Origin of the sequence: Herbidospora mongoliensis, from assembly GCF_001570545.1 — a bacterium.
GTDB lineage: Bacteria > Actinomycetota > Actinomycetes > Streptosporangiales > Streptosporangiaceae > Herbidospora > Herbidospora mongoliensis.
This window is the reverse complement of the sequence record NZ_BBXD01000011.1, coordinates 632,392-690,062: the sequence shown is the minus strand read 5'-3', so window position 1 is coordinate 690,062 and position 57,671 is coordinate 632,392. Positions and strand designations below refer to the sequence as shown.

The 57,671-nt window shown below is 70.2% G+C and carries 48 protein-coding genes (2 of these 48 only partly in view); 19 read left to right on the top strand and 29 right to left on the bottom strand.

Annotation, left to right across the window (positions count from 1 at the left end):
• On the bottom strand, window positions 1-1,382 hold the 5' portion of the coding sequence (locus AW272_RS14585) for a WD40 repeat domain-containing protein (protein WP_066364577.1). It extends 619 nt beyond the left edge of the window; only the first 1,382 of its 2,001 coding nucleotides appear in the window; its start codon is at window positions 1,380-1,382; its stop codon lies off the left edge, out of view.
• A 121-nt stretch (window positions 1,383-1,503) separates the two neighbouring features.
• Here AW272_RS14585 and AW272_RS14580 point away from each other — a divergent pair, with 121 nt between their 5' ends.
• Window positions 1,504-1,875 (top strand): SSI family serine proteinase inhibitor, encoded by a 372-nt coding sequence (locus AW272_RS14580; protein ID WP_066364576.1) that lies wholly within the window; start codon window positions 1,504-1,506, stop codon window positions 1,873-1,875.
• 13 nt (window positions 1,876-1,888) lie between these two features.
• Here the strand turns inward: AW272_RS14580 and AW272_RS14575 are convergent, their stop codons facing one another.
• From AW272_RS14575 to AW272_RS14565, 3 genes are read right to left on the bottom strand one after another with little or no spacing between them, the layout of a single operon-like run.
• Complete coding sequence (locus AW272_RS14575) at window positions 1,889-2,584, bottom strand: helix-turn-helix transcriptional regulator (RefSeq protein ID WP_066364571.1); 696 nt, start codon at window positions 2,582-2,584, stop codon at window positions 1,889-1,891.
• 10 nt (window positions 2,585-2,594) lie between these two features.
• Window positions 2,595-3,518 (bottom strand): alpha/beta hydrolase, encoded by a 924-nt coding sequence (locus tag AW272_RS14570; RefSeq protein WP_066364569.1) that lies wholly within the window; start codon window positions 3,516-3,518, stop codon window positions 2,595-2,597.
• 13 nt (window positions 3,519-3,531) lie between these two features.
• Window positions 3,532-3,747 carry a hypothetical protein gene (locus AW272_RS14565; RefSeq protein ID WP_066364568.1) on the bottom strand — a complete coding sequence of 72 codons (216 nt, stop codon included), beginning with the start codon at window positions 3,745-3,747 and terminating at the stop codon, window positions 3,532-3,534.
• 150 nt (window positions 3,748-3,897) lie between these two features.
• Between AW272_RS14565 and AW272_RS14560 the strand changes: the two genes are divergently transcribed.
• From AW272_RS14560 to AW272_RS14550, 3 genes are read left to right on the top strand one after another with little or no spacing between them, the layout of a single operon-like run.
• Complete coding sequence (locus AW272_RS14560) at window positions 3,898-5,031, top strand: ATP-binding protein (protein ID WP_157518548.1); 1,134 nt, start codon at window positions 3,898-3,900, stop codon at window positions 5,029-5,031.
• Entirely contained in the window at window positions 5,028-6,143 is a 1,116-nt protein-coding gene (locus AW272_RS14555) for a hypothetical protein (protein WP_157518547.1), read from the top strand. The genes AW272_RS14560 and AW272_RS14555 overlap by 4 nt, the downstream gene beginning before the upstream one ends.
• Window positions 6,140-6,826 (top strand): response regulator, encoded by a 687-nt coding sequence (locus tag AW272_RS14550; RefSeq protein ID WP_083958300.1) that lies wholly within the window; start codon window positions 6,140-6,142, stop codon window positions 6,824-6,826. The genes AW272_RS14555 and AW272_RS14550 overlap by 4 nt, the downstream gene beginning before the upstream one ends.
• Here the strand turns inward: AW272_RS14550 and AW272_RS14545 are convergent.
• The 3 genes from AW272_RS14545 to AW272_RS14535 are packed head-to-tail and all read right to left on the bottom strand — an operon-like array spanning window position 6,811 to window position 8,959.
• Window positions 6,811-7,872, bottom strand: coding sequence for a Gfo/Idh/MocA family protein (locus tag AW272_RS14545; RefSeq protein WP_066364564.1), 1,062 nt, complete (start codon window positions 7,870-7,872; stop codon window positions 6,811-6,813). The genes AW272_RS14550 and AW272_RS14545 overlap by 16 nt on opposite strands.
• Window positions 7,857-8,516 carry a ThuA domain-containing protein gene (locus AW272_RS14540; RefSeq protein ID WP_066364562.1) on the bottom strand — a complete coding sequence of 220 codons (660 nt, stop codon included), beginning with the start codon at window positions 8,514-8,516 and terminating at the stop codon, window positions 7,857-7,859. Before AW272_RS14540 ends, AW272_RS14545 begins: the two co-directional genes overlap by 16 nt.
• Window positions 8,517-8,524: 8 nt before the next feature.
• Window positions 8,525-8,959, bottom strand: a complete 435-nt coding sequence (locus AW272_RS14535) for an Rrf2 family transcriptional regulator (RefSeq protein ID WP_066364560.1) — start codon at window positions 8,957-8,959, stop codon at window positions 8,525-8,527.
• A gap of 72 nt (window positions 8,960-9,031) precedes the next feature.
• On the opposite strand from AW272_RS14535, the gene AW272_RS14530 reads away from it, so the two are divergent.
• Window positions 9,032-9,778, top strand: coding sequence for an SDR family NAD(P)-dependent oxidoreductase (locus tag AW272_RS14530; RefSeq protein WP_066364558.1), 747 nt, complete (start codon window positions 9,032-9,034; stop codon window positions 9,776-9,778).
• A gap of 98 nt (window positions 9,779-9,876) precedes the next feature.
• Window positions 9,877-10,650, top strand: a complete 774-nt coding sequence (locus AW272_RS40585; protein ID WP_083958299.1) for a DUF6518 family protein — start codon at window positions 9,877-9,879, stop codon at window positions 10,648-10,650.
• Here the strand turns inward: AW272_RS40585 and AW272_RS14520 are convergent.
• Window positions 10,619-12,367, bottom strand: coding sequence for an ABC transporter ATP-binding protein (locus AW272_RS14520; RefSeq protein WP_066364554.1), 1,749 nt, complete (start codon window positions 12,365-12,367; stop codon window positions 10,619-10,621). The two genes, AW272_RS40585 and AW272_RS14520, sit on opposite strands and share 32 nt — an antisense overlap.
• Window positions 12,368-12,419: 52 nt before the next feature.
• On the opposite strand from AW272_RS14520, the gene AW272_RS14515 reads away from it, so the two are divergent.
• The 4 genes from AW272_RS14515 to AW272_RS42035 all read left to right on the top strand — a co-directional run bounded on the left by AW272_RS14515 (window position 12,420) and on the right by AW272_RS42035 (window position 14,388).
• On the top strand, window positions 12,420-12,830 hold the full coding sequence (locus tag AW272_RS14515; protein ID WP_245657540.1) for a MarR family winged helix-turn-helix transcriptional regulator: 411 nt from the start codon (window positions 12,420-12,422) through the stop codon (window positions 12,828-12,830).
• Window positions 12,831-12,863: 33 nt separating this feature from the next.
• Window positions 12,864-13,232 (top strand): MmcQ/YjbR family DNA-binding protein, encoded by a 369-nt coding sequence (locus AW272_RS14510; RefSeq protein WP_066364551.1) that lies wholly within the window; start codon window positions 12,864-12,866, stop codon window positions 13,230-13,232.
• 122 nt (window positions 13,233-13,354) lie between these two features.
• A complete protein-coding gene (locus AW272_RS14505) occupies window positions 13,355-14,017 on the top strand; it encodes a hypothetical protein (RefSeq protein ID WP_066364549.1) in 663 nt (220 codons plus the stop codon).
• A gap of 176 nt (window positions 14,018-14,193) precedes the next feature.
• The gene (locus AW272_RS42035) at window positions 14,194-14,388 is read left to right on the top strand and encodes a hypothetical protein (protein ID WP_066364548.1); all 195 of its coding nucleotides are present in this window, start codon (window positions 14,194-14,196) and stop codon (window positions 14,386-14,388) included.
• 75 nt (window positions 14,389-14,463) lie between these two features.
• Here AW272_RS42035 and AW272_RS14495 read toward each other — a convergent pair whose 3' ends face one another.
• The 3 genes from AW272_RS14495 to AW272_RS14485 form a co-directional block, all read right to left on the bottom strand.
• Window positions 14,464-14,796: a helix-turn-helix domain-containing protein gene (locus tag AW272_RS14495; protein WP_066364547.1), complete on the bottom strand. Its 333-nt coding sequence runs from the start codon at window positions 14,794-14,796 to the stop codon at window positions 14,464-14,466.
• Window positions 14,793-15,170: a type II toxin-antitoxin system RelE/ParE family toxin gene (locus tag AW272_RS14490; RefSeq protein ID WP_066364546.1), complete on the bottom strand. Its 378-nt coding sequence runs from the start codon at window positions 15,168-15,170 to the stop codon at window positions 14,793-14,795. Before AW272_RS14490 ends, AW272_RS14495 begins: the two co-directional genes overlap by 4 nt.
• 123 nt (window positions 15,171-15,293) lie before the next feature.
• Entirely contained in the window at window positions 15,294-15,518 is a 225-nt protein-coding gene (locus tag AW272_RS14485) for a beta-L-arabinofuranosidase domain-containing protein (protein WP_218010890.1), read from the bottom strand.
• Between the two features lie 522 nt (window positions 15,519-16,040).
• Between AW272_RS14485 and AW272_RS14480 the strand changes: the two genes are divergently transcribed.
• The gene (locus AW272_RS14480; RefSeq protein ID WP_157518545.1) at window positions 16,041-16,829 is read left to right on the top strand and encodes a DUF1963 domain-containing protein; all 789 of its coding nucleotides are present in this window, start codon (window positions 16,041-16,043) and stop codon (window positions 16,827-16,829) included.
• A 421-nt stretch (window positions 16,830-17,250) separates the two neighbouring features.
• On the opposite strand, the gene AW272_RS14475 is transcribed toward AW272_RS14480, so the two are convergent.
• The 8 genes from AW272_RS14475 to AW272_RS14440 form a co-directional block, all read right to left on the bottom strand.
• Window positions 17,251-17,520, bottom strand: a complete 270-nt coding sequence (locus AW272_RS14475; protein WP_066364542.1) for an HPr family phosphocarrier protein — start codon at window positions 17,518-17,520, stop codon at window positions 17,251-17,253.
• The gene (locus tag AW272_RS14470; protein WP_066364540.1) at window positions 17,520-18,545 is read right to left on the bottom strand and encodes a zinc-dependent dehydrogenase; all 1,026 of its coding nucleotides are present in this window, start codon (window positions 18,543-18,545) and stop codon (window positions 17,520-17,522) included. Before AW272_RS14470 ends, AW272_RS14475 begins: the two co-directional genes overlap by 1 nt.
• Window positions 18,542-18,979, bottom strand: coding sequence for a PTS mannitol transporter subunit IIA (locus AW272_RS14465; protein ID WP_066364538.1), 438 nt, complete (start codon window positions 18,977-18,979; stop codon window positions 18,542-18,544). The genes AW272_RS14470 and AW272_RS14465 overlap by 4 nt, the downstream gene beginning before the upstream one ends.
• Window positions 18,972-19,283, bottom strand: a complete 312-nt coding sequence (locus tag AW272_RS14460; protein ID WP_066364537.1) for a PTS sugar transporter subunit IIBC family protein — start codon at window positions 19,281-19,283, stop codon at window positions 18,972-18,974. Before AW272_RS14460 ends, AW272_RS14465 begins: the two co-directional genes overlap by 8 nt.
• A gap of 5 nt (window positions 19,284-19,288) precedes the next feature.
• On the bottom strand, window positions 19,289-20,386 hold the full coding sequence (gene mtlA, locus AW272_RS14455; protein ID WP_066364536.1) for a mannitol-specific PTS transporter subunit IIC: 1,098 nt from the start codon (window positions 20,384-20,386) through the stop codon (window positions 19,289-19,291).
• Between the two features lie 61 nt (window positions 20,387-20,447).
• The gene (pfkB, locus tag AW272_RS14450; protein ID WP_066364531.1) at window positions 20,448-21,386 is read right to left on the bottom strand and encodes a 1-phosphofructokinase; all 939 of its coding nucleotides are present in this window, start codon (window positions 21,384-21,386) and stop codon (window positions 20,448-20,450) included.
• Window positions 21,383-22,144 (bottom strand): DeoR/GlpR family DNA-binding transcription regulator, encoded by a 762-nt coding sequence (locus tag AW272_RS14445; protein ID WP_066364527.1) that lies wholly within the window; start codon window positions 22,142-22,144, stop codon window positions 21,383-21,385. Before AW272_RS14445 ends, pfkB begins: the two co-directional genes overlap by 4 nt.
• Window positions 22,145-22,247: 103 nt before the next feature.
• On the bottom strand, window positions 22,248-24,698 hold the full coding sequence (locus tag AW272_RS14440) for an ABC transporter substrate-binding protein (RefSeq protein WP_157518544.1): 2,451 nt from the start codon (window positions 24,696-24,698) through the stop codon (window positions 22,248-22,250).
• A 209-nt stretch (window positions 24,699-24,907) separates the two neighbouring features.
• Here AW272_RS14440 and AW272_RS14435 point away from each other — a divergent pair, with 209 nt between their 5' ends.
• From AW272_RS14435 to AW272_RS14425, 4 genes are all read left to right on the top strand, one after another.
• On the top strand, window positions 24,908-26,035 hold the full coding sequence (locus AW272_RS14435) for an ROK family transcriptional regulator (RefSeq protein WP_169807550.1): 1,128 nt from the start codon (window positions 24,908-24,910) through the stop codon (window positions 26,033-26,035).
• A 54-nt stretch (window positions 26,036-26,089) separates the two neighbouring features.
• Window positions 26,090-26,233, top strand: a complete 144-nt coding sequence (locus AW272_RS43165; RefSeq protein ID WP_169807549.1) for a hypothetical protein — start codon at window positions 26,090-26,092, stop codon at window positions 26,231-26,233.
• Window positions 26,234-26,429: 196 nt separating this feature from the next.
• The gene (locus AW272_RS14430) at window positions 26,430-27,896 is read left to right on the top strand and encodes an asparagine synthase-related protein (protein WP_066364522.1); all 1,467 of its coding nucleotides are present in this window, start codon (window positions 26,430-26,432) and stop codon (window positions 27,894-27,896) included.
• On the top strand, window positions 27,893-28,579 hold the full coding sequence (locus tag AW272_RS14425) for a lasso peptide biosynthesis B2 protein (RefSeq protein ID WP_066364521.1): 687 nt from the start codon (window positions 27,893-27,895) through the stop codon (window positions 28,577-28,579). Before AW272_RS14430 ends, AW272_RS14425 begins: the two co-directional genes overlap by 4 nt.
• On the opposite strand, the gene AW272_RS14420 is transcribed toward AW272_RS14425, so the two are convergent.
• The 9 genes from AW272_RS14420 to AW272_RS14380 all read right to left on the bottom strand — a co-directional run bounded on the left by AW272_RS14420 (window position 28,573) and on the right by AW272_RS14380 (window position 46,899).
• Window positions 28,573-29,586 (bottom strand): hypothetical protein, encoded by a 1,014-nt coding sequence (locus AW272_RS14420; RefSeq protein ID WP_066364520.1) that lies wholly within the window; start codon window positions 29,584-29,586, stop codon window positions 28,573-28,575. The two genes, AW272_RS14425 and AW272_RS14420, sit on opposite strands and share 7 nt — an antisense overlap.
• 35 nt (window positions 29,587-29,621) lie before the next feature.
• On the bottom strand, window positions 29,622-32,045 hold the full coding sequence (locus AW272_RS14415; RefSeq protein WP_066364519.1) for a helix-turn-helix transcriptional regulator: 2,424 nt from the start codon (window positions 32,043-32,045) through the stop codon (window positions 29,622-29,624).
• Between the two features lie 124 nt (window positions 32,046-32,169).
• Window positions 32,170-33,507, bottom strand: a complete 1,338-nt coding sequence (locus tag AW272_RS14410) for a DUF1996 domain-containing protein (RefSeq protein WP_218010889.1) — start codon at window positions 33,505-33,507, stop codon at window positions 32,170-32,172.
• A gap of 99 nt (window positions 33,508-33,606) precedes the next feature.
• A complete protein-coding gene (locus tag AW272_RS14405) occupies window positions 33,607-34,494 on the bottom strand; it encodes a GNAT family N-acetyltransferase (protein ID WP_066364517.1) in 888 nt (295 codons plus the stop codon).
• Between the two features lie 112 nt (window positions 34,495-34,606).
• Window positions 34,607-37,003: a glycoside hydrolase family 3 C-terminal domain-containing protein gene (locus tag AW272_RS14400; protein WP_245657539.1), complete on the bottom strand. Its 2,397-nt coding sequence runs from the start codon at window positions 37,001-37,003 to the stop codon at window positions 34,607-34,609.
• Window positions 37,004-37,068: 65 nt separating this feature from the next.
• Entirely contained in the window at window positions 37,069-40,104 is a 3,036-nt protein-coding gene (locus tag AW272_RS14395) for a non-ribosomal peptide synthetase (protein WP_066364515.1), read from the bottom strand.
• On the bottom strand, window positions 40,101-41,339 hold the full coding sequence (locus AW272_RS14390) for a glycosyltransferase (protein WP_157518543.1): 1,239 nt from the start codon (window positions 41,337-41,339) through the stop codon (window positions 40,101-40,103). Before AW272_RS14390 ends, AW272_RS14395 begins: the two co-directional genes overlap by 4 nt.
• The gene (locus AW272_RS14385; protein WP_066364512.1) at window positions 41,327-41,647 is read right to left on the bottom strand and encodes a phosphopantetheine-binding protein; all 321 of its coding nucleotides are present in this window, start codon (window positions 41,645-41,647) and stop codon (window positions 41,327-41,329) included. Before AW272_RS14385 ends, AW272_RS14390 begins: the two co-directional genes overlap by 13 nt.
• Entirely contained in the window at window positions 41,644-46,899 is a 5,256-nt protein-coding gene (locus AW272_RS14380) for a non-ribosomal peptide synthetase/MFS transporter (protein WP_245657537.1), read from the bottom strand. Before AW272_RS14380 ends, AW272_RS14385 begins: the two co-directional genes overlap by 4 nt.
• Before the next feature lie 477 nt (window positions 46,900-47,376).
• Here AW272_RS14380 and AW272_RS14375 point away from each other — a divergent pair, with 477 nt between their 5' ends.
• Both AW272_RS14375 and ppgK read left to right on the top strand, forming a co-directional pair.
• Window positions 47,377-50,766 carry a discoidin domain-containing protein gene (locus tag AW272_RS14375; RefSeq protein WP_066364508.1) on the top strand — a complete coding sequence of 1,130 codons (3,390 nt, stop codon included), beginning with the start codon at window positions 47,377-47,379 and terminating at the stop codon, window positions 50,764-50,766.
• A 293-nt stretch (window positions 50,767-51,059) separates the two neighbouring features.
• On the top strand, window positions 51,060-52,547 hold the full coding sequence (ppgK, locus tag AW272_RS46010) for a polyphosphate--glucose phosphotransferase (protein WP_066364507.1): 1,488 nt from the start codon (window positions 51,060-51,062) through the stop codon (window positions 52,545-52,547).
• Window positions 52,548-52,630: 83 nt separating this feature from the next.
• Here ppgK and AW272_RS14365 read toward each other — a convergent pair whose 3' ends face one another.
• Window positions 52,631-53,530, bottom strand: a complete 900-nt coding sequence (locus AW272_RS14365; protein ID WP_066364505.1) for a diacylglycerol/lipid kinase family protein — start codon at window positions 53,528-53,530, stop codon at window positions 52,631-52,633.
• Window positions 53,531-53,631: 101 nt separating this feature from the next.
• Here AW272_RS14365 and AW272_RS45565 point away from each other — a divergent pair, with 101 nt between their 5' ends.
• The gene (locus AW272_RS45565) at window positions 53,632-54,087 is read left to right on the top strand and encodes a winged helix-turn-helix domain-containing protein (protein ID WP_218010888.1); all 456 of its coding nucleotides are present in this window, start codon (window positions 53,632-53,634) and stop codon (window positions 54,085-54,087) included.
• A 47-nt stretch (window positions 54,088-54,134) separates the two neighbouring features.
• A protein-coding gene (gene hrpA / locus AW272_RS14355; RefSeq protein ID WP_066364503.1) for an ATP-dependent RNA helicase HrpA crosses the window boundary here: on the top strand, window positions 54,135-57,671 show its 5' portion. The gene runs 297 nt beyond the window's last position; 3,537 of the gene's 3,834 nt are visible here — the first part of the coding sequence; the start codon lies at window positions 54,135-54,137; the stop codon falls past the right edge of the window.

Sequence of the window (57,671 nt, the reverse complement as noted above, 5' to 3'; positions counted from 1 at the left end):
ACCGCGAAGATCCACCCGCTCCCGGCGCGGGCCTCGGCCTCCAGGCGGGGGCCGTGCTGCTTCCCGGTGGTCAGGTCCCAGACGCGCAGGCTGCCGTCCTGTCCGCCGGAGACGGCGACCGGGGTGTCCTCCAGGCGGGTGAAAGCCACCGCGTTCACGTCGCCGGAGTGGCCCGCCAGGGCCGGGCCGCGCTGCGTGCCGCCGGTGAGGTCCCAGACCCGGACGACGTCGTCGTCACCCGCGGAGATGGCCACCTGCGCCCCGTCCACCTCTCCGAACGCCACCGCGTGCGCGTCACCCGTGTGGCCGCGCATCGCAGGGCCACGCTGGCCGCCGCCGGCGAGGTCCCAGACGCGGACGGTCCCGTCGCTGAGGCCGGTGACGGCCACGGACGCCCCGCCGACCCGCCCGAACGCCAAGGACATGGTCGAGTGGAGGGGCGCGGGTTCCCGGCCCCGGAACGGGTCGACCCGCCTGCCGCTGTTGAGGCTCCACATCCGCAGCAGGGTGTCGTCTCCGCCGGCGACCGCGACCGGAACGCCGTTCACCTGCCCGAACGCCACCGCGTTGACGATGCCGTGATCGCCCTTGAGAGCTTTGCGGTAGGGCTTGCCCGTCGCCAGGTTCCAGACCCGCACCGACCTGTACTCGCCGGAGACGGCGATCGGGACACCCTCGACCTCCCCGAACGCCACCGTCACGACGACCCTGGAACAGCAGCCCGGATTCGGGTCCAGCACGGGCCCGCGCTGCTTCCCGGTGGTCAGGTCCCAGACGCGTACGGTGCCGTCGTCGCCGCCGGAGACGGCGATCGGGGCGCCGTCGATCCGGCCGAACGCCACCGCGTTCACGGTGTCGCCGTGGCCGGTGAGCGCGGGGCCGAGCTGTTCGCCGGTGGCCACGTCCCAGACCCTGATGGCGCCGTCGTCCGCGCCGGAGACGGCGACCGGGACGCCGTCCACCTCCCCCAGCGCCACCGAACGCACGCTCACGTCGGGCGAGCCGAAACTGGGGCCACGCCGCTTCCCGGTGGTCAGATCCCACACCTGGACGCCGTCGTATCCGCCGGTGACGACGATCGGGACGCCGCCCGCCTCGCCGAACGCGAGGGCGGTCACCTCGTCGCCCCCGCCTCCCAGCGCGGGACCGCGCTGCGCGCCGGCGGTCAGGTCCCACACGCGGATGGTGCCGTCCTCTCCACCGGACACGGCGATGGGAAGCCCGCCGATCCGCCCGAACGCCATCGCGGGAACGTTCCCGTCATGTGCCCGGATGGGGTTGCCGATCTGGGTGCCGGAGGCGTGCGAACCCAGCAGGTAGAGCGCCCCGATGACGCCTGCCAGGACGATCGCCGGAATCCAGAGCCACCACCGCTTGCGCACGCTTTCATGATCGCGTCATCGGCCCGCCCCGAGACCGGCCGTGATCATTTCGCGACACTCCATGACTCCTTGATCATTGGTGACTACCATCCGTAACTATCAGGAAAGAAATGGAGATCACATGCGTACTGTTCTCGCCGCGGCCCTCATCGCGATTCCGCTGTTCGCCGCCTCACCCGCCGCCGCCGAGGCGCCCTCGGCCCTCGTGCTCAGCCGGAGCGTCGCCGGTGGGGCGCCGGTGACCACCACATTGATCTGCGGCGGTGTCGGAAGCCTGCATCCGAAAGCCGCCGAGGCGTGTGAGCTGCTGCGTTCGGTCGGGGGCCGGTTCGAGGCGCTCAACGTGAACCCCGACGCCATCTGCACGAAGGAGTACCACCCGCACGCGGTCACCGCGACCGGGATCTGGGAGGGACAACGGGTTTCGTGGCAGAAGACCTTCGGTAACCGCTGCGGGCTGATCAGCGTGACCGGGAGCGTCTTCGACTTCTGATCGTCACCAGGAGTCAGCTCAACGCGGGCTGCCGCAGGAGACCCGCCTCCGCGGCGAAGGTGGCCGGGGGGCGGGTCGGGGCGCGTTCGCCGGTGGTCTCCGCGTCGGCGATGCGGTCGAGGCGGAAGACGCGGACCGCCTCGCGGAGCCGGCACCAGCCCACCAGATACCACTCGCCTCGGCGGTTGCCGACGAAGACCCCGGGTTCGACCTCGCGTTCGCTCGACACGCCCTTCGCGTCGGCGTAGCCGATCCGCAGCACCACGCCCGTCAGGACGGCCGTGTCGATGACGGTCGCGATCGGGTCGGCCGGGCGGTCGTCGTCGCGGATCTGCTGGACCCGTTCGGCCAGCGCTTTGGCGCGTTCGCCCTCGCCGTCGGGCATCGCCGCCATCACCTTGCGCAGGGCGCTTCTGGCCTGGTCGGCGAACGGCAACTCCTCGTGGCTGAGGGCGATCGCGATGGCGACCGCCTCCTCCGGGGTGAAGTTGAGTGGTGGCAGCGACAGGCGGGTGTCGAGCACGTAGCCGCCCCGGCGGCCGAACTCGGCGTAGATGGGGAAGCGGGCCTCCTGGAGCGCGGCGACGTCGCGCTCGATGGTGCGCACGCTGACCTCGAACCTCTCGGCCAGCTCACGGGCAGACCGGGGCCGGGGCGAGACGGCCCGCAGGTCCTCGACGAGGGCGTAAAGCCGATCCGTACGGTTCACACGCGGCAGCCTAGATATCCCCACCGACAAAACCGCGCCGCAGCGCCTCGATCTGCTCTTCGGTGGAGCGCCGTCCGATGGGGGAGTGCGGCACCGCACCGGCGAATCCGTGGAAGGCCCCCGGCCACAGGTGGAACTCGACCGGCACCCCGGCCGCCGCCAGGCGCAGCGCGTAGAGCGCGTCCTCGTCGCGGAAGACCTCCAGCTCACCGACGTCGATGTAGGCGGGCGGCAGGCCCGACAGGTCGGTCGCGCGGGCCGGGGCGGCGTAGACCGGCGTCTCGGTCAGGTCGCCCAGGTAGGCCGACCAGCCGAACCGGTTGCTGCCGCGCGGCCACACGATCGCCTCCTCGAACTGCGCCGCCGACGCCGTGTCGTCGCGGTCGTCGAGCATCGGGCACAGCAGCAGCTGCAGCCGCAGCGACGGCCCGCCACGGTCCCGGGCCATCAGCGCGCACCCGGCCGCCAGCCCGCCGCCCGCCGAGTTCCCGCCGATCACCAAGCGGCCGGCGTCCACCCCCGGCATCGAGGCCGTCGACACCAGGCCCCGGTAACAGTCGTCGAGGGGGATCGGGTACGGGTGCTCGGGCGCCAGCCGGTAGTCCACCGAGACCGCCATGCAGCCGAGAGCCTCGACGAAGCGGGAGATCCGGGAGTCGTCCATCTCCGGCAGGCCGAGCACCATGCCGCCGCCGTGGATCCAATAGAGACACGGCAGCGGTTCGTCGCCCGCGCCGGCCGGACGGTAGACGCGCAGCCGCAGCCCGTCGGCGTCGACGTCGGTCACCTCGGTCCCGGACCCCGGCGGTAGGCACGCGGCGGCCCGGGCCCGGCGGATCTCCGCCAGGTCGGCGGTGTTCAGGTCGTACGAGAGCAGTGGAGTCTTTTCCAGAAAGGCGCGCAGATCAGGGTCCAAATTTGGGTGAAACGTCATGAACCCATGCGTATCAGGCCAGGTAGGAGCGCGCCACCCGGGATGCCGTCTCGTCGTCGATCTTCTTGGCCAGCCCCAGGAACAGCCGGACGATACTGGAGATCAGGCTGACCAGGGCGGGCAGGTCACCGCGGCTCACCCGGTCGTCGAACTGGATCCCGATACCCGGGTCCGTGACGCGTGCCGAGGTGATCGTCGAGCGGATCTCGCTCTCCGTCGCGTACTGCATTACCTGGCCCTCCTCCCGTGACGATTACCGTCTCAATTAGACCGGGTTACAGACGCGTACCTATGACGGCCATTCGACCGACAGCCGGACAAACGGCTCTACACTCGCATGGCGCGGTCATGATCCATGCCTTGCTGAGTGGGGCGTCTGATGACATTGGGTGTTCGGCTCGACGCGGGTGGGCGTATGCCCGCGACCGCCGCGCTCGACCGGGTGACCGCCAGTTGCGCGGCCGTCATACGAGGTGTCGCGGGGGTCGTCGCGGTCGCCGCGGCGCTGCTGGGCCTGGCCCCGCCGGTCGATTCCGCGGTGCTGTTCCCCGTCGTGGCCGGGCTGCTGTGCTGGAGCGTCTTCTTCCTCTGGGCCGGCTGGACCTACGGCCTGCTGCCGCAGGTCATCGTCTCCGAGGTGATCATCACCTGCGCGCTGTGCGTGTTCCAGGAGGAACTCGTCGCGGGGACGCTCAGCGGCGACAGCGCGAGCTGGGTCGGCGGGCTGGTGACCATGACGATCGTGGCGGTCAACCTGGCCTGGCGGGCCCAGGCGGCCGTACCGGCCGGGCTCCTGGTGGTGGCCGCGCACCTCTACGGTTCCGGCGCCTTCGCGGTGGCCGGGATCCACGTGCTGCAAGTGGGGGCGGCCGCTCTGCTCATGAGCCTGCTCAGGAAGGGTGCGGCCAATGCCGACGGGGAGCTCGCGGCGGCCCGCGAGGCCGAGGAGAAGGCCACCGTCGAACGCGAACGCCGCCGCGACGAACGCGCCCAGAACAGCCGCATGCACGGCAGCGTGCTGGCCACGCTCATGATGATCGGCGCCGGGGGCATCGGCGCGACCTCGCCCATGCTGCGCGAGACCGCCGCCCGCCACCTGGCCGACCTCGACCGCATGTCGGAGGGCGGCGGCACCGGCCCTGACCACGTGCCGCTGCACGAACGGCTGGCCGCCGGCGCCAACCGGTCGGGGCTGGCCATCCACACCCGGCTGGTGCCGGTGTCGGTGCCGTGGGAGGTCGGCGAGGCGTTCCTCGAAGCGGTCGCCGAGGCGCTCGCCAACGTGCTGCGGCACGCCAACGTGACCACCGCCGCCGTGACGCTGACCGAGGACGACGGCGAGGTCGTCGTGGTGGTCCGCGACCGGGGGATGGGCTTCAACGTGGCCCGCGTCCCCGACCACCGCTACGGCCTGCGGGTGTCGATCCTGGCCCGCATGGAGATGGTCGGCGGCCGGGGCATGGTCGAGTCGGGCCCGCAGGGCACCCGGATCACCCTGAGGTGGACGCGTTGACCGCATCGGAGACGAGTGTCCGGCGCAACTACAGCCTGGGCGCGCGCCGGGCCGCCGTGTCGATCGTCGCCCTCTGGCACGTCGGCTTCGACCTGGTCGCCACCATCGGCTCCTGGGAGTTCTACCGTTTCCCGTGGCTGTCCGGGCTCGCCTGGCTCCTGTACACCGCGATCGGCGTCGTCGCAGCCATCGCCCTGCTGACCGAACGGCCGCTGCGCTTCGGGGTGTGGCCCTACGCGGTCGGGACCCTCGCCGTGTCGGCGATCGTGGTGGCCGCCTGCCAGCCCGGCGACGTCGTGAACGCCGCCGACTGGGCCTGGGGTTCGGTCGGCTGGCTGGCCATGATCCTGTTCTGGCCGCGCCCGACCTGGCTTCGCGACCTGAGCGTCTTCCTGCTGGCCAACGTGGTCGTCACCCTGGTCGGGCTGGCTCTGGCCGGCGGCTTCGACCCGCTGTCGCTGAGCAAGTTCCTCGTCGTCAGCGTCGGCGCGATCAGCCTCCAGGCGGGCGCGAGCGCCGGTGGCCACGCCCTCGACCTGGCCGCCCGGTGGGCCGTGGAGAACTCCAACCGCACCGCCCGCGCCGACGCCGACCGCAAGGCCGCCGACCAGGTCCACGCCGACCGGCTGGCCCGGTACGCCGAGGTGCGTTCGGCCGTCGCGCCCGTGCTGAACCTGCTCGCCGAGGGGGCCGACCCGGCCGACCCCGACGTCCGCCACGAGAGCGCGGTCGGCGCGGCCCGGCTGCGCCGCCTGATCGCCGAGACCGACGACGCCCCCGACCCGCTCCTGCACACCCTGCGCGCCTGCGCGTTCGACGTCGAACGACGCGGCGTCGTGGTGCTCTTCCTGACGGCCGGAACCGTCCCTCCGCTGCCCCTCGACGTGCGGCGGGCGCTCACCGAGGCGCCCATCGAGGGCATGGCGCGGGCCCGCCGGCAGGCCAGGGTCACGCTCGTCGCGACCCCGCGCGAGGTCATCGTCAGCGTGCTCACCGACGCCCCGTCGCTGCCCGTCGCGGGTGGCCTCCGCGCCGACGGCGTCGCCACCCGCGTCGAAACCGAGAACGGAGGGACGCAACTGTGGATCGAGAGCCGCTGGACCGCCCAGTGACCCTGGCGGTGGTGGAGGACCTGCCGGTCGTCCTCGACGGGATCCGTTCGTGGGTCGACGCCGACCCGCTGCGACGGGTGGAGATCGTGGCCAGCGGGAACACCGTCGACTCGGTCCTCGACGGCGCCGGAGCCGACGCCGACGTGCTGCTGCTCGACCTGGAACTCGACAACGGCGTCAACACCCTGCCGCGCATCCCCGAACTGGTCGCGGCCGGGCGGCGGGTGGTCGTCTACTCCGTGTCCGAGGACGACGCGACCGTGATGGCCGTCCTCCAGGCGGGCGCCTCGACGTTCATCGCCAAGAACGAGACCAGGGAACACTGCGTCGACACGATCGTCGCCGTCGCCCGCGACCGCCCCTACGTGCCGCCGGTGATGGCTGGGGCGCTGGTCGCCGCCGACGGGCAGACCTCGCGCCCGATGCTGTCGGGCCGTGAGCGCGAGGCGCTGCTGCTGTGGTTCCAGGGCATGAACAAGCAGTCGGTCGCGCTCCGCATGGGCATCTCGGAGGCGACCGTGAAGCAGTACATCGAGCGCGCCCGGGTGAAATACGCCAGCACCGGCAGGGCCGCCCCGACGAAGACGACCCTGCTGGCCCGAGCCATCCAAGACGGCCTGATCACGGCCGACGACATCATCGAATATCAGTCGCTGGCCGCCGACAATCACGCCAGGGACTGAAGGGGTACCGGGTCGGGCCGGTCGCAGGTGCTCTTGACCGCTTCCGACTGTCCGGTGACGGCCGATCGCAGCAGCGACTCCATCACGTCCAGCACGTGCAGTGCCAGTTCCCCGGAGGCGCGCGGGCGGGGGGCGGTGATCATGTCGTAGACGCCGATGCCGCGGCCGGAGTCGCGGTAACCGGCGGTCACCGGAAGGGGCTCCCACGTCTGCCCGACCCGGTGGACCAGCACGTCGCCGTCGAACCGGTTGGGGTCCGGCACGATCAGCGTGCCGAGGTCGCCGTGGACCTCGATGTTGGGCGCCCTGGTGGCGGAACCGTCGAACGACATGATCAGCGTGGACAGCGCGCCGGACGCGTGCGTGAGGACCCCGGTGACGTGCGTGTCCGTGGTCACCGGAATCCGGGTCCCCACTCTGGGGCCGCTTCCGATCACCCGTTCCTGTCGGGTACGGCTGCTCGCCCCGATCGCCGAGACGACCGGCCCCAGCAGCGTCACCAGAGCCGTCACGTAGTAGGGACCCATGTCGAGCAGCGGGCCGCCGCCCGGCAGGTAGTAGAAGTCGGGGTCGGGGTGCCAGGGCTCCGGCCCTGCGGTGATCATGGTGGCCATGGCGGCGGCCGGGCGGCCGATGAGCCCGGCGTCGAGGTGGTGGCGGGCGGTCTGGAAGCCGGTGCCGAGCACGGTGTCGGGCGCGCAGCCCAGCTTGGCGCCGTTCAGGCTCGCCATGACCGTGTGGGCTTCTTCCAACGTGGCGGCCAGGGGTTTCTCGCCGTAGACGTCCTTCCCGGCGGCGAGAGCGCGGAGCGCGACCTCGGTGTGGGCGGCCGGGACGGTGAGGTTGAGCACCAGGTCACAGGCGTCGATGAGATCGCCGACGGTCATCGCCCGCGCGCCGGTTTCGGCCGCGAGGGCCTGGGCGCGGTTCTGGTCGAGGTCCGCGACGGCGTACACGACCAGACCCGGAAGGTTCCTGAAGGTCTCGGTGTACTGACCCGAGATCTTCCCGCAGCCGACGATCCCGATCTTCACCGGCTCGCCCATGTGAGTCCCCTCTCGACGATGACGCGTACGCTGTCGTTCTTGAGAGTGTCCAGGTCATGCCCCGGCGTCGCCACGAAGACCTTGCCCTGCCCCCACTCGCGGATCCACACCGCCGGCACCGTCACCGGCCGCTTCCACGCCCCCTGCGCGGCGTGGGTGGTGGTGGCGAGAACGGTGCTGTACGGGTCGGTCAGCACCCAATATTGCTCGGTGACCAGGTCGAAGTCGTCGATGCCCGCGGTGATCGGGTGGTCTTCGCCGGTGATCTCGATCCGGTGGGGGACGAAGGTCTCGCCGCCGGCCTCGGGGTGGCAGGCGAACTGCCCGCCGGTCAGATGGAGGTAGTCGGGGTCGTTCCTGAAGGCGTCGACGATGCCGCCGTGCCATCCCGCGAACCCGGTCCCCGCCGCGACCGCCGAGGTCAGGCCGGCGCTCTGCTCCTTGGTGATCGTGCCCATCGTGAAGCACTGGACGACGAGATCGGTGCCGGCCAGGAGCGCGGTGTCTTCGTAGACCGCCGGAGAGTCGGCGACCGTGACGGTGAACCCCTGGTCTCGCAGGTAGGGGAGGAAGAGATCGGTGGCGGCCTCAGGCTGGTGACCTTCCCAGCCGCCTCGGACGACAAGAGCTTGGCGTGAATTCACGGTGCGAATTATCCCATTTTGCGCCCGTTTATGTCATCCAGTAGATCAGCGATCGTGGTGGCTCGCAGTTGTTTCTGGAGATTGGCTTCGACGCCCGCGTACACCCCGTCGAGCGCGGGACGTATCCCCGACCCCACCGGGCATCCCAGGTTCGGCGGGGTGGCGTGCATCGCGAACAGCGGCCCGTCTTCGACCGCGCGGTAGACGTCGAGCAGCGTCACGTCCGCGGGCTCCCGGGTCAGCCGCCAGCCGGCGCCCGCGCCGCGCCTGGCCTCCACCAGCCCGGCGGCGCGTAGCTCGCCGAGGCAGCGCCGGATCACCACCGGGTTCGTCTGGACGCTCTCGGCGATGCGGTCGGAGGTCGCGACCCGGCCGCCCTGCTGATCCATGGACATCCAGGTCAGGACGTGGGCGGCGATCGTCAGCCTGCTGTTGGCGCTCATTTGACTTCAGTGTAACAGGCATGGTTACGTTTGCGACTGTAACCAAATCGGTTACGACAAGGGAGGCACATCATGGGAACGTTCGACGGCAAGGTGGCCGTGGTCACCGGCGGCACCACGGGCATCGGCCTGGCCGCCGCCCGGCGGCTGGCCGACGACGGCGCGAAGGTCTTCATCGTCGGCCGCCGCGAGGCCGAACTGAAGCAGGCCGTGGACGAGATCGGCAACGGCGCGATAGGGATCCGCGGCGACGTGGCCGACCTGGGCGACCTCGACCGGCTCTACGCCACGGTCGCCGAACAGGGCGGCATCGACGTGCTCTTCGTCAACGCCGGGGGCGGCGAGTTCACCCGCCTCGAAGACGTCACGGAGAAGCACTTCGACCAGACCTTCGACACCAACGTGAAGGGCACCCTCTTCACCGTCCAGAAGGCGCTGCCGCACCTCAACGAGGGCGCCTCGGTGATCCTCACCGGCTCGACCGCGGCCGGCTCCGGCGCCGAGGCCTTCGGCGTGTACGCCGCCTCCAAGGCCGCCATCCGCTCCTTCGCCCGCACCTGGGCCAACGAGCTCAAGGGCCGCGGCGTCCGGGTCAACGCCCTCATCCCCGGCCCCGTCGAGACCCCCGGCATCTCGGGCCTCGCGGCCGACGAGGCAGGGGCGAAGGAGCTGAAGGGCTACCTGGCGGGACAGGTCCCGCTCGGGCGGATGGGCCGCCCGGAGGAGATCGCGGCGGCGGTCGCCTTCCTGGCCTCCGACCAGAGCAGCTTCATCACCGGCTCCGAGCTCTACGTGGACGGCGGTCTCAACCAGATCTGATTCGCGCGCGCCACAGGTCGTCAGCCGGATATGCCCCGGCTTGGGAGCGTTTCGCCGATATAGTTCCGGGCTCGAAGGTGACGAGCGGGGGCGCGATCATGAATGAGATCCGGTGGTGGCGGGCGGTGCCGATCGCCTTGGTGGCGGGGCTGGCCGTGGGGGTGCTGACCAACCTGGCGCAGGGGTGGTTGCCGGGGGCGTGGAACCAGATCGCCAACTCGGGGGCCGTGTGGTCGGTGGTCGCCTTCGTGGCGGGGGCTTCAGTGGCAGGGAGACTGCCGCGAGGCTTCACCACATACGGTCCGGGCGTCGGGCCGTCATCCCCGGCGCATGTCAGAGGGTCGTTCGAGCCGGTTCATGACGCGGGTTCCGGATCGGCTTCTTCGGATGCGGGCGTCATCTCGGCTACGGAGCTCTTGGGCCTGGTGCCGCCGGCCCCATCTTCGCTGCCGCGCGCTCTCCTGGCCGGTCTCGCTGCAGAGGTCGGGCTCGTCGTCGGCTACTACGGCTACGCCGAGTTCGGCCGCGACGGCATGGGGGACCTGTTCTGGCCGACGGTCTGGGTGGTCATCGCGTGCGTCGCCGGGCCGGTGTTGGGGGTCGCGGGCCTGTGGTGGCGGCGGGGTGTGGCCAGGTGGCAGCGGGTGGCCGGGCTGGCCGCGCTGTCCGGGGTGTTCGGGATGGAGGCCGCGCACTACGCGTTCGGCCTCGGTTACGCCCCGCAGGCCTGGGCGTGCCTGGCGGTGTTCCTGCTCGTACCGCTGCTGGCCAGCGCCGTCCGGGAGATCGGGCTGACGCTGCTGGCGGCGGTGCCGTGCGCCGCCGTCGCCTATGCGGTGATCATCCTGCCGCTTCAGCTGCTGTCAGGGTGAGTTCGTCGCGGTTGACGAGGGTGGCGTAGTGGCCGCCCAGGGCGATCAGCTCGTCGTGGGTGCCGCGCTCCACGATCCGGCCCCTGTCCAAAACGATGATCTGGTCGGCGTCGCGGACGGTGGACAGCCGGTGGGCGATGGTCAGGGTGGTCCGGCCTTCGGCCAGTTCGTCCAAGGCCTCTTGGACGGCCCGCTCGGTCTGGGTGTCGAGGGCGCTGGTGGCCTCGTCGAGGATCAGGACCGGCGGGTTGCGCAGGAGGGTCCGCGCGATGGCCAGCCGCTGCTTCTCGCCGCCGGAGAACCGGTAGCCGCGCTCGCCGACGAGGGTGTCGTAGCCCTCGGGCAGCGACATGAGGTGGTCGTGGATCCTGGCCGCCCGCGCCGCCGCGTGCAGTTCCTCGTCGGTCGCGCCGGGCTTGGCGAACCGCAGGTTGTCGGCCACCGAGGCGTGGAAGAGGTAGGTCTCCTGGGAGACCACCCCGACCGTGTCGGCGAGTGACTCGAAGGTCAGCTCCCTGACGTCCACGCCGTCGATGGTGATCCGGCCGCCGGAGACGTCGTAGAGGCGGGGGAGCAGGTAGCTGAGGGTGGTCTTGCCCGATCCGGTCTCGCCCACGATCGCCAGGCGGCTGCCCGGCGGGACCTCGATGTCGATGCCGGTGAGGGTGGGAGTGGCGTCGTACGAGAAATCGACGTTCTCGAACCGCACGTCGCCCCTGACCCGGTCGAGCGCCCGGTCGCCGGGGTGGATGTCGACCTTCAGGTCGAGATATTCGAAGATCCGCCCGAACAGCGACATCGAGCTCTGCACCTCGACCCCGAGCGCCAGCAGCTGCACCGACGGCCGGAACATCGACGTCTGCAACGTGGTGAACGCGACCAGCGTGCCGACCGAGACGGCCCCGGTCCAGCCGACGGCCCAGTAGATCACGGCCGGCATGGCCGCCATCACGATCTGGATCGACGACTGCCGCCACCGCCCCGCCATCGACGACCTGACCTCAAGATCGGCGAGGTCGTCGGAGGACCCCGCGAACCGGTCGGTGAGAGTCTCGGTACGCCCCATCGTCCGCCCCAGCAGGATCCCGCTGATCGACAATGACTCCTGCACCATCGAGGCCATCGACGCCATCTTGATCTGGCGCTGCGTGGTGATCTTCCGGCGCTCCTTGCCGACCTTCCTGCTGATCCACACGAACACCGGCAGCAGCCCGAGGGAGATCAGTGTGAGCCGCCAGTCGAGCGCCACCATGGCCGCGATGGTGGCGAGCACCGAGGTCAGATAGGAGATGAACGAGGTCGCGGTCGTCGTCACGACGGCCTGCATCGCGCCGATGTCGTTGGCGATGCGCGACTGGACCTCACCGGTCTTGGTCCGGGTGAAGAACGCCAGCGACATGCGCTGGAGGTGGTTGTAGACGGACTTGCGCAGGTCGTGCATGACCCGCTGGCCGATCGTGGTCGAGATGAACGTCTGCACCACGTCGAACACGCTGGTCAGGACGGCGATCACGATCATGCCCAGGGCCAGCATCGACAGCAGCCGCGCGTCCCGGTTGGGCAGGGCGACGTCGAGGATCTCCCGCAACAGGAACGGCGAGGCCAGCGACACCACCGACGACAGCACGATCAGCGCCCCGACCGCGCCCAGCTTGCGGCGGTAGGGCCTGAACAGGCGGATGACGCGCCTGAGTGGCGCTCGGGGTTCATTATCCATGATGTACACTCAAACGGAGGTTAGCTCACATTCATTCCACGAGGCGAGTGCTTTGTCCGACGGAGAACTTTTCGAGCTGGTCCACCGCGTCGACCACCGCGTCCGGCGCGGCTACCGCGAACGCCTCGAACCCCTGGGCGTCAACCCGGGCCAGTCGCGCGCGCTCCGCTCCCTCATCGCCGCCGGCGAGCCTATCCGCATGGCCCGCCTGGCCGAACTGCTGGGCATCGTCCCCCGCTCTCTGACCTCGGTCGTCGACGCCCTGGAGTCGTCCGGCTTCGTCGCACGCTCCGTCGATCCCTCCAACCGTCGCTCCACCCTGGTTTCGGTGACCCCTGCCGGGCTGGCCGTCCACGAGAGGGCCCGGGTGGCACGGCGGGAAGCGGCGGCGGAGGTCTTCTCCGTTCTTTCGGACGAACAGCGCGAACGGTTGACCGATCTCCTGTCCCTTCTCGACGGGTGAAAATGTCGGTGGCATCTGGTAGCCGTAGGGGTCATGGCGGTGAGTGTGGACGAGTTCCTGAAGATGCTTGACCATCTCCCGGAGGCCGAACAGGGCTTCGGGGGCGAATGGGTGTCGTTGAGGGTGCGCAACAAGGGCTTCGGCTACCTGTGGGAACGCACCGAGACGGTCGGCCTCAAGACGACCCTCGAAGAGCAGGCGGCCCTGGTCGGGGAGCGCCCCGACGTGTTCGAGGTGCAGTTCACGACGGAGTCGACGGGGTGGGTGGTCGTGCACCTGGCCCGCGTCGAGGCCGACGAGCTGTTCGAGCTGGTGACCGACGCGTGGTGCATGACGGCCCCGAAGTCGCTGGTCGACGATCACGAGATCATCCCCTGGCCCGTCCTCTACCCGTCATCCTGAGACTTCTCCGCCGAAGCGGTCAGCCGCCGTCATCGCACCTGGGCGGCGACGCCCGCATGTCCTGATGTACATCGACGATCGGCTCCGCGACGACGAACAGCGGAGCTGAAGGAGTTCATATCGTGGCTTCCGCCTGGGAATCCGCGCTGACGCAGGCCTTCGGGCGCCTGCTCGGCCACCCGCTCGCCGACCATGACCCCGCCGCGGCCTACGGGGCGTTCTACGGCGGCAACTGGCTCTACGAGACGGAGCTGAACCGGCACCCCGGATGGGTACGCCCGGAAGCCCTCTCCGGCCAGGAGCCGGTCACCCACCCCGAAGTGCTGATCCTGCTCGACGGCTACACGCCCCTGTCCTTCGACGCGAGCCAGTCGCTCTTCGAGGTCGACCCGGCCGACTTCGACGCCGGCCTCGTCGCCTCGGTCTCGGTCTTCGCCAAGCCCGGCATCGTCAGAGGCGCCGACCTGGCCACTCTGCTAGCCAAGCACCCCGGCGAGCCGGACTGGGAGCTCTGGCAGGCCCGCATCGCCTCCGACGGGACCCTTCTCGGCGCGCTCAAGGCCGCCACCGCCATCGGCGACTCTCCCGGGAGTCTGATCCCGCCGTCGGAGGAGGTCGGCGAGCAGGCGGTGCTGGCGCACCTGGAGGCCTTCAACGACCCCGAGTCCCACGATCTTGCCTACTGCTCCCACGCCCAGAACGACGCGGTCATCGGCATGTGGGAGGGCGCGATCGACCAATACGAAATCACCATCTGGAACCTCGACCGACTCACCGCCCACTAAGCCCAGCAGGTAGACGAGATCGCCGCGGACTGGTATCGCACCGGATCGCGAGAGGTCCCGCCGGCGGATGTCCGGCTCAACACGCCGGTGACGAATCTGTCCCTCGGCGACCTGGCGCTCGTCGAGGCACTCGTGGCTCGGCTCGGCAGGAAACACAAGCGGAAGGGAGCACCACCGTGGCCACCTTCGAGATCAAGAAGTTCGACCCGTCCCTCTTCTCTGACGGCGCCGTCAGCGCCGAAAGATGCACGTGGGTCGATGTCTGTCCTGAGTCGCCCGCTTACGCGGTGACCACGCGGGACAACGCCAGATGGTCGGTGTGCAGGACGCACATCCCCATGTACATCGACGACCGTCTCAAGGACGCCTGAAAACCGACGGCCGAGCACCTGAATGGACGCTCGGCTGTCCCCTCGTTCTCTCGGTCGGTGCCGAGGACGCCCCGTTCAGGCGACCTTGACGGTGTGGTCACCGAAGTCCGCGACCACCTCGAGCGTGCCTCCAAGAGCGGTGACGTAGCTGCGGACGACGTCAAGGCCACCGATCTGGCCATGCTCGATTTGGGAGACGCGGGCCTGGGAGATGCCCATCCGCTCGGCCAGCACCTGCTGGGAGACCCCAAGACGTTTGCGCATGTCCGCAAGTTGCGCACCCCGCAACTCCGCCCGCATCTGCTCGCGACTGGCCTCGCGATCGGCGATGCGCTCGGGGGAGTCGCAGTCCGGGTCGATCTCACGACGCTGGGCCTTGGTGTCCGACCATTTCACGAACTCGCTCATGACTCCTCCTCGTGCGCCTTGGCTTCCTGGTACCGCAGGTAGCGTTGCTCTGCCAGGGGAATCGCGGTGCGATACCACCTGTTCCATTCTCCTGATTTGTCGCCGGCAACCAGAACTACGGCCTCGCGGCTGGGATCGAAAACGAAGAGCATCCGAATCTCCGCCTCGCCGGGGACACGCGGACGCAACTCTTTGAGATTGTGCAGCACCCGCGAGTGGTGGATGCGATCGACCAGTGGCCTGCCCATGCTGGGCCCTCGTTGTGCGAGTTCGTCCAGCGCCTCCTCGATCTTGTCTGCTGCCTCAGGGTCGTTCTTGCAGATGTCCAGGTACCACCTGTTCACCTCTTCGTGGAGCGTGATTTCCCAGATCATCCAGCAAATATAAGAAAACCTTATGACTCTGTCCGAGTAAGTCAAGCTTGGAACGCCGACTATCCAGCAGGCCAATGCGAAAGCTGGTCGCGGTGTAGTTGGAGTGGTAGGTCGACGGGTCCGCTAGACGAAGAGGGCCTCGCGGGCCGCGTCCTCGGCGGTGACGTCGGCGATCGTCTCGGCGATGATGCCCGACCGCCGGAAGTTCTCGCCGGTGCTGGTGCCGCCGATGCTGTACATGCGGGGCGGGACGACCATGTCCCAGAAGGCGCGCGCGGCCTTGAAGTAGCGCTCCTCCCCGGTGGCGTCGTACAGGCGGACCAGGAAGGCGTCATCGCTCAATGACATTGCTTGTACGTCACCTCCCGCTTCTTCGGCTTCCATCTCGAAATCATTCCAGCACGGGCTGTCCCTTCGGGCACGGGCTGACGCCTGCTGGCCGGGCGCCCGGGGTCAGGGTTGATGAGGACGCTCGCTCAGACCTCTGGGCCGGTGATGGTGAACAGGACGGAGTGACCGAACGCCAGGCCCAGCAGGTATTGCACCTGCTCGCGTAATTCGCAACTTCCAGGCAGGCAGCGGCGATGGCCTGGTGCAGCAAACAGGCTGAATGGTCGCGTTGCCCGCCAGCCTGGTGTCAGCTGAGATTTCTGGTTGAGACCAAGGGCCTTGGGCATTCCGGTAGAACACAGCCACACGCTCGACGCTTGGAGCTATGACCGATCGCCGAGATCCCACAGCGACACGGTTTCGTCGCCCCTGGTGGTGTCGAGCAGGCGGCCGCCGGGGTGGAAGGCCACTCGCCCGTCGGCCGAAGCTGGGCGTAGATGGGCAACCCTTGGCCGTGATCCGCGCATCGACAATGTGATCATGACTAATTGGCTGACGGAGTACGCGAAGTTCGTCGACGCGAACCTGCCTTCCGTGACAGCGGCGAAGCTCATCGCGCTGGCCCGGCCGACGATCCGGCTGGCGCACGCGGGCGAAGGCGACCCGGTGGTCGGCCGGCTGGGCGGCAGGGCCCTGCTCCCACCGGACCTGGAGCTGGGCCCCCACCAGACACTGGCCGTCGAACTGGACTGCGCCGCGCTGGCCGCCTACGAAACCAACCTCGACCTGCCGACGGCAGGCACCCTGGTGTTCCTCGCCGTCTTCGAATACGACGGCGACGGCGCCGTGGTGTACCTCCCGGCGGGAACCGAGGTGGTGGCGCGGGAACTCCCCGAGGAGGCACCCGAGATCCCGCTGACCGCGAAAATGGTCGCCACCTGGCCGGAGAGCTGCCAGCCCCACCTGGTGGAGGCTTTCGGCGGTGTCAAGCAGACGTATGAGGCGGTGTGGCACAACGACCCGTTCCCCGACGAACTGCACCGATTCGAAAGAACCCAGGAGCCATGGCCGACCCACCGCGTCGGCGGCTACTCGGTGGCCTTCCAGTCCTCCATCGAAGAGGTCGGGGCCCAGCGGGCGGGTCTGAGGTGGGAGGATCCCGGCTTCATCGAGGAGGCCAAGGAATGGGTGACCCTGCTGCAGATCGCGGAGGACGAGCAAGCGCGGATGCTGTGGGGCGACGGAGGCTATCTGATCTACGGAATCCGCCGCGATGACCTGGCATCCAGGGATTTCTCCCGTGTGTACTACTACGTCCAGGGCCACTGAGGTGACATCAGCCGGGATATCTGCCCGGCGGGCAAGCGCAAGGGCCTCGGCCCCTCGACCGCCGGCGGTCCTGCGCCATGTCAGGGGACCTACGACTCCAGTGAGGTTGCGGGCCACAGCAAGCCCTTGCGGTAGATCAGGAGCGTGACCAGCACGACGTTGCCCTGCGCCATCCGGCGGCTGATCCTCAGAGGTCTGGCGTTCGCGGCCACGGCGTCGTTGAGTGGACCTTCAAGAGGGCGCCCGGTTCGACGCGGCGACGTAGGTCTTGATCTCGTCGACGCTGTGAGCGCTAACAGCCTGGATCGTCAAGAGCAACGGCGGTTGTACGACCCGCGCTCCCCGCCGGACAATACGAAGTGCGGCCGGGCACCCCCCGAATGGGCGCCCGGCCGTCCCCTCATCATTCACTCGGCGTGATTCATTCGGCGTCGAGGTCGCGCTCCAGCAGTTCGACCAGGGTCGACAGGGCGGCGTCCGCGCCGTCGCCCTCGGCCGACAGGGTCACCTCGGTCCCGTGGACGGCCCCGAGAGACAGCACTCCCAGCATGCTGTCGGCCCTGACCGCCTTGCCGTCGCCGACCCGGATCTTCACCGGGACGCCGGTCCCGGCCGCCGCCTGGACGAAGAGCTTGGCCGGGCGGGCGTGCAGGCCGGTCGCGGCGGCCACCTTCACTGTTCTCTCTGGCATCACGGCTCCACGGTGACTTTGATGGCCTCGCCGCGCATCACGATGTCGATCCCCTCGAGGACGTCGGTGAGCGGCAGCCGGTGGGTGATGAGGTCGGCCACCGGCACCGCGCCCGTCGCGATGAGTTCGAGGGCCTGCCGGTTGTGGGCGGGGCTCGAACCGTTCGCGCCGACGATTGTCAGTTCCCGGTAGTGGACGAGGTTCGAATCGAGCCGGATGATCGGGTTGTCCTTCGGCAGACCGCCGAAGAAGCTGATCCGGCCCTGCCGGGCGACCATCCCGAGCGCCTGCTCCTGGGCGATCCCGGAGGCGGCGGCGGTGATGACCACGTCGGCGCCCCGGCCCTCGGTCAGCTTCAGCACCGCCTCGGTCACGTCGTCGCCGTGCAGCGCGGCGTCGGGGTTGACCAGGACGGCGGCCATCTCCAGGCGGTCGGGGTTCAGGTCGGCCAGGATGACCCTCCTGGCTCCCCGGGCGCGTGCCAGACGTACATGAAGACAGCCGATCGGACCCGATCCGATCACGACCACGTCGTCGCCGGGGCCGACCCTGGCCAGCTCCTGGCCGTTCAGCACGCAGGCCAGCGGTTCGGCGACCGAGGCCTCGGCGAAGCCGACGTTCTCGGGGATCCGGTTGACGCCGTCGACCGCGAGGACCTTCGCCGGGACGACCATGTACTCGGCGAACCCGCCGTCGTAGTGGTAGCCCATCGACTCCTGGTTCGGGCAGACCGTCATCCGGCCGCGCTTGCACTCGCCGCACTCCCCGCACGGGACGGCGGCGATGATCTGCACGCGGTCGCCGGTGGACCATGCACCCGTTCCGGTGACGACCTCGCCGGCGATCTCGTGGCCCATGACGCGTGGCGGCCGGATGTGGTGGTGGCCGAACTTCAGGATCTTGGCGTCGGTGCCGCAGGTGGAGCAGTTGCGTACCCGGATCAGGAGTTCGCCCGGACCCGCCACCGGCTCCGGGGCGTCTTCGACCCGGATGTCGCCGGGCGCGTGGAAACGCGCGACCTTCATTCTGTTCCTTCCATGAGGAGTCGGAGGACCTCCGCCTCGTCGGCCGTCTCGCGCAGAGCCTCGGCCGCGTCGGGGTCCATGAGAATCTCGGCCAGTTCGGCCAGCAGGTGGACGTGGCCGTCGCCCTTGGCGGCGATGCCGACGCACAGTTTGACCTGGTCGCCGTCCCAGTCGACGCCGCCGGGGAAGCGCAGCACGCACACCGCGTCGCGGTGGACGACCTCTTTGGCCGCCGCAGTGCCGTGCGGGATCGCGACGCCCTCCCCCACATAGGTGGAGAGCGTCCGCTCGCGTTCCAGCATCGCGCCGATGTACGGCTCCGCCGCCGCCCCGACCGCCACGAGCAGCTCGCCGCACTGGCGGATCGCGTCGTCGCGGTCCTTCGCCACGCAGTCGAGCTTTATGGCGCCGGGGTCGAGCGGGATGTCAGCCACCGACCACTCCGCCGTTCTTGATGGCGTTGACCAGCTTCGTCACCGCCGGGTCGCCGATGAACACCTGGAAGGGGATCAGGACCGCTCCCTGCGGCGTCGTCTTGCGGGCCCGTGCGGCCAGGCCCTGGTGGGTGACGACCACGTCGGCGTCGGCCGGGATCTGGTCGACGGGAGAGTGGATCACCTCGATGCCCTGACCCTTGAGCTGCTTGCGGAGCGTGGAGGCCAGCATCACGCTGCTGCCCATGCCCGCGTCACAGGCGATGACGATCTTCTTGATTGCCGCGCTCTCGATGCCGGCCATAAGGGTTACGCCTCCTGCGGAGTGGTGGATGTCTCTTCTGCGGGGGTCTCTTCCTTCTCGCCCCGGCCGAAGCCGAGAAGCGCCGAGGCGACCACGAACGTGACGCCGGTGGCGACGACGATGCCCGCCAGCACGCCGAAGTAGCCACCCGGAGGGGTAACGGCCAGGTAGGCGAAGATGCTGCCCGGAGCCGGGGAGGCCAGCAGACCGGCGCCCGTCGCGATGAACACGAGGATGCCGGAGGCGCCACCGGCGATCATGGCGAGGATGAGGCGGGGCTTCATCAGCACGTACGGGAAGTAGATCTCGTGGATGCCACCGAAGAACTGGATGATGATGGCCGCCGGGGCGCTCGGCCGCAGAGCGCGCGGGCCGAAGAAGAAGAACGCCAGCAGCAGGCCCAGGCCCGGACCGGGGTTGCTCTCCAGCATGAACAGGATCGACTTGCCGGTCTCGGTGACGTCGGCGGCGCCCAGCGGCGTGAGCACGCCGTGGTTGATCGCGTTGTTCAGGAACAGCACCTTGGCCGGCTCGATGACGACCGAGGCCAGCGGCAGCACGTTGTTGCTGATCAGCCAGTTGGCGGCGTCGCCCGCCACCTCGGTGACCTTCTCGATGATCGGCCCGATGCCCCAGACGCCCAGCAGCGCGACCGCGCCGCCGATGATGCCCGCCGAGAAGTTGTCGACGAGCATCTCGAAGCCGGCCTTGATGCGGTCCTTGACCGCGTCGTCGAACAGCTTCAGCAGGTACGCGGCCAGCGGGCCGATGATCATCGCGCCGAGGAACATCGGCACCTCGGCGCCGACCACGACGCCCATCGTGGCGACCGCGCCGACGACGGCGCCGCGCTGGCCGTGCACCATGCGCCCGCCGGTGTAACCGATCAGGACCGGCAGCAACACCTTGATCATCGGATCGACCAGCGCCGCGAACATCTCGTTCGGGATCCAGCCCGACGGGATGAACAGGGCCGTGATCAGACCCCAGGCGATGAAAGCGGCGATGTTCGGCATGATCATGCCGGCCAGATAGCCGCCGAACCGCTGGATCGTGGCCTTGACCCCGGTGCCTTCAACAGGCGGGGTGTAGTCGGTGGTCATGTGTGCTCCTTTCCGGGGAGCTCGGGGGGTTGGAAAGGGGAGGGGAAAACGTGGGCCGCGATCAGCCCCCCGACAGCGGCCGTGTGGGATCGGGTTCGCCCACGGTCACCCGATCACGTCTGATGTCGCCGGGCCCCGGCATGCGGCTGCCCGGCAGCTGCACCGCCGCGGTCGCCCAGGCCAGCCCTTCGACGAGGGCCGCCTTCCCGCGCGCTCCCGCGGCGAGGAACCCGGCCAGTAATGCGTCGCCCGCCCCGACGGAACTGCGCGGCTCCTCCGCCGCGCACTCGCCGAACCAGACGGTCCCGTCTTCGACCAGCAGCGCGCCGTCACGCCCGAGACTGGCCAGTACGGTCTCCGCGCCCATCGCCCTGAGCTTCATCGCGGCCTCCAGGGCGTCGCCGACCGTGTCGATCGGGGAGCCGGTGGCCTCGGCGAGTTCCTCACGGTTGGGTTTGACCAGCCGCGGCCCCGCCGCGACGGCCGCGACCAGGGCGGGCCCGCTCGTGTCGATCGCCACGTTGATGCCGGCCTGCCGGAAGCGGCGGCAGAGGGTGGCGTACACATCGGAGGGAACCTGAGGAGGCAGGCTCCCGGACGCGACCACCCAGTCCGCGCTGTGCGCGGCGCTCAGGACGGCGTTCGCGATCTCCTCGAGCTCCGCAGGGGTGAGCGTGGCGCCGGGCTCGTTGACCTTGGTCACCGTGCCGTCGGGTTCGGCGAGCGTGATGTTGGAACGTGTGGTTCCGTCGACCGGGACCATGACCATGTCGATGCCCTCGACGTCGAGCAGCTCGATCAGCCTGCGCCCCTCCTCACCGCCGTAGGGGACGACGGCGCAGGACCGGACGTTGTTGGCCAGCAGGGCGCGGGAGACGTTGACGCCCTTGCCGCCCGGGTCGAGGTGGGCGGCGGCGGCCCGGATGACCTCGCCGCGCGCGAGTGAGGGGATGTCGACGGTGCGGTCGAGGCTGGGGTTGAGGGTCAGCGTGAGGATCATGCGCGTACCACCTCTGGGCCGTGGAGGGCCAGGTCGGCGGCCAGTTGGGGATCGAGGGCGTTGTCGGTGATCAGGACGTCGATCTCGGACAGCGAGGCGAATCGGGCCAGGTAGGTGTCGGCGAACTTGGTGTGGTCGGCCAGCAGGACGCTGCGCTGCGCGGAGGCGATCATCGCGCGCTTGATCGCGGCCTCGGCCGGGTCGGGGGTGGTCAGGCCCTTGGCCACGGAGATGCCGTTGGCGCCCATGAACGCCACGTCGACGTGGATGTCGGCCAGCGGGCGCAGCGCCCAGTCGTCGACGGTGGCCAGCGTCCGGCCGCGGACCCGGCCGCCGATCATGATGACGTTCAGATTGGCCCGCGCGGCCAGGATCGTGGCCAGCGGCGGGGAGTTGACGATCACCGTCAGTTCGCGGTCGGCGGGGAGTTCCTGGGCCAGCCGCCGCGTCGTCGACCCGGCGTCGATGATGATCGCGCCGTCCTGGGGGAGCTCGGCGATCGCGGCCTTGGCGATGCGTTCCTTCTCGGACGTCATGACCTCGTCGCGAGCCGCCAGCGCGGGCTCGAAGCCGAGCCGCTCGACGGGGATGGCCCCGCCGTGCACCCGCCGCAGCACCCCCGCCTTCTCGAGGACGGTCAGGTCACGGCGCACGGTCTCGGTGGTGACCGCGAACTCCTCGGCCAGGGTCACCACGTCGACCCGCCCGGCGGCGCGGGCCCGGCGCAGGATCTCCTGCTGTCGCTCCTCGGCGTACATGATGTTGGTTTCGTCCTTGGGTGCGTGTTGTTTTATCTGTGATTACACCCGTTTTGCGTGGACGGTCAAGAGGTCGAAACCAACACGAAACAAACGCGGGACCTTATCGGCCGGGCGGGCAGGCTCCGGGGCCGCATTCGAGCAGCACCCGCGCGACGCTGGTGACCGGGTCGACGCCCAGGATGAAGATGGTCTTGTCCGGCGGATAGCGGTGGTTGCGGTTCAGCGTGATGGCGCCGGTGGCGCCGTTCATGCCCTCGACGCCGGAGCTCGAGAGCCAGCCGTAGACGTCGTTGGCGGGGAAGTCCTCGTCGGGGGCGTTGAGGGCGAACGCCTCGTCGACGGCCCGCGAGGCCACCATCACCGCGTCGTAGGCGCCCGCCGCGTCGCCGTTCGGCTGGTAGCCCGGCAGGTCGTGACTCCGGAAGAAGGCGGTGAAACCGGCGGCGAAGGGATGCCGCTCCGCCTTCGGCGCGGCCGAGGAGTCGAAGGCCAGGTAGGAGAACGTGGCGAAGGGATAGCGCGAGGCCAGCGCGCCGGGATCGTCGAGGAACCCGCTCGGCAGGCTCTCGGTCAGGAAGCCGATCCGGCTCCCGTCGGCGCGGGCGCAGTCCTCCCGGTCGCCCATCGCGTCGAGCAGTTCCTGGAGCCGGGCCGAGCGGCCGGCGTAGATCACGAAGCCGCCCGACCGGGCCCGCTCGCAGATCTGCTGGGCCGCGTCGCGGGCGCCGGGCCCCCGGCCGCTCTCCGCGTAGTGGACGCGGGACGTCCGGCCCGGTTCGAGCAGGGCCTCCAGTTTGTGGCCGAGGTCGATGCTGAAGATCGGGTCGTCGGGGTGGGTGACGATGACCGGCGGCCGGTCGCCGGCGAAGGCCGCCATGATCCGTGCGATCTGGGTGTTCGAGGGCGACACCTGGAAGTTGCGGAGCGGGGCCGCCGGTCCGGCCACCATCGCGCTGCCCGTCACCGAGCTGCCGATCACCGGGACCTTGCCGTCGCTGAGTGCGGTCACGGCGGCCAGCGAGGCGGGCCGGCTCTGGGTGATGCCCACGACGGCGGCGATCCGGCCGAGCCGCGCCCGGTCGAGGATCATCGCCGTGACCTCGGGGCCGTGCCCGAACGCGTCGCCGGGGTTGGCGATGAGGATCCGCAACTGCATGTGGTGCACACCCGGGCGGGCGTTGACCTCGGCCACCGCGAGGAGCGCCCCCCGCAGGCTCTGGATGCCGTTCAACGTCGTGTTCCCCGACCCGGCGGCGATCGTGACGGGGGCGTAGAAGACCACGTCCCGGTACGGCTTACTCAGGTCGACGGCCTGGTTGAGGGTCTCGGCGAGCGTCTCCAGCTCCCGCAGCAGGTCGCCCTGGGCCCCGGGCGACGCCAGGTCGCACTCGACGCCGTCAGTGACGCCGATGATCTCGTCTCCCGCGACCGCACGGCACGACGAGGGGGTCGACGCGTACGCCGGCACCAGCGCCCCGGCCGTCAGGAGCAGCACCAGGGGAGCGGCCACCCGCACGTAGTCCCACCGGCTGTCCGGCCGGGTGCGCACCCGGGGATTGGTCTCGATCCACCGCCGGGCCGCGCCGTCGTCGTCCTCCTCGGCCAGTGGGACCACGTACACGAGGTCATCGGAAGCGGCGTACCGGGCCGCGACCTCGCCGGGCGTGATCCGCTTCGCGACCGAGGGGTCCTCGGCCACCAGCGCCCCCAGCACCAGCAGCGGCGACCGCACGCCGGGCCCGGCGACCTGCGCGTAGGCGTCGAGGAACTCCTTGCACGGCGAGCCCGCGCCGCCGACCGCGTCGAGCAGCACGACGAACGACCAGCGGCGTCGGCGGCGGTACACCCACCATCGGGACGGCCGGGTGGCGCGGTCGAGGTCGCGGAGCAGCGCGGTCAGCAGCACCTGCTGCACGAGTGCCGCCTCGACGGAGGCGCCGCTCCCGGTGACCTCCAGCGCGACCCGCGTGAAGCTCCGGTTCCGCGGCCCCAGCATCCCGCCCACCCAGCGCAGCGACCGGCTCCGCGACAACCACACGCCGTAGACCAGCCGGGGGAGCGTCGCCAGGAGGACCTGGGCCAGGTTCTGCGGGAATCCGAGCAGCCACGAGCCGGTCTCGGTCGCGATGGCGTGGGCCCGGCCGAGCGCAGGACGCCGGGCCGCCAGCCTCTCGTAGAGCCGGTCGCGCAGTTCTCCGCGCCGGGCGGTCAGGTCGTCGGCGTCGCCGGGTTCCAGCGAGAAGAGTGCCTGGCAGGTGCGCAGCAGGGGCAGCCGCAGCGTTCCGGCGCCCTCGGGCATCGAGGCCTGCAACCGGTCGGCGACGGCGATCACCAGCCCGGCCGTCGCCGTCGCGTCGGCGTCGGTGACGCGGGCGTGGGGGACGAGGTCGTGGTCGCCGGTCAGCGACGCCCGGACCTCGGCGACGATCCTGCCCGCCGAGGGCCCCGCGAGCAGCATGGCGGGCAGCGCGCGGCGCGGCGGGCGGGTGGCGATGACGGCGGCGAACCGCGCGAGCAGGTCGTGCACACCACGGGGGAGCGGACCGGTCACGGCATTCCCATCGAGTAAGCAGATAATCACCCTATGAGCATGCGACACTACCCAACGTGTCGATAGCCAGTCCATCGATATCCGGAATTTCCCTTTTCGGCTGCTGGGTTATGGTTCGGCCGCGTTCGGTGATCGCTTTTCGATGTGAAGCCGCTGTGTCACGATCGAGGCGGCGCGAGTCGTATTTCGAAATCGGGGGCGGAGTGCCCGTGCACGAGACGCGTGACCTACTCGACCCGGAGACCAGGAGCGACAGCGTTCTCCAGGTCATCAGGGCTCTGATGTGCCGTTCCGGCCTGCGCACCGAGCTCGCGCGACGCACCGGCCTGTCCATCGCGTCGGTCAGCACGGCGGTGCAGAAGCTTCTGGACGACGGCATCGCCCACGGCGGCAAGAAGGAACCCGTGGCCCTGCTGCCGGCGCAGGGGGTGGCGGTAGGGATACAGGTCGGCACCCGCCAGGTCACGGTGGCCGCGCGGTTACCCCACTGGCCGCGTGACCAGGTCCGGCTCCTCCCGCTCGCTCAGGGCCTGCGCGACGGCGGCGCCTGGATCGACGCCGCGGCGGTGGCCGTCGCCGATCTCGTCGGCTCGATCGGCCGCGGTCCAGGCGACATCGCCACCATGGGCCTGGCCGTGCCCTGGTCGGTCGACCCGCGCGACCTGACCCCGTCGCCGCCCGCGCCCTGGTTCGCCGCCCCCGACCTGCACCGCCGGCTCTCCGCGCGGTTCGGCCCGGTCAAGGTGGTGGTCGACGCGGACGCCCGGCTGGGCGCGCTGAACGAGCAGACCTACCATCATCCATTCGAGACCCTGCTCTACGTGGAGATCGCCGAGCACGTGCTCGGCGGGCTGGTCATCGGCCCCCGGATGCTCCGCGGCGCGCTCGGCCGCGCGGGCAGCATCGGCCACCACTCGGTGGAGCCCGTGGGTCTCGACTGCTGGTGTGGCAAACGAGGCTGTTTGGAACGTTACATCAGCGTCCCCGCGGTGCTCGAGGGGATGTACGTGAGCACCCGGGCCCGGGGCGAGGAGCCGCCCGCCTCCATCGGCGACCTCATCGAACGCGCCAGGAACGGCGACCCCGACTGCCGCTGGGCCCTCATCGCCGCCGCGCGGAAACTGGCCCGCGCCCTGCGAGAGAGCGCCGTCACGCTGGAGACCCAGGCGGTCGTGCTGGGCGGCCCGCTCGCCCCCGGCCTGCGCCTGGTCGCCGCCGACTGCGAACAGGAACTCAGACGCTCACCGTGGACCCGTCACATGGAACTCCGCTTCGCCCAACCGGACGCCGCCGCCCATGGGGCGCTGATTCTCGGGCTCATCGGCCATCTCCGCTGACTCTCGCTAGAGTCACTCTGGTCTCTTCCGTATCCCACGTCACAGGTGGTCGTCATGACAGCAGAGAGGCCCGAACCGCCTTCGCCGGAGCCCGAATATGAGCCGCCCGCCCTCATCCGCCTCGGCCGGGTCACCGACTTGTTCGGCGGCAACTCCTCCAGCGGAAACGCCGACGCCAATTCCGACTACTACTGGTGAGTCGGGCATTCTGCTGAAGACCGTCGACGGCCGCCTCGACGGGGGTTCCGATCTCCCCGGCAAGCCCGTCTGGCCCGACCTGGAGTCGGTCAGAATCTACGGATCACCCCAGCTCAGAGCCGTAGACCGAGGTCATGAGCGGGTCGTCTTCCTGGGCCATGTGCTGGCGACCGAACGAGAACTCCACACGTCGCCTGTGCGCGAACTCGCCGGGGCCTATTCGTGCGTCGTCGTCACCGCCGACCGGGCCGAGGTCCATTCCGACCGCGCGGGTCAGTTCCCGTTTCATTTCTCCGTACGCGGCCACGAGACCCTGATAGCCCATCACGCCACTTTGCTGGCCACACTCCATTCACGCACCCCCGACCCTCTGACGGCCGCCATTCAGATCGCCTGCCCGAATGTCATTCCACTGGCGATCGGCCGTTCCTTCTTCACCGATGTCGGCCGGTACGAGTCCACGATCCCTGCCCCGCACGGCCCCTTGCGTGAGGCACTGGTGGACGCGATCCGGCGGCGGGGAACCGGCGTGACCGCCGACTTCAGCGGCGGGATCGACTCGACGTCCCTGGCCTTCCTCGCCGCCGCCCACGGCCCGGTCGAGGCGGTCGTCTACCACCACCCGCAGCTACCGGCCGCCGACCTCGACGCGGCCCGGCAGGCGGCGGAACTGAGCGCCCGGATCAGGCTGAGCGTGGTGACGGGGGAGGAGAAGACGTTGCCCTATCGGGGCATCGGCTCGGGATGGCAGCTCTCCGCACTCGACTGGCCCGCACCCGGCCTGCTGGCCCATCGGCGGGCGGCGCTGCGCCTCGACTGGGCCCACCGGACCGCAGCGCCGATCCATCTGACCGGAGAGGGCTCCGACGCGCTGTTCCAGCCGCCGCCCTCCTACCTCGCCACTCTGGTCAGGCGAGGTGAGCTGCGGAAATGGGCGACCCACAGCGCACAGCTGAGCCGGTTGCGGCAGGCGTCGGCGCTCGACCTGGCGGTCCGGGCGGTCCGGCTCGCCGCCACCTCCCACGGTCAGGCGTTACGTGGTCTGGCACGTTCCCTGACGCGCCCCCAGACCGCCACCACACCAAGAGCGGCCGATGCGGTCGGCTGGTGGAGCGTGTCAGGCGAGGCCGCCGGATGGCTGAGCCCACAGATCAGGAATGACCTCGCCGACCTCGCCGGTGACCCGGCCACCGCCCGCAAGCTGTCCGACGGCACGACCCCGGCCCGGCACGCGATGCTCGCGGCGTTGCGTTCTGCCGCCGCCGCGCAGCGGTTCCTCCGCACGCTGGGCGATCACTTCGGGGTGGCGGTGCACGCCCCCTATCTCGACGACGCGGTCGTCGGCGCGGTGCTCGACGGACCGGAGCCGGACCCCGACCCGGCCAGGGCCAAGCCCCGGCTGGCCGACACGCTCGCCGGGCTGGTCCCCGAAGCGGTGCTGACCCGCAAAACCAAGGGCGCCTACCAGGCCGAGGAGTACGCGGGCGCCCGCGCGGCCCGGCCGGAGATCTCCGCGCTGCTGCGCGATTCCCGGCTGGCCGATCTCGGCGTGATCGACCCGGCCGCCGTCGCGGCGACGCTCACCCGGTTGAACGCGGGTGCGCGGGTCCCGCTGAGCGCGCTCGGGCGGCTGGTGGCCCTTGAGGTGTGGCTGCGGAGATGATCTATCACCTGCTCGACGACGAGCGGGGGCTCGTCCTCGTCGATGTCCGCTCTGGTGAGTGTCACGTGCTCAACCCGCCCGGCCTGGTGACCTGGAGCGTGCTGAGCGCCGGCGGCACCCGCGACGACGCGGTCACCGCGTTGGCCTCCCGCTATCCGGCCGTCCCTGGCGACCGGCTGCGGGCCGACGTCGACACCCTGCTGAACGACCTGCGCGAGGCCGGGCTGTCCTTCGCCGACGGCGTGGTGCCGCCCGGCATTCGGCGGGTTCCCGAACCGGTGGCCGTGCCGATCGCGGCCGAGGTGCCGGGGCGTCCACAACTGATCGCGGTGGGCTTTCTCGTCGTGGCGGCGGTCCTGCTGCTGTTGCCGTTCAAGGTCGCGCACCGCGTCGCCCTGCGCGCGGGCCGGGGGAGGCCGGCGCTCGACTCCGTCCGGGCCCGGCGGATGGTGGCCGAAGTGGGCCGGGCCGCCGGCTGGTTTCCCGGTCGCGCGGCGTGCCTGCAGATCTCGCTGGCCACCGTTCTGTGGGCGGGCTTTCTGCGCCGCCGGGTCGATTGGTGTTTCGGGGTGCTGCCCGATCCGTACACCTTCCACGCCTGGATAGAGGCCGACGGGGAGCGCGTCACCACGGGAGACGAACCCGCCTACCACCGGCTGAAGCCGCTGCGTGGGGGTCAGTGACGCGGTTTTCCGTAGTCGATCGGCAGTGCCTGGAGGCGTTCGACCGGGATCTCCGACAGGACGAAGTACTTCTCCGGGCCGTCGGGCGTGACGATGTCCGTCGGGTCGAACAGTTTGAAGTAGGGGTCGACGCCGCCGTTGCGGGCCATGTAGGGGCGGGGGTCCTCGGCGTAGGTCACCAGGGCGCCGCCCTTGTCGGTCATGATCAGGCCGTATTCCTGCATCGCCTTCGCGATGGTCCGGGCCGCCGGTGACGTCAGGGTCGAGATGTCGAACGTCGGGTCGAGCCGGAACCGCTGGCCTTCACACGGGATGTCGGCCCCCTCGACGAAGCCGTCGTTCCGGGTGGCAGGCCAGCTGTTGCAGCCGGTCCGGGTGCGGACGGTCACGATGTTCAGGGCGTGGTCGATGTATCCGCGCTGGAGTTCCTCGATGCGGATCGTGAAGGCCCCGAACGGGAGGCCTGTGGCCGTCGCGCCCAGCGGGTTGTCGAAGATGCCGGGGTTGCGCGAATAGTTCTCGATCTTCCCGCCCCAGCAGGCCGACCAGTTGCCCAGGGCGTCCTTCTCGGCGCGCCAGAAGTCCCAGTAGGTGTCGGTCGACGGCTGGTAGATGGCCACCGACGCGTCGGTGCCCTTCGACACGATCAGGTCTGACGGCGTCGGCACCGACCGCAGCGAATCGGCGATGACCGGGGCCAGGTGCGGGAGGTCGAGGCAGTCGGAGAAGCGCCACTGCTTGCGGGGGGTGTGGCGGCCGACGGTGTAGATGGGGGCGGAGTACTCGTCGGTGTTGATGGCCCAGCTTCCGTAGTTCTGCTCCTTGTCGAGTTTGATGTTGTTCACGATGGCCTGCGAGTTCGGGGCCAGCGGCACGTGGCGCGGGAGTTTCTGGTTCCACGGGCCCCACTTCGCGAAGCCGTTCGTCGGCTGACGGTGGGCGTCGGCGGTCATCGGGGTCATGACCACGGCCGCTGTGATGATCATGATGATCGCTTTGCGCAGCATGGCGCGAGGGTAGGCGGGGCGGACGGCTCCCGGCTTCAGGGTGCGACCCCAGGGATTCCGGGGCCCGACCCCAGGTCCCGCAGTTCCCGCCGCGAGGTGATGTCGAGCCGCCGGAACACGTGCCCGAGGTGGAATTCCACGGTTTTGACGCTGACCACGAGCTTGTCGGCTATCTCCCGGTTGGTCAGGCCGTCGCAGGCCAGCCCGGCGACCGTGCGTTCCGCGGGGGTGAGGTCGTCGAAGGGGCGCGCGGGTTCGTCGACGGTGAGGCCCGCGTCGTGCGCGGCGCCGCGCGCCAGGTTCTGGTAGGCACGGGCGCCGATCCTCTCGAACTCCCGGTACGCCCCCCGCAACATCCTCTCCGCCGCCTTCCGCCGTCCTCGGAGCAGGTGACATCGGCCCACGAGCAGGTCGATGACCGCGCGTTCCAACGGGAACGGGTGGGCGTGCACCCGGGCCTGGGCGAAGCAGGTCAGCGCCCGGTCGTGGTCGCCGTGCGCCATCGCGATCCGCCCGGCGGCGCGGAAACGGCCCAGGCCCCCCGGGAAGTCCGGCGGCTCGCCCGGCTTGCCGAGCTGGGCCAGCGCCTCCTCCCGGACCGGCCCGAGCAGGTGGGTGCCGGGTTCGCCGGCCGGATAGATCCCGGCCAGTTCCCCGGACGCCTGGAGCGCCCACGAAGGGTCGTCGCGGGCCCGTGCGATGGCGATGGCGGCCGCGGCGGCGTACACGCGGGCGGCGGGGATGCCGGTGGCCCTGGCCCAGCGGGCCGACTCCTCGGCGTGGGCGCCCGCGCGGGCCCATTCGCCCATGGCGGCCAGGGGGTAGGCGGCCTGGGCGTGCAGCATGGCGTAGTCCCAGATCCGCTCGTTGTCCTGGGCGTCGGCGACGGCGAGTTCGGTGTGCAGCACCGCCTCGGCCAGGTCGCCGCGCCGGTAGAGGGCCTCGCCGAGGAAGCCCAGGGCCTGGCCGACCCGCAGCGGTTCGCCGTCGGCGGCGCGGTGGACGGCCAGCCGCAGGTCGGCGCAGGCGCCGTCGAGGTCGTCCCGCCACAGGCGGATCATGCCGCGGGCCACCAGCCCGTCGAGCCCGGACGGTGCGCCGGGGGCGTCGGCGGAGGCGAGGAACTCCAGGGCCTCGGGGGCGCGTCCGGCGACGGCCAGGCCCAGGGCCTTGGCGAACCAGGCGAACGCGGCCACCCACGGCTCCTTCGCGCCGTCCACGGCCCGGGAACCGAAGGTGATCATGTCGGGGTAGGAGACGGTGACGACACCGATGATGGCGAGCTGGGTGGCGATCCGGGCGTCGAGATCGTCGGGGCCCTCGCCCTCGTCGGAGAGCGCCTCCCGCAACAGGGTCCGGGCCTCGTCCACCTGACCCATGAGGAGCGTCTGGTAGCCGTACACATAACGGGCCCATCGTCCGGAGCCGGCGGCCAGCCAGTCGCGGAACGGCAGGGTCCTGGCCAGGTCGCCCGCGACGAGCATCGCCTCCAGCGCGACGAGCCGGAACCCCCGGTCGTCGGTGAGCGGCAGTGAGCCCGCCAGCAGCACCGCCGCCTCCTGGGTGCGCGAATCGCGCTGCAGCCGGATCGCCTCCACCGCGATCTCGGCAGCCAGGGCCTCGTCGGGCGGATCGGCCGCGGCGATCCGGTGGCGCAGTGAGGTCTGGGCGGCGTGCAGGGCTCTGCGGCGGGCTTCGGGGATGTCGTGGTAGAGCACGCTGCGGACCAGGGCGCTGGTGAACTCGAGTCCTTTTCCGGTACGCCGCACCAGCCCCGTCGCGACGGCCGCGTCCGAGTCGCCCGGAAAGCGCCGGCCCAGCACCGACCCGGCCTCCAGCAGGGTTCTGACCTCGGGAGGACATCCGCGCAGCCGCTCGCGGACGGTCGCGGCGAACGATCGGGGCGCGGGCAGCGGGCCGGGCCCGTAGGCGAGGGTGTGCGGGTCGAGTTCGTCGAGCAGATGGCGGGCGTGCAGGGGATGGCCGCCGGTGTGGTCGAAGAGGCGGGCCGCCCCGGCCGCCGACAGCCCCGGATGGTCGCACAGCGAGGCCAGCCGGATCAGCTCCTGAGGCCGCAGGCCGGGCAGCGTGACCCGCTCGTTGAGCAGCCGCCGCCAGGCGTCGCCCAGGGCGGCCAGATCGCCGACGACCACCACGAAGACGTTGGGCAGCCGCCGGATCGTCAGCCGCAGCGCCGTGAGCTGGTCGCGGTCGGCCCAGTGGGCGTCGTCGAGCACCACGACGCAGTTGCGGAACACCGGCTCGGGGCCTTCCCAGGCCAGTTCCGGTTCGTGTTCGTCGGCGGTGGCCCAGAAGACCGGGCGGTCCTGGGTCGCGGCGAACCGGCGGGCCAGCGCCGTCTTGCCGATGCCCGGTTCGCCGTCGATGCCCACCACGTGTGCTCCGGTGGTCGCCAGCCAGTCGAGCTCGGCTTGGCGGCCGACGAAAACCTCCTGCATTCCGGCTATTGAACGCCTCGCGCGCGGATCGCCCAAGCTTGGCGGTAGCCGTACAGAGAAGAAGCTTGTGTCTGTTGAATCTTTCACGGGGGCTCCCGGCCGCGCCGGGCCGGGAGCTGGTGGGTTACGGGAGTTCGAAGTTCTCCGTCAGGGCCGCTCCTCGGTGGGGCTTGTAGAGGTCGTAGCCGCGCGGGTTGCACTGGAGGCCGCCGTTGATGCAGTGGCGGACCAGCGCGGCCAGGATGGCCGGGTTGTCCCAGGCGTTGAAGAAGTCGTAGTGCCACGAGTAGCCGCGGCCACTCGACAGCCTGGCGTTCGACAGGTCTCCGCTCGCCGGGAAGGCGATCTTGAATTCCAGCATCGGCACGGCCACCGGGTGGGTCGCCGGGCAGTAGCCGCCGACCGGGTAGGCCATGTGGGACTTGTGGTTGGCGCTGTCGAGGTTCACGCCGTCCCAGCAGCTCGGGGCCTGGTAGCGGACGTTGACCTGGCTGCCCGCCGGGCAGTTGGCCGGGATGTCCCACTGGAAGGACAGGTCGCCGCACTCGAAGCCCTCGACCCGGCCGGGGGAGTCGCGGAACTCGGCGAGCGTGGCGGTCGGGCTGCCGACGACGAAGCGCAGGCCCTGCGGGAACGACTGGACCCGCCAGTATTCGTTGATGCCCGACTTGTAGTAGATGACCTGGTTGCCGACCGGGGCGACGAGCTGGTCGTTCTTGTAGAAGCTCGGGAACCAGTAGGCCGACCGGTCGTGCGGGTTGGTGCACGACGTGCCGCCGGCGAGCAGCGAGGCCTGGTTGCTGGCCGCGTTGGTCGTGACGTTGCCGACGAACGAGTGCATGTGGGAGGCACCCGGCAGGTTCGGGTAGACGATCGGGTCGTCCGGGCGGTTCTGGGTCAGGCTGCAGTTGGCCTGGAACTCGTGGTGGGTCACCTCGTCGGTGAAGGTCGGGCTCGGGATCGGCTGCTGGCCGGAGCCGCCCGTGCCGTAGATCTTGAACTCCCACAGCGAGTAGCCGTAGCCGGTGCCGCGCTGGGTGCCGTAGAGGCGGACATAACGCCCCGATCCGGTCACGTTGAGCGTCTGCGTGCCGCCCGCGCCGGTGGTGGTGGAGTAGATGTCCGTGTACGGCCCGCCGCTCGCGGCCGAGGTCTGGATCTTGAAGGACTTCCCGTAGGCGCCCTCCCACTGCAAGACCACCTGGGAGATCGTGGCACTGCCGCCCAGGTCGACCTGGATCCACTGGGGGTCGCTGAAGGCACTGGCCCAGCGGGTGCCGGTGTTCCCGTCGAACGCGGCCCCGGCGGCGTAGCCGCCGCCCTCGTTCGACGAGGCGGTGGCGGGACGGTTCTGGGAGATGAGGGCGTCGGCGGCCATCGCGGGTGCGATGACCGCAAGCCCGGCCGCGATCGTCGCCACGAGGGTGGCGATGATCAGGCTCAGGCGTATTCGTGGATGCACGGCGTCTCCTCGGCAAGAAGGGGGTGATGGAGAGCGCTCTCCAAGGCAGAGTGGGCCGTGTCATCTCACCTTGTCAATACCGTGCCGGAAACACGCAGTTCACAAAGGTCGCTCCCAGATCATGTCGACCTGGTGTTCGATGGTGAGGTATCCGCCCTTGGCGAAGGCGCGGGCCATCGGGACGTTGGTCACGTCGGTGGCGGCGCGGATCCTCGGGACGTCCTCGGCGGCCAGGATCCGGGTCCCCTCGGCGAGGAGCTCGCCGACCACGCCCTTCCCCCGGTGCGCCGGGACGACGCCGATGTAGGCGATGATCGGGTTGTAGGAGTTCCTGGCCGGGATGACGAACCCGGCGGGCTCGCCGTCGACCAGTGCGACCCGCCACCACTCGCGCGGGGTGCCATAGAGGGCCAGTTCGTCGTCGTACTGGAACTCGGCCTGCTCCCGCGGGCTCATCGTCTTCAGGTCCGACTGGGTGTGGGCGTCGAGGCTGCCCTCGGTGACCAGGGTCATCAGGCCGACGAGTTCGTCGCGGCCCGCCGGTTCCCGGAACTCCAGCGTGGTCGGCGCGATGGGCGTGCCGGGGCGCCATTCCAGCCGGAGCCGTTCGACCAGGGGCCTGGCGCCCGTCTTCTCCAGGGTCTCCAGCCAGGTCGTGTCGTGGTCGCGCCAGTCGGGCGGCACGAACCGCAGGAACGGCGGCGGGGCGCCCTCGGCGACCCGGGGGACGGCGTGTTCCAGCAACGCCTGGCCGACCTCGGGGGATTCGAGGTCGAAGACGTCCATGAGCAGGGGTTTCTCACTGTCGTTACGACGCCACCACGCCACCCGCGCGACGGGCGCGCCGTCGCGGAGCGCGAGCCACATCCAGTCGAGGCGGCGGCGGCCGGCCTCGAGGTCGGCGTCGAACTCCGCGTTCAGCGACGAGGGGAAGGTACGGAAGAGGTCGAGTTCGTGACGGCCCGTCAGGGACCGGATTTCGAGCATGGGTTTCCTTAGCGGAAGTGCCCGCTCACTCCTCGCCTGGTCGGGAGGAACCGGGCACACAGATTGCGTTCATGATCGATTCCTCCTTTCCGTAGGCCCCTAGGAATACCGGTCATGCCGAAGGGGACGCAACACATTTAAGCCGCAGATCGACCACCGAGCGCCCGGCGTGCACCACGAAGTCCCCTTCCTCTGTACGCCACCCGCCATCCCCCCAGTGCTGGAAAGCCCTCCTGGGCAGCGCCATCTCCGCTTCGGCGGCCTCCCCGGGCGAGGCGTGGACGACCGCGAACCCCGCCAGCCACCGATGAGGACGGCCGACCCCCGACCCCGGTTTGGAGAGGTAGACCTGGACGACCTCCCGCCCCGGCCGGTCACCGGTGTTCCTGACCCTGACCCGGACGCGTCCGTCTTCGGCCGCGAGACTCTCGTAGGACCACGTCGTGTAGCCCAGGCCGTGGCCGAACCAGTAACTGGGGGAGCGGTCGCTGGTCAGCCAGCCACGATGACCGACTTCCAGGCCCTCGGCGTAGAGCACCTGCCCGTCGACCGGCGCGGCCTCGACGACCGGGACGTCGCTCCAGGTCGTCGGCAGCCTGCCGCCCGGCTCCCGCCGCCCCGTCAGGACGTCGGCGACGCCGTGACCGCCCTCCTGGCCGGGGAACCAGCACAGGAGCAGCGCGCCGGCGTCGTCCCGCCACGGCATCGCGACCGGGCCGCCCGAGTTGACCACGACCACCGTCTTCTGCACGGCGGCCACGGCCTTGACCAGGTCGTCCTGCCGGCCCGGAAGACCGAGGCCGGTGCGGTCGCGGGCCTCGCCCTCGATCTCCTCGGTGGTCCCGACGACGACGATCGCGACGTCGGCGTTCCTGGCGGCGTCGACCGCCTGCTGGATGGCCGCGTCATCGTCGATCCTGGGCGGATCGGCGGCCAGCACGCACGCGCGCCCGGTGTGCGGCTCGATGGCCCTGGTCCCCGTGACGAGCACCTCGGCCCCTTCCTCCAGCCACACGAAGGCGTGCCGGAAGGGCGGTTTCAGGTGGACGGTGGCGGGATCGTCGCTGTCGCAGGGGACGTCGGTGTCGAGGATCCGCTGCCCGTTCACGGAGAGGGTCAGCCGTCCCCATCCGGCGATGGACAGCCGCCAATGTCCCGAAATTTCGGGACGTAGGAAGGAGCTGACCTCAACCGTCCTCGTGCCCTCCACGACGGAGGGCTCCGGCAGCCACCCGGTCCGCCGGTCCTCGACGAACAGCTCCTCACCGTCGTCGCCCAGCATCCGCACCCAGACGTCGTCGACCGGGGTGGGCCCGTCGTGGATGTCGACCCCCGGCGCGTAGACCAGGTCAGGCGCGACCTCCCTGAGCCCGTCGAGAATCGGGACGACCCCCGAGGGATAGACGCCCGCACTCCCGCCGCCCTGGATCCGGGTCCGCGCCGCATGCGCCCCGATGACCGCGATCCGGGGCTTGGCCAGCGGCAACAGCCCGTCGTCGTTCTTGAGCAGCACACAGGAGTCGGCCACCACCCGCCGAAGCAACGCCGGCTCCGAAGGATCACCCACCTGCGAGTCGCACGCGGGCACCGGCTCGGTCGTTTCCGACGGAATCCCGCCCCGGGCCCGCTGCACCCTCTCGGCCAACGCCATGCCGTAGGTCAGCGGCATCGCCGCCTCGATCGGCTCGCCGGCGGCCGGGCCCGTGCCGTGAACGCGTTCGGCCAAGAGCCGCAGGCGGGCGATCTTGTCGTGGACGACCGCTTCGGGGACCGCTCCGTTGTGGACGGCCTCGCGGAGCGGTTCGCCCCAGAAGTCGTTGGGCCCCGGCATCGCCAGGTCCTGGCCGGACAGGGCCGCGGGCTCGGTCGAGCGGACGCCGCCCCAGTCGGACACCACCAGCCCGTCGAAGCCCCACTCCGTCTTGAGAGGGTCGCGCAGCAGGGCGTTCTCCGTCATCAGGGCGCCGTTGACCTGGTTGTAGGCCGACATCACCACCCACACCCCGGCCGCCACCGCCACCTCGAACGGGGCGAGGTAGACCTCCCGCAGCACGCGTGCGGCGATGATCGAGTCGTAGGTCATCCGTTCGGTCTCGGCCTCGTTGCCCACGTAGTGCTTCGCGGTGGCCGCCACGCCGCGCGACTGCACTCCGGTGATGTAGGCCGCCCCGATCAGCCCCGTCAGCAGGGGGTCCTCGGAGAAGCACTCGAAGTGCCGTCCGCCCAGCGGGGAGCGGTGCAGGTTGAGGTTGGGCGCCAGCAGCACGTCGACGCCCTTGCGGCGGGCCTCCGTGCCGAGGAGGGTGCCGAGGTCGCGGACGAGAGCGAGATCCCAGGTCGCCGCCAACGCGGTCGGGGAGGGCAGGACGAGCGAGGTGTTCCGCTCGTCCCAGCCGGGGCCGCGCACCCCGACCGGGCCGTCGGACATGACGAGTTCGGGTAACCCGAGCAGAGGTTCCGAAGCGGTCCGCCATACCGACGACCCGGACAACAGCCGGACGAAGTCCACAGATCCCTCCACGACTAGGTGGGTTGGAGAGCGCTCTCCATTGAAGGGATCCGGGACCCGCCCTGTCAATCCACCAAACGCTCGGCCTCCTCGTCGCTGAGCGCGTCGAGCTCCTCCGTCAGCAGGTCCTCGATGGTCCTGGCCAGCTCTTCGACCGTCCGGCGCAGGAACAGGTAACGGATCGGCACATCGAGGTCGATGATCGCCCGGATGCGCGCCGCCACCCGCACCGCGATCAGCGAGTGACCGCCGACGGCGAAGAAGTCGTCCAGCGCGCCGACCCGGTCGAGGCCGAGGACCTCCTGCCAGATGTCGGCCACCAGGCGTTCGGCGTCGGTCCGGGGCTCGACGAACTCCGCGCCCCGCTCGGCCACCGGGTCGGGCAGCGCCTTGCGGTCGACCTTGCCGCTGATGGTCATCGGCATCGCGGCCAGGCGGCTCCAGAGCGCCGGCATCATGTACGCCGGAAGCGTCGTCTCCAGATGATTCCGCAGGTCACCGAGGTCGGCCGAGCCGACGATGTAGCCGACGAGGATGTCGCCCCGCGCGGTCACCGCCGCGTGGTCGACGCCGGGACACGTGAGGATCGCCGCCTCGACCTCGCCCGGTTCGACCCGGAAGCCACGGACCTTGACCTGGTTGTCCATCCGCCCGAGGAACTCCAGGTTCCCGTCGAACCCCCACCGGGCCCGGTCACCGGTCCGGTAGACGCGCTCACCCTCGAACTCGACGAACCGCTCGGCGGTCAGCTCGGGCCGGCCGTGGTAGCCGTCGGCCACCCCGGCCCCGCCGATCAGCAGCTCCCCGGCCACGAACGTCGGCGCGACCCCACCGGCCCGGTCGGCGATGTGGCACGTGGTGTTGGCGATCGGCCGCCCGATCCGGGGCTCCTGGCCGGTTTCCGGGACCTCCCAGGTCGTCGACCAGATGGTGGTCTCCGTGGGGCCGTACACGTTGACCAGGCGGCCGAGCCTCGGCCGCAGCTCGCGCGACAGCTCCTCGGGCAGCGCCTCGCCGCCGACCAGCCCGGTGATCGCGGCGTCGGCGAACCCGGCCTCGATGAGCACCCGCCAGCCGGACGGCGTCGACTGGATGTGGGTGATCCCGGCGTCCTGGATCAGCTTGATCTGGGCCGCGCCGTCGACCGCGACGTCCCGCCCGGCGATGACGGCCGTGCCACCGCCGATGAGCGGCAGGTAGAGCTCCAGCGCCGAGATGTCGAACGAGACCGACGACAGCACCAGCCAGACCTGTCCCGGCTCGTTCCCGAGCAGGTCGGCCATCCCGGCCAGGAAGTTCGCCAGCGCCGAATGCCGGATGACGACGCCCTTGGGCCGCCCGGTGGAGCCGGAGGTGTAGAGCGTGTACGCGTGGTCGTCCGGCCCCGGCGGGAACCCGCCGACCGGCTCGGCCCGCAGCGCCTCGGAGACCAGCACGACCTCGACGCCGTCGGGCAGCCGCTCGGCCGGACCCTCGTCGGCCAGCACCGCCACCGCGCCGGAGTCCTCCAGCATGTACTGGATACGGGCCGGCGGGTTGTCCGGGTCGATCGGCAGGTACGCCGCCCCCGACCGCATCACGCCCAGCAGCGCGGGCAGCACCCGCACCGACCGGTCGACGCACACCGCGACGACCGAGCCCCGCCGGTCGCCGAGCCGCCCGGCGATCCGGCTCGCGGCCAGGTCGAGTTCGCCGTAGGTCAGCACGTCCTCGCCGTCGGAGAAGGCGATCGCGTCGGGGGTGCGGGCCACCTGGTCGGCGAACAGCCGGGGCAGCGGCGCCGGGATCGGCCGCGCGGTCGCGTTCCAGGTGGTGACGAGCTTCTCCCGCTCGTCGGGGGTCATGAGGGGGAGCCGCGAGAGCGGCAGCGCCGGGTCGTCGGCGATGCCGTGCAGCAGCACCAGGAAGCGTTCGAACAGAGCCTGCACGGTCGGCTCGTCGAACAGGTCGGTGTCGTAGCGGACCACGGTCACCAGGTCCCCGCTGTCGTCGCCGGCCCAGAAGACGTCGACCGCGATGTCGCAGCCCACCCACTTCCACCCGTGCGGGAAGGGGGTCGCCGTCAGCCCGGAGAAGTGCTGTTCGCGCTCCAGCTCGCCCGGGTGCAGGGTGAGCGTGGTCTGGTAGAACGGCGTGACGCTGAGGTCGCGGCCGATGTCGAGCTCCTCGACGAGCCGCTCGAACGGGACCCGCCGCCGCGACAGCGCCCCCAGCAGGGCGGCCATCGTGCCGCGCAGGAACTTCTGGAACGGCGGATCGCCGGACAGGTCGCCGCGCAGCACCAGCATCCCCGACAGGCCCGCCACCAGCGCGTGCGCCTCCTCGGTGTCCCGCCCGCCGTCGGGGACGCCGACGGTCACGTCGTCCTGGCCGGAGTGCCGCGACAGCAGCACCTGGTAGGCCGCCAGCAGCAGCGCGAACAACGTGCAGCGCGAGGTGCGGGCCACCTCGGAGAGCCGGGAGACCAGCGGCGCCGGGAGCCGGAACGCGATCTCGTCGCCGTGCCCGAGGCGCTCGGCCGGGCGGGGCCGGTCGGCGGGCAGCTCCAGGGTCGGCGGGTCGGCCAGGCGCTCCCGCCAGTACGCCAGCTCCTTCGGGTCGATCTCCGGCGCCTGTTCGGCGTGCTCCCGGGCGGTGACCTGCAGCGGGTCGGGTTCGCCGCCGCCGTAGAAGGTCGCCAGGTCTTCCATGATCACGTCCAGCGACCAGCCGTCGGCGATGATGTGGTGCGTCACCAGCACCAGCACGTGCCGCTCGGGGGCGAGCCCGACCACCGACACCCGGAACGGCAGGTCGGAGACGAGGTCGAACGGCCGGTTGGTCCGCTCGGCGACGAGCTTCTCCGCCTCCTCCACGGACGAGGCCCGCAGCCACTCCACCTCGACCGGCGCGGCCGGTTCGACGACGAGCACCGGCCGTCCGTCGACGGCGGGGAAGCGGGTCCGCAGGGTCTCGTGCCGCCGGGCCAGCGCGGTCAGCGCCCCTTCGAGGGCGACCGGATCGAGCGGCCCGGTCAGCATCCGCACCCGGTGCAGGTTGAAGGCCGCGTCCTCCGGGTCGAACTGCTGGAGGAACCAGGCGCGTAACTGGGCCGGCGTCATGCGGTCTCTCCTGAACGCAGTCGTCGGGCGAGCGCCAGGCGCTCCTCCCGGGTGAGCAGATGTCTGGCCGAGTAGGGCGTGGAGCTTCCGGCCAGCCCCTCGATGGCTTCGGCCGCCGCGCCGAGCCCGCCGTCGGCGGGCACCTGGACGCGCGGCCCGGTCAGCGCCGCTTTCAGCAGCGCCGCCGCCTCTTCCGCGGACCACCGCTGCTCGGGCAGCCACGACCCCAGCCCGGCCGCCGCGACGCGTGCGCCGTTCTCGGCCCGGTCGAACCCGTGGGCCAGGACGACCTGGGGTGTGCCCGAGGTGGCCGCCCGGATCAGGGTGCCGATCCCGCCGTGGTGCAGGATCGCCCCCACTCGCGGTACGACCTGCGCGAACGGCAGCCCCGGAAACCAGCGCATCCCGTCGGGCAGCGTCTCCGGCACGAGATCGCGGTGCCGCACGGCCAGCAGCGCGGGCCGCCCGACCGCCCGGCAGGCCTCGATCGCGACCTCGTAGAACCGGTCGTGCAACATCCGCCCGGTGCCGCCGGTGACCAGGACGGCGTCCTGGTCGAGCAGTTCCTCGGCTTCGGCCGGCAGTTCGTGGTCGCTGGAGGAGTCCCCGAGCGGCGCGCCGGTGAGCCTGACCCGCTTGGGCGCGGGAGTCCCCGCCTGGTCGAACCAGGAGGGCCAGAGCGCCACGTCGAGGTGCGCCGACGCGAACCAGGCGGCCCAGTCCTTCACGGGCGGCAGCCCGATCCCCTTGCGGAGATCGTCGAGGTGGTCGGCCATCGTCTTGGCGTAGGTGTGCGCGATGCCGCGCTCCGACATGTACTGGATCGGCGTCACCGCCACCCACGCCGCCGGGGCGTCGAGCGCCTCGGCCGCGAACAGGGTCGAGATGGCGGTGGTGTGCCGTCCCACCAGGATGGTCTCGCCGGGAACGTATCGTTCCAACGCGAGCCGCGTCTCGAACGCGATCTGCTCGAACAGCCCGTTGGCCTCGTAGTACGCCCGCCACCGCCGGAGGCCCGCCCCCAGCAGCGGGGGAGTGTCCGAAAGGTTCGCCTCGTACGCCTCGGCCGTGTCGATCGCCGTGAACTCCAGGCCCTCGCGTTCGGCCAGACCCCGGAACGGCGCGTGGGTGAGCAGTTCGACCTTGTGACCGCGGTCGCGTAAGGCTCGCCCGAGGGCCACGAACGGCAGCACGTCACCGTGGCTGCCGTGCGTGGACATGATCACTCGTGCCACGTGCGGTCTCCCGTGAGCGCCTTGATCTCCCCGGCCGGCAGGGCGTCGACCTCGGCGAGCAGCGCGTCGACGTCCTCGCCCTCCTCGTCGAGGATCTCCTGGATCGCCTGTGCCGCCCCGGACGCGGTCAGGTCGTCCGCGAACAGCACCTCGATCGGCAGCACGACGCCGAAGTCGCTCTCCACCCGGGCTAAGAACTGCACCATCGCGAGCGACTGACCGCCGAGATCGAAGAAGTCGTCGTCCGGGGACGTGACCGGGACCCCGAGAATGTCGCTCCAGAGCCGCATGACCCGCTCTTCGTTCACTTTTCCTCCGTGCTGCGCGTTTTCCTTGAGGCGGGTTCACGGCGCGCGTGAAGCGCCGCGAACCCCAGCACATCGTCGGGGATGGCGTCCGGAACCTCCAGATCGAAATTCCATATCCGCCGCATTCGCGTCCCGATGATGACCGTGGCTGCCATGACCAGCGCGAACAGGACGTACATGAGAGCGATCCCACGCCCGTCCCCGGTTCCGATGATCACCCCAATTGTGCTGGCCAAAGCACCGTCATCCGCCATCAACGGTTCGAAAACCGCAGTTCCATATGGGGCGATAAGCCCATATCCGATCGGCAGTGTCGAAAAGGCCACAAGCTGGTTCAGTGCGAAGACCCGGCCGTGGAACCGCTGGGGAACCTTGACCTGGATGATCGTGTTGTATATCCCGTTCAGTAGGGTCAACGAGGCGAACATCCCGAACACGCCGACGGCGATCACGACCAGGTTCTCGCGCACCCCGATGACCAGCGCGAAACAGGCCAGCGCCAGCGTCGCCAGCAACTGGCCCCGCAGCCTGAGCCGCCGCGGCCCGCCCCAGAACGTCATGGCGAGGCCGCCGAGGAACACCCCGAGCCCGCCGAAGAAGGTCACCCGCCCGACGTCGCCCATCTCGCCGAAGCTGAGCACCAGCGGCGAGACCAGCAGGAACAGCGGCGACATGAACAGGTTGACCACCGCGAAGAACAGCAGCATCCGCCGGATGCCCAGGTGGCCCCACGTGTAGCGGAACCCTTCGGCCATCTCCTTGAGCACGGTCTCGCGCCGCTGCCACGCCATGGTCTTCGGGAACCGCACGGCGGCCAGCACCAGGATCGCGACGGTGTAGCTGACGACGTCGATCAGCAGGATCCCGCCGAGCCCGACCACGGCCAGCAGCCCCGCCGCGACCAGCGGCACCACGAGCTGAGCGACCCCAGTGGCCATCCCGACGACCCCGTTGGCGTGTCCGAGGAACCGCTTCGGGACCAGCTGCGGAATGGCGGAGGCGTAGGCGACCCGCTGGAAGGTGAGCGCGACCGAGAGTGTCACGAGCAGCGGGTAGATATGCCAGATTTCTATGGTTCCAGTCCAGACGAGGATTCCCAGCGCGAGCTGCGAGCTCCCGGCGGCGATGTCCGCGCACATCAGCACCGCCCGCCGGCTGAACCGGTCGACGACGGTTCCCGCGAGGGGCGCGGTGAGCAGTCCCGGCAGGAGCCCGAGAACCGAGAACAGCGCGAAGTTGGCGAGTGAACCGGTCTCCAGATAGATCCAGAGCGGAATGGCGAACTCGGTGAGCGCCGAACCGGTCATCGAGACGAGCTGACCGGCGGCGAGCACCAGGAACCGCCGCATGCTGGGCGCGGGCCCGCTGGAGCCGGGCAGTCCCGCCGGTTGGTCCGGCGGGGTGTCTTCGGCTTTCTCCGGGGTGACGCGGGAGACGCCCTCGACCCACCACGTCGGGGATTCGTCCAGGTCCGGGGTCTCGGTCAGGTCGGTGTGGACGGTGGTCACGATGGCGGCGAGTTCTTCGGCCCGATATTTCAGGAAGTAGTGCGCCGCCTCGTCCAGGACCACACACGCGGTCACCTGGGACAGGCAGTGCCACTCCCGATAGCGCTCCTGGTAGAACTCCATGACCGGGTCGCGTTCCCCGGCCACCGCGATCACCGGGGCCGACAGCGGGGGCGCGCCCTCTTCGAAGAGGCGGGCGAAGTAGCGCTCCGCCTCCCGGGTGCCGAGCCGCCTGTTTTTGACGATGAGCTCCAGTTCGGCCTGGTCGAACTCGGCGACGTCCAGGCCCGAGGCGACCAGGCCGTTGATGCGGGACTGGTCGCCGCCGTGGTCCTCCAGCCACTCGCCGAGCCGGGCGAACAACCCCTTCGGCCGGGTGAAGGGGAACACCCCGCCCAGGTAGACGGCCTCGGCCGGGCGCCCCGACGCTTCGAGCCTGCGGGCTATGGAGGCGACGAGGGTGGTGCCCGCGCCGCAGTGGCCGTACAGGACGATCCGGCCCTCGACGGTGGCGAGGATCTCGGCGGCGGCCTGCTCGGCGACCTCCTCGAACGGGCGGGGTTCTTCGCCGAGCTCGTTGCCGGGGACGGCGAGTGAGTGCAACGCCCAGTCGGCGGGCATCGCGTCGGCCAGCGGCTTGAAGATGACCGCGCTGCCGCCGCCGTAGGGCGCGCAGACCAGGGAGGCCGTCACCGTCCGCGACGGAGTGAGCCGGTGCAGCAGCCCGCCGGAACCGGGAGCCGACCGGGCCAGGTCGCGCACGGTCGGGTGGGTGAACAGCTGCATCAGGGTGATGGGATGGTCGGCTTTACGCATCCGGGCCACGACCTGCATGGCGAGCAGCGAATGCCCGCCGAGGTCGAAGAAGTCGTCGGTCACGCCGACCCGTTCCAGGCCCAGCACCGAGGCCCAGATCGCGGCGATCGTGGTCTCGGCCTCCGTCTCCGGCTCGACCAGGCCGGTCGCCGGGGGCTCGTCGGCCGAGGGCAGCGCCGCGCGGTCGACCTTGCCGTGGGACTTGAGCGGCAGGGCGTCGAGCCACACCCACCGGGCCGGGACCATGTAGTCGGGGAGCCTGGTCTTCGCCCAGGTCCGCACGTCGGCGGCCGGGATGTCGTCGCCGACCAGATAGGCGACCAACCGCTGGTCGCGCAGCTCCACCACGGCCTGGAGCACGCCGGGATGCTCGGCGAGCACCGTCTCGACCTCGCTCAGCTCGACCCGGTAGCCGCGGATCTTGACCTGCAGGTCGCGCCGGCCGAGGAACTGCAGCACCCCGTCGCCGGTCCACCGCCCCAGGTCGCCGGTCCGGTAGACGCGGGACCCGGGAGGCCCGAACGGGTCGGGCACGAACTTCTCCGCCGTGAGCGCGGGCTTGCCGAGGTAGCCGCGCGCCAGCCGGTCGCCGCCGAGGAAGATCTCACCCGTCACCCCGGCCGGGACCGGCCGCATGTGCTCGTCGAGGACGTAGACCCGCGCGCCCGGCAGCGGCCTGCCGATCGGCAGGGTCGCCTGCCCGGTCAGGCCGGCCGGGACCTCGAAGGTCGTCACGCCCACAGTGGCCTCGGTGGGGCCGTAGTGGTTGATCACCCTGCAGTGTTCTGCCAGCTCACTGGCCCAGCCGATGGTCGACGCCTCGCCGCCCAGGATGAGCAGCTCCTTCGGGAGCTCGACGTCCAGCGCCGCCAGGTGCGAGGGCGTCATCTTCAGGTAGTCGGGGCGGACCGGCCACGGATCGGTGGACTTCGGCGGGATCAGGTGCAGGGTGCCTCCTGTCATCAGCGACAGGTAGAAGATCGTCACCCCGAAGTCGAAGGCCAGCGACTGCGGCAGCGCGAAGACCTTCCCGTCCTGGATCCCGAACCGCTCCCGCACCCCGGAGAGGTAGGTCAGCACCTCCCGGTGCTGCACCGCCACGCCCTTGGGGCGGCCGGTCGTCCCCGAGGTGTAGATCACGTAGGCGAGGTCGTCGGGCGTCACCCCGGTGACCGGCGGGTGGGGCGGAAGAGCGTCGTGGGAACCGGCGGTCGCGGCGATCTCGACGGTGTCGCCGGGCAACCCGCGTCCGGTGATCGAGACGCGGACGCCCGAGTCGGCGATCAGGTAGGCCAGCCGGTCGTCCGGCTGCTCCGGGTCGAGCGGCACATAGGCGGCCCCGGCCTTCAGCACCCCGAGGAGCGCGACCGCCAGGCCGGTCGACTGTTCGAGGCAGACCGCCACCCGGTCGCCGGGGCGTACACCCGAAGAGTGGAGCCGGTGGGCCATCCGGTTGGCCTGAAGGTCCAGTTCCCGGTACGTCACCACATCGCCCCCGAACACCACCGCCGGGGCGTCGCTGACCGGGAGCAGCTCGTGCAGCAGCCGCGCGGGAAGCGGCTCGGCCGGGGCGGCGACGCCGAGGGCCAGCACCTGGGCGGCGTCGGGAACCCAGGCCACCTGCGACAGCGGCGTCGCGGGCGCGGTGCGCAGGACGGCCGTCAGCGACTCGGTCAGCCGGGTGACGGTCTCCGGCCGGAACAGGTCGGGGTTGTAGATGACCAGGCCGTCGCCCTGCCACAGGTAGAAGGCCAGGTCGAAGCGGCTGACCGTCACCTCCGGGTGGAACGCGGACACCTTCAGCCCGTGGTCACCCGGCGGCTCGTAGTTCTGCACCGCCAGCAGGACCTGGAACACCGCCGACCGGCTCACGTCGCGTTCGACCTTCAGCTCGCCGACCAGCTTGTCGAACGGCACCTCCTGGTGGGCGTAGGCGTCCAGGCAGGAGTCCCGGACCCGTAGCAGGAGGTCCTCGAACGACGGATCGCCGGACAGGTCGGCCCGCAGGGGAAGGGTGTTGACGAACATGCCGGCGAGGGCTTCGAGTTCGGGGAGGGGGCGTCCGCTCACGGGGGAGCCGACGGCGAAGTCGCGCTGCCCCGACCACTTGCCGAGGGTGATCTGGAGCGCGGCCAGCATGACCATGTAGGGCGTCACGCCCCGGTCGGTGAACCGGGTCAGCAGGTCGGGGTCCAGCTGGAAGCGATGGCCTCGCCCGGTGGTCGTCTGCTCGGCCGGGCGGGGCAGGTCGAGCGGCAGCTCCAGCGGCGGCACCCCGGCCAGCCGCGCCCTCCAGTAGGCGAGGTCGCCCCTGTGGTCGCGGGTGCGTTCCCACAGGGCGTAGTCGCCGTACTGGATCGGCAGCGGGTCGAGCGCGTCGCCCGCGTGCAGGGTCAGCAGTTCGCGCAGCAGGATCTCGCCCGACCAGCCGTCGGTCACCGCGTGGTGGGCGGCCATCAGCAGGACGTGGTCGTCGGGAGCGAGTCGTACGAGAAGAACCCGGAGCAGCCCCCCGGCCGACAGGTCGAAGGGGCGGGAGAGGGCCGCGGTGATCAGCTCCTGGGCCGCCTGCTCGGACGCCGCCTCGACCGACCTGAACTCGGTCGACGGCTCCTCGTCGACGACCACCTCGGGGATCCCGTCGTCCGAGGCGAGGAAGCGCATGCGCAGGCTCTCGTGCCGCCGCGACACCTCCGTCACCGCGGCCGCGAAGGCGCTCTCGTCGAGGGCGCCCGAGAGGCGGACGGTGAAGGGGATCATGTACGCCGTCGTCCCGGCCCGGTAGTGCTCCAGGAACCACAGGCGTTCCTGCGCGTGGGACAGAGGTGGAGCGACCTCGGGAGAACGCGGGGCGATGGTCTCGGCCACGGTCCGGCGTCGCAGCCTTCGAGCGAGAAGTGCCTGCTTGGCCGGGGAGAGACTGGTCAACAGATTGCTCCGGATTCGTAGAGGCCCTGCTTCGGGGCGGATTCGCGGCGGACAGCACGAACCCGCGCTCCCCGCGACGATTTGGGAGCGCTCCCACTACGCCCTCCTGTGAGGCTATGGACGCGTTTTTGGAGGGGTCAAGGAAAAGGCGATATTTCATTACGTTTCATGACGTCGTGGTAACGGCCTGCAGTTTCACCCCCGATTCCCGCCGGGCACTTGACAGCCCGGAACCGGTCCGGGCGTCGTCAGATTCGGAATTACTGCTGGTCAATGCGGATGTTTCCGGTATCGGTCCAAGCAGGTGGAGAGCGCTCTCCACCTGCGTCTATCCACCCCTTCGGGCCCTCCAGGTGTTTCCGGGGTGTTTCCCCGAGGGGGATTGGGCCCTTGACACCTGTCAGCCGCCCAAGCGAGTCTCTTGATTTGGAGAGCGCTCTCCAACCGTGAAGCCCCTTCACCCCCCAAGGAGCGGCCGTGTCCCGCTTAGGTCTGTTCATCGCCACTCTGGTCGCGCTCCTCGCGACCGGGCTGGCCGTCACCCCGCCGGCGGCGGCCGCCGACCCGCCGATCTCGCAGGGCAAGCCCGCCACCGCCTCCTCCTCCGAGGGCGGAGCCTTCGTCCCCGGCGCCGCCTTCGACGGCGACCTGACCACCCGCTGGGCGTCCAACTTCAGCGACCCGCAGTGGATCCAGGCCGACCTCGGCTCCACCAAGCAGATCAACCAGGTCGTCCTCCACTGGGAGTCCGCCTACGGCCGCGCCTTCACCATCCAGACCAGCGACAACGGCACGACCTGGACCAACATCTACTCGACCACGACCGGAACGGGAGGCGTGCAGACGCTGCCCGTGACGGGTTCGGGGCGGTACGTCCGCCTCCACGGCACCCAGCGCGGCACCGGCTACGGCTACTCGCTCTGGGAGTTCCAGGTCTTCGGCCCCGGTGGGACCACCGACCCGGGCGGCACCTGCGGCACGGCCAACGTCGCCCAGGGCAAGACCGCGACGGCCTCCAGCCTGGAGAACGCCGGCACCCCCGCGAGCGCCGCGTTCGACGGCTCGGCGGCCACCCGCTGGTCCAGCGCCTACAGCGACCCGCAGTGGCTCCAGGTCGACCTGGGTTCGGCGCTGCCGGTCTGCAAGGTGGTGCTGACCTGGGAGGGGGCGTACGCGACCGCGTACAAGATCCAGTCGAGCACCAACGGCTCGACCTGGACCGACCTCCACAGCACCACGACAGGCACCGGCGGCACCCAGACCGTCAACGTCAGCGGGACCGGACGCTACATCCGCATGCACGGCACCGCCCGCAACTCCGGCTGGGGCTACAGCCTCTGGGAGATGGCCGTCTACTCGGGCGGCGGAACCCAGGAACCGGAGGAGCCCGAGCCCGGCGACTGGACCGAGGTCTGGCGTGACGACTTCACCGGCGCCACCGGCACCTCACCGTCGGCGGCCAACTGGCTCCTGCGCACCGGCACCCAGTACCCCGGCGGCGCCGCCAACTGGGGCACCGGCGAGGTCGAGACGATGAGCGCCTCCACGGCGAACGTCGCCCTCAACGGCCAGGGCTTCCTGGAGATCAAGGCGCTCAGGGACGGGGCGGGAGCCTGGACCTCCGGTCGCGTCGAGACCCAGCGCACCGACTTCGCCCCGCAGCCCGGCTCGATGCTGCGGTTCAGCGCCCGGCTCAAGCAGCCCGACGTCGCGGGCGCCCTCGGCTACTGGCCCGGCTTCCGTGCCACCGGAGCCGCCTACCGTGGCAGCTACACCAACTGGCCCGGTGTCGGCGAGACCGACATCATGACCAACGTCAACGGCCGTAGCCAGCTCGCCCAGACCCTCCACTGCGGCACCGCGCCGCAGGGCGTCTGCAACGAGTACGACGGCCGGACCAGCGGTTTCGCCTCGTGTACGGGATGCCAGACCGGCTACCACGAGTACACGCAGATCATCGACCGCACCAAGTCCGACGAGGAGATCAGGTTCTACCTCGACGGCCGGCAGACCTGGGTCATCAGGGAGTCCCAGGTCGGCGTGGCGGCCTGGCAGGCGGCCATTCACCATGGCTTCTACCTGCGCCTCGACCTGGCCATCGGCGGCTCGCTGCCGAACGCGCTGGCCGGTCAGACGACCCCGACGGCCGCGACCACGCCGGGGGGCGTGCTGAGCGTCGACTGGGTCCAGGTCGCCCGCCAGACCGGCGGCAACCCCGCGCCGCTGACCGACCCCGCCACCCCGGCCGGGCCCTCGGTCGTCCGCGTCACCGGCACCCAGGGCAACTGGCAGCTCCAGGTGAACGGCCAGCCGTGGGAGGTCAAGGGCATCACGTACGGCCCGCCGCAGGGCGCCGCCGACGGCTACATCCGTGACCTGAAGAACATGGGCGTCAACACGATCCGCATCTGGGGCGTGGACGACGCCACCCCGGCCCTGCTCGACAAGGCCGCCCAGCACGGCATGAAGGTGATCGTCGGCCACTGGCTCAACCAGGGGACCGACTACGTGAACGACACGGCGTACAAGACCGCCGTGAAGGCCGAGATCGTGGCCCGGGTGAACGCGCTGAAGGGCCGCCAGGGCGTCTTGATGTGGGACGTCGGCAACGAGGTCATCCTCACCATGCAGGACCACGGGCTCCCGGCCGCCACGGTCGAGGCGCGCCGGATCGCCTACGCCCAGTTCGTCAACGAGGTGGCCGTGGCCATCAAGGCCGCCGACCCCAACCACCCGGTGACCTCGACGGACGCCTACACCTTCGCCTGGACCTACTACAAGGCCCACTCGCCCGCCCTCGACCTGCTGGCGGTCAACTCCTACGGCGCGATCCACACGGTCCGCACCGACTGGATCGCCGGCAACTACACCAAGCCCTACATCGTCACCGAGGCGGGCCCCGACGGCGAGTGGGAGGTGCCCAACGACGTCAACGGGGTGCCGACCGAGCCGACCGACCTGCAGAAGCGCGACATGTACACCGCCAGCTACGACGCCATCCACAACCACACGGGCGTGGCGCTGGGCGCCACCCAGTTCCACTACGGCCTGGAGAACGACTTCGGCGGCGTCTGGCTCAACACCTACACGGGCGGCTGGCGCAGGCACGGCTACCACTCGCTGAAGCGGGCCTACACCGGCACCGCGTCGGCGAACACCCCGCCGGAGATCAACTCCATGACGGTCCAGAACCAGACGGCCGTCCCTGCGGGCTCGCAGTTCGTCGTGGAGACCGGCACGACCGACCCGAACGGCGACCTGATCCGCTACAACCTGATGTTCTCCAACAAGCACGTCAACGGGAACCGCGGCTTCGACCACGTGCGCTTCACCGAGACGGCCCCGGGCCGCTTCTCGGTGACGGCGCCGCAGGCCATGGGCGTCTGGAAGGTCTACGTCTACGCCTACGACGGCCACGGCAACGTCGGCATCGAGACGAAGTCGTTCCGCGTCACGCCGCCGACGGCTCCCGGCACCAACGTGGCCGTCGGCAAGACCACCACCGCGTCGACCTTCCAGGCGACCGGCGACGGCGGCCCGTTCAACCCCGCGCGGGCGACCGACGGCAGCTACACCTCGCGCTGGGCCAGCGAGTGGGCCGACCCGCAGTGGATCCAGGTCGACCTGGGTTCCAACCAGGCGGTCAAGCACGTGCAGCTGGGCTGGGAAGGGGCGTTCGGGAAGTCGTACAAGATCCTGACCAGCACCAACGGAACCACGTGGACCGAGTCGTTCGCGACCACGACGGGTGACGGCGGCTTCGACAGCCTGAACCTGACGGCGACCGCCCGATACGTCCGCGTGGAGATGACGCAGCGCGGCACACCGTGGGGCTACTCGCTCTGGGAGTTCGGGGTGTACGTCTAACGCCTCCATCAGGAGAACCGCTGGGAGAACCGCCGGGTCGGCGCCCGGCGGTTCTCTCTTGGGATGGTCAAGCCCGTTCCCGGAATCGGCCGACCATGCACGGGAGGCGCGCGCCCCGGGGGAAGGTGGAGCGACCAACCGCGTGGTCATCGGAAACCTCGTGCTCAGCGAGAAAATCACGTCCCGCGTTTTTCCGCGAAACCGGACGCGACCGACCGCGTGGCGTCCGTTACCCGAGCCGGAGGCGCTGGTATGGGGGAATGAGGGTGTTACTTCCGGGTAACGCTCCGAGTATGAACGTTCTCGGCATCGACATCGGCGGCTCCGGAATCAAGGGAGCGCCCGTTGACACGAAAACGGGCGAACTCATGGCGGAGCGCCTCCGAATTCCGACCCCGCAGCCGGCCACGCCGAAGGCGATCGCGGAGGTCGTGTCCCAGCTCGTCGACCACTTCAAGTGGACCGGCCCGGTAGGCGTCACCTTCCCGGGGGTGGTGGTCGACGGAGAGATCCGCTCGGCCGCGAACGTCGACAAGTCGTGGATCGGCGTCAACGCGCAGAAGCTCTTCGGCAAGAAGCTCAAGAGCGTCATGGTCATCAACGACGCCGACGCCGCCGGCATGGCGGAGATGGCCTTCGGCGCCGGAAAGAACAACCAGGGCGTCGTCCTGGTCCTCACCATCGGCACCGGCATCGGCAGTGCGCTCTTCATGGGCGGCAAGCTGGTGCCCAACACCGAGTTCGGTCATATCGAACTCAAGGGTAAGGAAGCCGAGTCGAGGGCGTCCGACGCCGCCCGCGACAAACGCGACATGTCATGGGACAAATACGCCAAGCGCATCGGCCAGTACCTGCGCCACATGGAAATGCTCTTCAGCCCCGCCCTGATGGTCGTCGGCGGCGGAATCAGCAAGAAGAGCGACAAGTTCATGCCGATGGTCGACCTGCGTACCAAGGTCGTCCCGGCCAAGCTGCTGAACGAGGCGGGCATCATCGGCGGCGCCCTGGCCGCGGAGATGATGGCGATGCCGTCGTCCCGCACCACTTCCCGCACCGGCGCGCGCCGCACCACTGCCGCCTCGTCGAGGCCCCGCACCGCCCGCGCCACCACGGGCGCCACCCGCAGCGCCGCACGCAGGGCCACCACGAAGACCACCCCGAACCGCAGTTCGTCCCGGACGACCGCCACGGGTGGGCGCAAGGCGGCTTCCACCGGTACGTCGAGGAGCACGACCGGCCGCACGACCACGTCGCGCACCACCGGCGCCCGCTCGACGGGCACCTCGCGAACGCCGGCGAGCCGTTCGACCGCCGGCCGTTCGACCACGTCGCGCACCACCGGCGCCCGCTCGACGGGAACCACGCGGACTCCGGCGGCTCGCTCGACCGGGACCTCCCGGACTTCGACGGCCCGCTCGACGGGTACCTCGCGGACCGCGGCGGCTCGCTCGACCGGTACTTCTCGGACCTCGGCCGCGCGTTCGAACGGGACTGCCAAGACGTCGGCGGCCCGTTCGACCGGGACCTCGCGGACCTCGGCGGCCCGCTCGAACGGAGCCTCCAAGACCCCCGCGAGCCGTTCGACGGGAACCACCTCCCGTTCGACGGGGACGACCTCCCGTTCGCGCACGGGCACGACCCGCTCGACCGGGGCCTCGGGGAACGGCGGCACCACGCGTTCGACCGCGCGCCGCACCACCAAGTCGGCGGGCGGCACCACGCGCCGGGCGGCGACGCCGTCGCGGCGGACGTCCGCCACCTCGCGGCGCATGCGGGGCTGACCCCGGGATCCGGCCGGACGGAACCGGCCGGTCCCTTATTACCCCAGGTCCCGGCCGGTGGAATCGGCCGGGACCTTGTTCCGTCAGGCGCTCTTCGCGAAGGGGGCCGCGTCCGGGACGCAGAAGGTGATCGCCTTGGGGACGATCTTCACCTTGAGTTTGAGCGCCTTGCCCCGGGCGCCGCCGTCCATCTCGTACGTGGTCGGCACCGCGAACCGGACCGTCACCTTCTTGGCCCGGGTGATCCGGAGGAACGGCGACTCGTCCGACCTCCCCGACGACATCTGGCTGAGGGTCCTGGCCCACTCGATCGGCCCCTTGGCCGTGGACACGCCGACCTCCAGCCACCCGTCGTCGGGCTTGGCGTCGTCGAACGCCTCGATGCCGCCGCCGACCGTACCGACGTTCCCGAACAGCACGCAGCTCGCGTCGCCCTCGAACCAGCGCTCGCCGTCGAGGTCGACGGTGGTCGCCACGACGCTGGAACCGGCGTGCCGCAGCCCCGTCCACCAGTAGGCGAGCTTGCCCATCCGCTCCTTGAGGCCCCGGTCGGCGTCCGCGATCATCTCGGCGTCGAACCCGGCCCCGGCCATCACGGCGAAGTGCTCCCCGTTGAGCTTGCCGAGGTCGAGCCGCTCGCGCCGCCCGTGGAACCCGATCCGGACGGCCTCGTCGAGGTCGGCGGGCACGCCCAGATTGTGGGCGAGCAGGTTGGCCGTCCCGGCGGGCAGGATGGCGACCTCCGCCTTCGAACCGGCCAGCACGTCGACGCAGCGCTGCACGGTCCCGTCGCCGCCCCACACGAAGACCAGTTCGGCTCCCTTCTTGAGAGCCTCCTTGGCCGCCTTGGGCGCCTTCTTGCTCTTCGGGACCTCGTACCAGAGCAGTTCACCGTCGTGGTGCTCGGCCAGCAGCGACCGGAGCCGGTCGAGACCCCCGCCGAGCGTCTTCTTCTGATGCGCGACTACAGCGATCGTCTTCACGGGCCCCGTGCTACCCCATAGAAAGACGGTCAGTCTTAACCCTTAATTCCTACTTGTATAGGTGGTATTGTTTCCCTCAACTACTAGGAAAGGGGACGACCATGACCCATGCGACTGTCATCGATCTCATGGCTCGCCAGCGCGACCTCGCAGGAGCCGGAGCCGAACCCGGCGAAGGCGCCGTGCTGGGTGTCATCCCCGTCCCCGAGACGGGCGCGTCGCTCGTCGTCGTCGGCTACCTCGTCGGTGCGACGGGTAAGGTTCCGCAGTCCCAGACCCAGCGAGAGGTCCAGATCGACCGCGACAGCCGCACCGTCGTCGCCGACGGCGAGGAGATCGACCTGACCTACCGCGAGTTCGAGCTCCTCGACTATCTGGCCGCGGCTCCGGGCCGGGTCTACAACCGCCGCCAGCTCCTCGCCGCCGTCTGGGACCGCTATGACGACGCGGGGGCGCGGACGGTCGACGTCCACATCCTGAGACTGCGACGCAAGCTGGGCCGCCATGCGACCCGCATTGTCACGGTCCGGAACGTGGGGTACAAGTACGCCGGCTAAAACCAGTGGCCGGAGGCCTGGGCGCGCTGCCTATCCTTAAAGATGGGATGAACACGCTCTCCGATCTCCAGACCCGCCTGTCCGGCCTCATGTTGCGCGACCAGCGCCGGTTGCGCCGCCGCGTCGACGGCGTGCGCAAGGTACGCGACCCCAAGGCCCGCCAGAAGATTCTCACCGAGCTGTCCGGCGAGGTCGAGGCCGCCGAAACACGGGTGGCCGCCCGCCGGGCGGCGCTGCCGCCGATCACCTACCCCGCGCAGCTGCCCGTCAGCCAGCGCAGGGACGACCTGCTCGAAGCCGTCCGCGACCACCAGGTCGTGATCGTCGCGGGGGAGACGGGTTCGGGCAAGACCACCCAGCTCCCCAAGATCTGCCTCGAACTCGGGCGGGGCGTGCAGGGCCAGATCGGCCACACCCAGCCCCGCCGCCTCGCCGCCCGCACCGTCGCCGAGCGCATCGCCGAAGAGCTCAAGATCGAACTGGGCGAGGCGGTCGGCTACAAGGTCAGGTTCACCGACAAGTCGAGCGACAACACGCTGGTCAAACTGATGACCGACGGCATCCTGCTGGCCGAGATGCAGACCGACCGCTTCCTCAGCCAGTACGACACCCTCATCATCGACGAGGCCCACGAGCGCAGCCTCAACATCGACTTCATCCTCGGCTACCTGAAACAGCTGCTGCCGAAGCGCCCCGACCTCAAGGTCATCATCACCTCGGCCACCATCGACCCCGAACGCTTCTCGCGTCATTTCAACGACGCCCCGATCGTCGAGGTCAGCGGCCGCACCTACCCGGTCGAGGTCCGCTACCGCCCGATCGAAGACGAGCAGGACGACCAGATCCAGGCCATCGTCGAGGCCGTCGACGAACTGGTCAGGGAAGGGCCGGGCGACATCCTGGTGTTCCTCAGCGGCGAACGTGAGATCCGCGACACCGCCGACGCCCTGAAGGGCCGCCGCGAGGAGGTGCTGCCCCTCTACGCCCGCCTGTCGGCCGCCGAGCAGCACCTGGTCTTCCAGCAGCACACGCGCCGCCGGATCGTGCTGTCGACCAACGTCGCCGAGACCTCGCTGACGGTTCCCGGCATCAAATACGTCATCGACCCCGGCTCCGCCCGCATCTCCCGCTACAGCCACCGCCTGAAGGTGCAGCGCCTGCCGATCGAACCGATCTCCCAGGCGTCGGCCAATCAGCGGAAGGGGCGGTGTGGTCGTACGAGCGACGGAATCTGCATCCGCCTCTACAGCGAAGAGGATTTCATCGGACGGCCGGAGTTCACCGACCCCGAGATCCTGCGCACCAACCTGGCCAGCGTCATCCTCCAGATGACGAGCCTGGGCCTCGGCGACATCGCCGCCTTCCCGTTCGTCGAACCGCCCGACCAGCGCCAGATCAAAGACGGCGTGAACCTGCTCCAGGAACTCGGCGCCCTCGACGACTCAGGCCTGACCGCGACGGGCCGCAAACTCGCCCAGCTCCCGGTCGACCCCCGCCTGGCCCGCATGGTCCTGGAGGCCCAGACCAACGGCTGCGCCCGCGAAGTGATGATCATCGCCGCCGCGCTGTCGATCCAGGACCCGCGCGAGAGACCGGCCGAGAAACAGCAGGCCGCCGACGAGAAGCACCGTCGGTTCGCCGACAAGGAATCCGACTTCATGACCTACCTGAACCTGTGGCGCTACCTGCGCGAACAGCAGAAGGAACTGTCATCGAGCGCGTTCCGCCGGCTGTGCAAGGCGGAGTATCTGAACTACCTGCGCGTCCGCGAATGGCAGGACATCGACTCCCAGCTCCGCTCGGTCGCCCGCACCCTGGGCGTCGTCCTCAACACCGCCGACGCCGACCCGCAGCGCGTCCACCTGTCGCTGCTGGCCGGTCTGCTGTCCCACATCGGCGTGAAGGACGTCGCCAAGAAGGACCAGCCCGGCGGCCGCCGCCCGATGACCGAATACATCGGCGCCCGCAACGCCCGCTTCGCCATCTTCCCCGGCTCCGCCCTCGCGAGGCAGCAGCCGCAGTGGGTCATGTCGGCCGAACTGGTGGAGACCTCCCGCCTGTGGGCGAGGGTCAACGCCAAGATCGAACCGGCCTGGGTCGAGCCGCTGGCCCAGCACCTGGTCAAACGCACCTACAGCGAACCGCACTGGGAGAAGGACCAGGCCGCCGTGGTGGCCTTGGAGAAGGTCACCCTGTACGGCGTCCCGATCGTGACCGAACGCAAGGTCAACTACGGCCGCATCGACCCCGAACTCTCCCGCGAGCTGTTCATCCGCAACGCCCTGGTCGAGGGCGACTGGCGAACCCACCACCGCTTCTTCCACGAGAACCGCAAACTCCTCGCCGAGGCCGCCGAACTGGAGGAGAAGGCCCGCCGCCGCGACATCGTGGTCGACGACGAGACCCTGTTCGACTTCTACGACCAGCGGATCCCGTCAGACGTGGTCTCGGGCGCCCACTTCGACTCGTGGTGGAAGAAGGAGCCCGACAAGGAGTCGCTGACCTTCACCCCAGAGATGCTGGTCAACGAGAACTCCGGCGTCTCGGCCCGCGACTACCCCGACGCCGTCCGGCAGGGCGGCCACCGGATGAAGCTGACCTACCAGTTCGAACCGGGCACCGAGGCCGACGGCGTGACCGTCCACGTGCCGCTGTCGGTCCTGAACCAGGTGACCGACACGGGCCTCGACTGGCAGATCCCGGGCCTGCGCGAAGAGCTGGTGACGGCCTTGATCCGGTCGCTGCCCAAGCACATCCGGCGCAACTTCGTCCCCGCCCCGAACTACGCGAAGGCGGTGCTGGCCGAGGTCCAGCCCGGCAGCGAGCCCCTGCTCGACGCCGTGGAGCGGGAGCTGTTCCGCCAGACCGGGGTGCGGGTGCCCCGGGACGCCTGGAACCTCGACAACCTGCCCGACCACCTCCGGGTGACATACAGGGTCGTGGACGACAAACGCCACACCGTCGCCGAGGACAAGGACCTCCAGGGCCTCAAGCGGCGCCTGGCCCCCAAGATCCGCGAGACCCTGTCGGAGGCCGCCGACACCCTGGAACAGGCGGGCATCACGAAGTGGACCATCGGGACGCTGCCGAAGGTCTTCGAACAGGGCCGCCTCAAGGCCTACCCGGCCCTGACCGACCACGGGACTTCGGTCTCCGTCCGCATGTACGAGACCGCGGAGGAACAGGAACGCGCGATGTGGACCGGGACCCGGCGCCTGGTCCTGCTGAACGTGGTCTCACCGGCGAAGCAGATCCTGCGCGGCCTGTCGACGTCGGAGAAACTGTCGCTGTCGCGGAGCCCTCACGGGGGCGCGCCGGCGCTGTTCGACGACTGCGTCGCCTGCGCGGCCGACAAGCTCATCGCCGACGCCAAGGGCCCGGTGTGGGATGAGCTCTCCTTCACGGCCCTGCTCGACCAGGTCAGGTCCGACCTCTACTCCGTGACGTGGGAAACGGTGACCCGGGTCGAGAAGGTGCTGGGGGTCTGGCATACCGTCCAGAACAGGCTGTCGGGTCCGCCCGACATCGTCGCCGACATCGAAGACCAGCTCAAAGCGCTGATCCACACGGGCTTCGTGACGGAG

Excerpts from the sequence above, each read along its gene's own strand:
- AW272_RS14580 (WP_066364576.1), top strand. The coding sequence starts at position 1,504 with ATGCGTACTGTTCTCGCCGCGGCCCTCATCGCGATTCCGCTGTTCGCC.
- AW272_RS14545 (WP_066364564.1), bottom strand. The coding sequence starts at position 7,872 with ATGGGCGAGCCGGTGAAGATCGGGATCGTCGGCTGCGGGAAGATCTCG.
- AW272_RS40585 (WP_083958299.1), top strand. The coding sequence starts at position 9,877 with ATGAATGAGATCCGGTGGTGGCGGGCGGTGCCGATCGCCTTGGTGGCG.
- AW272_RS14485 (WP_218010890.1), bottom strand. The coding sequence starts at position 15,518 with ATGTCATTGAGCGATGACGCCTTCCTGGTCCGCCTGTACGACGCCACC.
- pfkB (WP_066364531.1), bottom strand. The coding sequence starts at position 21,386 with ATGATCCTCACGCTGACCCTCAACCCCAGCCTCGACCGCACCGTCGAC.
- AW272_RS14395 (WP_066364515.1), bottom strand. The coding sequence starts at position 40,104 with ATGACGCCGGCCCAGTTACGCGCCTGGTTCCTCCAGCAGTTCGACCCG.
- AW272_RS14495 (WP_066364547.1), bottom strand. The coding sequence starts at position 14,796 with ATGAGCGAGTTCGTGAAATGGTCGGACACCAAGGCCCAGCGTCGTGAG.
- AW272_RS14530 (WP_066364558.1), top strand. The coding sequence starts at position 9,032 with ATGGGAACGTTCGACGGCAAGGTGGCCGTGGTCACCGGCGGCACCACG.
- AW272_RS14560 (WP_157518548.1), top strand. The coding sequence starts at position 3,898 with ATGACATTGGGTGTTCGGCTCGACGCGGGTGGGCGTATGCCCGCGACC.
- AW272_RS14460 (WP_066364537.1), bottom strand. The coding sequence starts at position 19,283 with ATGGCCGGCATCGAGAGCGCGGCAATCAAGAAGATCGTCATCGCCTGT.
- AW272_RS14405 (WP_066364517.1), bottom strand. The coding sequence starts at position 34,494 with ATGCTCGAAATCCGGTCCCTGACGGGCCGTCACGAACTCGACCTCTTC.
- ppgK (WP_066364507.1), top strand. The coding sequence starts at position 51,060 with ATGAACGTTCTCGGCATCGACATCGGCGGCTCCGGAATCAAGGGAGCG.
- AW272_RS14535 (WP_066364560.1), bottom strand. The coding sequence starts at position 8,959 with ATGAGCGCCAACAGCAGGCTGACGATCGCCGCCCACGTCCTGACCTGG.
- AW272_RS14420 (WP_066364520.1), bottom strand. The coding sequence starts at position 29,586 with ATGCTGCGCAAAGCGATCATCATGATCATCACAGCGGCCGTGGTCATG.
- AW272_RS14520 (WP_066364554.1), bottom strand. The coding sequence starts at position 12,367 with ATGGATAATGAACCCCGAGCGCCACTCAGGCGCGTCATCCGCCTGTTC.
- AW272_RS14570 (WP_066364569.1), bottom strand. The coding sequence starts at position 3,518 with ATGACGTTTCACCCAAATTTGGACCCTGATCTGCGCGCCTTTCTGGAA.
- AW272_RS43165 (WP_169807549.1), top strand. The coding sequence starts at position 26,090 with ATGACAGCAGAGAGGCCCGAACCGCCTTCGCCGGAGCCCGAATATGAG.
- AW272_RS14445 (WP_066364527.1), bottom strand. The coding sequence starts at position 22,144 with ATGTACGCCGAGGAGCGACAGCAGGAGATCCTGCGCCGGGCCCGCGCC.
- AW272_RS14415 (WP_066364519.1), bottom strand. The coding sequence starts at position 32,045 with ATGCAGGAGGTTTTCGTCGGCCGCCAAGCCGAGCTCGACTGGCTGGCG.
- AW272_RS45565 (WP_218010888.1), top strand. The coding sequence starts at position 53,632 with ATGACCCATGCGACTGTCATCGATCTCATGGCTCGCCAGCGCGACCTC.
- AW272_RS14490 (WP_066364546.1), bottom strand. The coding sequence starts at position 15,170 with ATGATCTGGGAAATCACGCTCCACGAAGAGGTGAACAGGTGGTACCTG.
- mtlA (WP_066364536.1), bottom strand. The coding sequence starts at position 20,386 with ATGACCACCGACTACACCCCGCCTGTTGAAGGCACCGGGGTCAAGGCC.
- AW272_RS14475 (WP_066364542.1), bottom strand. The coding sequence starts at position 17,520 with ATGCCAGAGAGAACAGTGAAGGTGGCCGCCGCGACCGGCCTGCACGCC.
- AW272_RS14565 (WP_066364568.1), bottom strand. The coding sequence starts at position 3,747 with ATGCAGTACGCGACGGAGAGCGAGATCCGCTCGACGATCACCTCGGCA.
- AW272_RS14425 (WP_066364521.1), top strand. The coding sequence starts at position 27,893 with ATGATCTATCACCTGCTCGACGACGAGCGGGGGCTCGTCCTCGTCGAT.
- AW272_RS14510 (WP_066364551.1), top strand. The coding sequence starts at position 12,864 with ATGGCGGTGAGTGTGGACGAGTTCCTGAAGATGCTTGACCATCTCCCG.
- AW272_RS14480 (WP_157518545.1), top strand. The coding sequence starts at position 16,041 with ATGACTAATTGGCTGACGGAGTACGCGAAGTTCGTCGACGCGAACCTG.
- AW272_RS14470 (WP_066364540.1), bottom strand. The coding sequence starts at position 18,545 with ATGAAGGTCGCGCGTTTCCACGCGCCCGGCGACATCCGGGTCGAAGAC.